Origin of the sequence: Frankia sp. ACN1ag (assembly GCF_001414035.1) — a bacterium.
Classification (GTDB): Bacteria; Actinomycetota; Actinomycetes; order Frankiales; family Frankiaceae; genus Frankia; species Frankia torreyi.
On sequence record NZ_LJPA01000014.1, the window covers coordinates 115343 to 173013 of the forward strand.

Consider the following 57671-nt stretch of genomic DNA (forward strand, 5'->3'; position numbering starts at 1 on the left):
CGGATGAGTGCCACGATCGGGCGGTACAGACGCAGGGGAAGACGGTCGGGGGCGGAACGGTCTCCGGCTCGGACCCCGGGTCAGGGGAGTCCGAGGGTACCGGGAGACGGGGCGCGGTGGCCCCGGTGGCCGCTACAGCGGGATGTTGCCGTGGACGTTCTTGTCGGCGCGGGCGTCGGCGAGCGCGCTGGCCAGCGCGGAGGCGACAGCGCCTCGGGTCGCGGCCGGGGTGACGACGGCGTCGATCACACCCAGCTCGACGGCCCGGTCGATGCCGCCGACGGTGCGGATGTGCTCCTCGGTGAGCTCCGCGAGCACGTCCGGTCGGCGCTGGGCCGGCACCTCGGCCAGCTTGCGCCGGTGCAGGATGCCGACGGCGGCCTCCGCGCCCATGACGGCGACCTGCGCCGTCGGCCACGCGAACACGGCCGTCGCCCCGAGCGAGCTGGCGTTCATCGCGATGTACGCGCCGCCGTAGGCCTTGCGCGTCACGACGGTGACCCGGGGCACGGTGCACTCGGCGAAGGCGTAGAGCAGCTTCGCCCCGCGGCGGACGACGCCCTCCCATTCCTGCCCGACGCCCGGCAGGTAGCCGGGCACGTCGACCAGGACGATCAGCGGCACGCCGAACGAGTCGCACATGCGCACGAAGCGCGCCGCCTTCTCGGCGGAGGTGGCGTCGAGGCAGCCGCCGCGGCGCAGCGGGTTGTTCGCGACCACCCCGACGGTGCGGCCACCGAGCCGGCCGAGCGAGGTCACGATGTTCGGGGCCCACTTCGGGTGCAGCTCGATGCCCTCGCCGTCCAGCACGGCGTTCACCAGCGGCCGCACGTCGTAGGCCCGCCGCGGGTTCTCGGGCAGCAGCTCGGCGAGCTCGCGCCCGGCGACCTGGCCGATGTCACGCTGGTCGGCGAGCAGCACCGCGAGCGCGCGGGTCCGCTCGATCGCCTCGTCCTCGGAGTCGCAGGTCACGTGCACGACTCCGCTGCGCTTGGAGTGCACCTCGGGGCCGCCGAGGCTGGTGGCGGTGCACTCCTCGCCTGTCACCGATCGCACCACGTCCGGGCCGGTGACGAAGACCTTCGCCTCGGGCCCCATGATGACGATGTCGGTCAGCGCAGGGCCGTAGGCAGCGCCGCCCGCCGCCGCGCCGAGCACCAGCGAGAGCTGGGGGACACGGCCGGAGGCCCGGACGGTCGCGGCGAAGATCCGTCCGACACCGTCGAGCGAGGCGACGCCTTCCTGCAGTCGGGCGCCGCCGGAGTGCCAGATGCCGACGACCGGGCAGCCGAGCCGGACGGCGGACTCGATGGCGTGGACGATGCGGGCGCAGCCGTCGCGCCCCATCGCCCCACCCTGTACGGTCGGGTCGGTGGCGAATGCGACGACTTCGTTCCCGTCGACGAGGCCCTGGCCGGCGACGACCCCAGAGGTGTCGCCGGCTGCGAACAGGGACACCGTGTCGGCGTCGAAGAACCGGCCAAGCCGGGCCTCGGGTGTGCGGGGGTCAACTCGGTCGATCGTGGACAGACTCACCGTGCGTCTCCTTGCCTGAACGGCGTCGGACCGGTTCATCGGCCGACGCGCGACCACCTGGGGTACGCGCCGGCACCCGCGAGACACTCGGTCCGGCGACCATGGGCGCCCGCCGCACCGGCGGGCGGTGCCGTGGCGGCGGTGGGGCGGCCGGCGTCACGGCGACATCTAGGTGACTGCGATGGGCGGATCTGGTGCAGCGCTCAGCGGCGGAGCAGGGGTGGTGCTGAGCCAGGCGGGCACCCGTTCGGTGCCTCACCGCCGTCGCTGTGGCCGGCGGATCCGGATCCGCGCCTGGCTGGGCGCGGCATGCGGCTCCGCCGGCGTCCCGACGGTGACGGCCGGGTGCCCGGCCGGTACGGGGCGGCGTGGGCCGTCCCCGCGGCGGGGTCGTCAGACCGTGAAGGCCAGACAGACGTCGTGGCCGCCGAAGCCGAACGAGTTCGACAGGGCCGCGCCCGTGCCGATCTTGCGGTTGTCGATGCTCACGACATCGAGCGCGATCTCGTCGTCGAGGGCGTCGAGGTTGCGGGTCGCCGGGACGATCCGCTCGCGCAGGGCCAGGATGCTGACCACCGCCTCCACCGCGCCGGCCGCCCCGAGCAGGTGACCGGTCATCGACTTGGTCGACGTCACCGCGACCTCGTCGATGTGGTTGCCCAGCGCGGAGCGCAGGGCCACCGCCTCAGCCACATCACCCGACGGGGTCGACGTGGCGTGTGCGTTGATGTGGATGATGTCGGTGGGCTCCAGCGACGCCGAGCGCAACGCGGCACGAACGGCCCGCGCGGCGCCGGCACCGGTGGGATCCGGCGCGGCGATGTGGTAGGCGTCCGAGCTGATCCCGGCGCCCGCCAGCGTGCCGTGGACCCGCGCGCCGCGGGCGGCGGCGTGCTCGGCGGCCTCCAGGACCAGGATCGCCGCGCCCTCGCCGAGCACGAAGCCGTCCCGCGCCTTGTCGAACGGGCGGGACGCCGTCTCCGGCGTGTCGTTGCGGCGGGACAGGGCCTGCATCTGGGCGAAGCCGGCTATCGGCAGGGCCGCGATCGCGGCCTCGGTCCCGCCGGCGATGACGACGTCCGCCCGACCGGCCCGGATGATGTCCAGCCCGAGGGCGATGGCCTCCGAGCCGGACGCGCAGGCGCTGACCGGGGCGTGCACGCCCGCCTTGGCCTTGAACTCCAGGCCGACCGTGCTCGCCGGTCCGTTGGGCATGAGCATGGGCACCACGTGCGGCGAGACCCGCCGGGCACCCTTCTCCCGCAGCACGTCGTGCTGGGTGAGAAGGGTGATCACGCCGCCGATGCCGGAGGCTACGCAGGCCGCGAGGCGCTCCTGGTCGACGTCGGGCGAGCCCGCGTCGGCCCACGCCTCGCGGGCGGCGACCAGCGCCATCTGCTGGCTGCGGTCGAGGGTGCGTGCCTCGACCCGGCCCAGCGGGAGTTCTGCCGCGAGCGGCGCGCCGATCTGGACCGGAAGTTGCTCGATCCATTCCTCGGTGAGCCGCCTGGCGCCGGAGCGGCCCGCGAGCAGACCCGCCCACGTCGAGGCGACATCGCCACCGAGGGGAGTGGTTGCCCCGAGGCCGGTGACGACGACCTGCCTTGGGGTTGTGGTCACGCCGCCACACCAGCCCGCTGGATGTACGAGACCGCGTCGCCGACGGTCTTGAGGGACTTCACGTCGTCGTCCGGGATCTTCACGGAGAACTTCTCCTCCGCGGCGACGACCACCTCGACCATGGACAGCGAGTCCACGTCCAGGTCGTCGATGAAGGTCTTCTCGGGGGTGACGTCGGCGGGGTCGACACCGGCGACCTCTTCGAGGATGACGGCGAGACCGGCGAGAATGTCCTGGGACACGGTGGTTCCTCCTGTGGGATCTGGGCTCTGGTGGCGGCGGTGGCTGCGCGCGATCAGGCGATCGTCGCGGGCGTGCGCCGGGGTGCTGGTACCTGGGACAGGGGTGTGGCGGGCCCGGTCATCGGACCGCCGGGGGCGCGGCGCGCGGACATCCGCGCCGCGAGGTCAAGCAAGGTCACGGGCATCGCACGACCTGCCCGCAGTAGGTCAGGCCGGCGCCGAAACCGAACAGCAGCACCGGGTCGCCCCGGCGGATCTCGCCGGTGTCGAGCAGGCGGGCGAGCCCCAGCGGAATGCTCGCGGCGGAGGTGTTGCCCGAGTCGACGACGTCGCGGGCGACGGCGGCGTTCGTGGCGCCGATGCCCGTCGCGAGTGCCTCGACGATCCGCAGGTTGGCCTGATGCGGAACGATACCCGCGAGCTCGTCGGGCGCCACGCCGGCCCGTTCGCAGATCTGCCGCACGGTCGGCACCAGGGAGATCGCCCAGCGGAAGACCGCCTGGCCTTCCATGCGGAACATGTTGTCCCCGTAGCCGGGGACGCGAATCACCTCCGGCCGGGAGCCGTCGTGGCCCCAGACCGCCGGGCCGATCTCGTCGGTCTCGGCCGCGCCGATCACGGTCGCCCCGGCGCCGTCGGCGAGCAGGATGCAGGTGCTGCGGTCATCCCAGTCGGTGTAGTCCGACAGCCGCTCGGTGGCGACGACGAGGACGTGGCGCACGCTGCCGGCGCGAACCATGTCGGCGGCCGTCGACACCGCGTAGCTGAACCCGGCGCAGGCGCCGTTGATGTCGAACGCGCCGGCCTGGCCGGCCCCGATGCGGTGGGCGATCTGCGGCCCGGCGCCGGGGATCTGCGAGGGCGAGGTACAGGTCGCGCCGATGACGAGGTCGATGGTGTCCGCCGTCAGGCCGGCGGCCGCGAGCGCCTTCTCCGCGGCGGCCGCGCCCATGGCGACGGTCGTCTCCTCCTCGTCGGCGATCCGCCGGGTGGCGATGCCGGTGCGGCTCTGGATCCACGCGTCCGAGGTGTCGACCCGCTGGGCGATCTCGTCGTTGGTGACGACCCGCGCCGGGCGGTAGACGCCGAGCCCGAGCATCCGGGCTCCGCCCGTGGCGCTCACGCCCGCACCCCGACGAGGGCCGCGTCGCCTGCCGGCAGCGCGTCCGGCGGCGTCCGCGGCGCTGGGCTCGCCGGCGCCTGGCTGAGGTGGTCGGTGCCGACGTGTTCGGCGATCAGGTCGCGCGCGGCGGGCAGGTCGTCCGGGCTCTTCACGGCGAGGATCTTCACGCCGGGCAGTTCGCGGCGGGCGATTCCGGCCAGGGTGCCGGCCGGTGGCAGCTCGATGACCGCGGTGACACCGAGCTCCCGCAGTGTCGCCAGGCACAGGTCCCACCGCACCGGCGCGGCGACCTGGGCGACGAGTCGGGAGACGAGATCGGCCGGGTCCGTGACGATCGCGCCGTCGGCGTTGGACAGGGTCGCCACCCGGGCCACGGCCGGCCGGATGCCGCCGGCGACGGCGTCGAGCGCGTCGCGCGCCGAGGACATGTGGTGGGTGTGGAAGGCACCGGCGACGGACAGCGGGCGCAGCCGGACGCCCGCGGGCGGCTGCGCCGCGAGCCGGGCGAGGTCCTCCGTCGTGCCGGCGGCGACGATCTGGCCGGCGCCGTTGCGGTTCGCCGCAGTCAGACCGAGCTCGTCCAGCCGGGCGGTCACCGCCTCCGGCTCCCCACCGAGCAGCGCCGTCATTCCGGTCTCGGTCCGCGCGGAGGCCTCGGCCATCGCGCGGCCGCGCAGGGCCACGAGGACCAGGGCCTCCTCCGCCGAGAGGATGCCGGTGAGGGCCGCGGCGGTGATCTCACCGACGCTGTGGCCCGCCAGGACGAGCGAGGTGGTACCGACCGGGGCGGCGACCGGCAGGCCGAGCTGTTCGGCGGCGATGAGACCGCTGGCGACGATGAGCGGCTGAGCGATCGCCGTGTCCCGGATCGTCTCGGCGGGCGCCTCGCACCCGACCTCCAGCAGATCGATGCCGGCCGCGGCCGACCACCAGCGCAGCCTTTCCTCCGCCCCGGGGAGGCCACGCCAGGCGCGGAGCTGTCCGGGGGTCTGTGCACCCTGGCCGGGTGCGAGGATCGCGAGCACGTGACTACCTAACCCTTCGCGAGGACTACTTGTCGCTGGCGGCCACTCACCGATGTCCCGACCGGGCGTTGTAGATGGCCTACAAACCGATCTGCCGTCACCGTGAATTCGTTCGTGCTGCGGGCATCGGGCCGGATTCGCGTGACAGGCCAGCAGAGTGGCCTGATGTGACCGTTCTCGCACTGGGGTGCGACGACTCCGGAGCGATGCACCCGATCATGTTTTCCCTGTAGATAACGCACCGTCGAGGCGTCCCAGGACGAGCGCAACATGCAGGATGAAACGCTCCCGGTGATCCGCCGGGTCGAGACCGCAGACCTCCGCGGCCTTCCGTAGCCGGTAACGGACAGTGTTGGTATGGAGATAGAGGGCTCGGGCCGTGGCCTCCAGGGACGAACCGAAGTCGAGGTATGCCCCGGCGGTCTCCAACAACGGCGTGCCCGCGTCGCGCAGCGGCAGATAGACCTCCTCGACAAGCGCCCGCCGGGCGTCGGCATCCCCGGCCAGCGCCAGTTCCGGCAGCAACGCCCGGGCCTGAACCGGCCGGGGCGCGGCCGGCCAGGCGGCGACGACGTCGGTCGCGGCGAGCGCCACCCGAGCCGCGCGCGGCGCGCCGGTCAGGTCGGCGACGACCGGGCCGACGACGACCGGCCCCGGACCGCAGGCGGGCAGCAGCGCCCGGGCCGCGTCGAGCGCGGTGTGCACCGCAGTGCCGGGCTGCCGGCCCGGCGCCGGGCCGCTCGGCGTGCCTGCGCCGGTGGGGCCGCCAGCGGTCGCGTTGTCGCCGGCCGCGGTGGCGGTCGCCATCCCGTCGGGTCGGCCGGTGCTGTCGGAAGTGGCGAACCGGCCGCCGACCACCATCACCAGCCGGTTGTGATGGACCCCGGCGAGCACCTCCAGCTGGGCCGCCCGGGCCAGCCGGTGCACCTCGTCGACCACCGCCTCCGGCGCGTTGCCCTCGGCCCCGCCGACGATGACGGTCACGGCCGGCGGGTTGCGCCAGCCCACCGCCGCCGCCCGTGACGGCAGCGCCCGGTCCACCTCGCCGCGCACCACGTGATCGACGACCAGCGCCTCCAGCCGGGCGTCCCAGGCGCCGCGCTCCTCGGCGGCGCGGGCGTAGACGACCGCCCCGGCGAAGGCGATGTCGCGGGAGTAGCGCAGGACGTCGGCGAGCAGCCGCAGCTCGTCCTCCGGGCCGGCCATGTTCGGCACCTCGGCCTCGATCGCCTCCACCGCGACCCGGACCAGATCGACCAGGCGGCGGAAGGTCACCGCCCGCACGAGCTCGCGTGGGGCGACCCGGAAGACGTCCTCCGACAGTTGCCGGGCATGCTCGGGCCGCCGGCACCACTCGACGAACGAGGAGATACCGGCCTGCACCACGAGTTGGATTCCGGCCCGATGGCTCGCCGACATGGCCGGAAACCAGGGCAGGACCTCGCTCATCCGCGCCGCGGCCCGGGAGGCGAGCATCCCGCTGGAGCGTTCGACCCGTCGGACCACGTCCTCGCCCGTGCGGCCGACAGTCGCCGATCCCGACCCATCGCCGGTCTGGACACCCGTGCGCAGGCTGTCCAGCGGGGGGATGCGCTGGTCCGGGTAGTCGTCGAGGGCGGGTAGCTCGCCCGGGGCCGCGGTGCCGAGGGCGGGGGTGCGCACGCCGCGCCTCGCCCGCCCGCGCGCGGCGATGCGGCGTCGCGCGGCCGCCCGATCGGCCTCGGCCGGCGTGGGGTCGCCGTCCCCGTCGCCCGCCGAGGCAAAGGGACCGTCCGCCGGGGCGCGTGGTTCGCCTGATGGGGCGCGTGAATCGTCCGAGTCGAGCAGGCTGTCCGGCGAGTCACCTGGGCCGTCCGGTGGACGGAGTGGGTCGGCCGGCGCGGCGGGTGAGCCGTGGAGTGGGGCTTCTCGACCGTCCGGCGCGGCAGGCGGGGGCGCGGCGCGCGGTGCCGGCGGGCCGCTGCCGGGCGTTTTCGCTGGTCGCGGGGATCCGCTGCCGCGCCTGCCCGTCCCGTCCGACGGGTCCGAGGGGATACCTGCCACGTCCGCCAGCATGCCTCAGCCCTCCGCCCGGGATGTGGATTGTCGTTCCCGAACGGTGGTCCGGACGGGCCGGTGACGCGGGTGAGCGGGTGTGTTCACGGTCGCGCCGGCCACGCCCGATGGTGCCTGTGCGGGGCGTCGGCCGCGAGCAGCCCGCTGTGCGGCGTGTCCGGCCCAAGGCCGGCGGACCGGGCGGGCTCGACGGGGTGGGTGCACCGGGGGATGCCCCGCGCGCCCGGCCACGGGTACCGGCGATGCTTGAGGGCATGCGTGAGGTGAGCATCCAGGGTGACGCGATCCGGCTGGGCCAGTTCCTCAAGCTCGCCGACGTCGTCGGCGTCGGGTCGGAGGTGAAGGGGCTGCTGGCGGGCGGCCTGGTGCGGGTCAACGGAGAGGTGGAGAGTCGCCGCGGGCGTCAGCTCGTCCCCGGCGACGAGGTCGTGGTGCCGGGGGAGCGGCTGCGGGTGGGCTGAGGAGACCGACGGCGCGGGCGGTCTGGTCAGAGCTGGTCGGAGTAGGTGTCCGCCCAGTCCCGGACCTTCGTCACGTACGCCTGGGTCTCGCCGATGTCGGGGATGCCGCCCGCGAGACGCACGGCGTCCGGCCCGGCGTTGTAGGCGGCGAGGATCAGCGAGACGCGGTCCCCCGGCAGGTGAGCGACCTGTTCGGCGAGCCGCGATTCGTAGTACGCGGCGGACAGGATGGCGTCGCGGGGGTCCAGCGGATCCGCCACACCGTCCTCGTTGCCGTCGAGCCCGAAGGCCGCCCAGGTGGTGGGCAGGAACTGCATGATGCCGCGGGCACCGGCATGCGACACCGCCCGCGCGTCGAACTTGCTTTCGACGCGTGCCTGCGCGGCGAGCTGGGCGGGGGTCAGGATGCCGTACGCGGTGGCGGCCGAGCGGAACACCGGGATCAGGTCGTCCGGCACGCGGTGGGTCCGCCGCAGGATGCCGCAGCTCGCCACCAGCGTGACCGCGAGCAGAACGGCCAGGACCGCTCGCAGGGACACCCGGTGGTACATGTGCGCATCTTCCCCCGGCGGCGGTGGGGTCGGTGGGGTCCGGTCAGTCATGGCAGTCCGGACGGTCCGCTGCCGGCGTGGACTAGGCGACCAGGCTCTGACGCAGCGCGGTCAGGTCCGACTCGGCGAGACCCGCCTTCAGGGCCCAGGCGGCCGGGCCGCCCCAGCCGGCGTCGACGCCGGCGAGGAAGCCCCGCATGACCTCCGGGCGGCAGGAGAGCTGGTCGGGCGTGAGCGGGGCGGTCGGCCGGTTGTAGGAGGGACGCTTCGCCAGGCGCGCGTTGACCAGGTGGATCCGCTCGTTGGTCTGCGCGTAGTCGGCGACGATCGCGTCCCGGTCGACCCCGGCGATGCTCAGCAGCAGGGCCGCGAGGACGCCGGTGCGGTCCTTGCCGGCCGCGCAGTGGAACAACGCGGGGCCCGTGGTGGGCTGGGCCAGCACCCGCAGCGCCTGTGCCACGGCGGGGCCGGCCAGCCGCAGGTAGTCCAGGTAGTGCTCGATGCGGTCGACCGAGTCGAGGTCCCGGACGATCGCGGGGTACCGCGGATCGTCCGGCATCACCCACTCGCCGGGCAGGAACGACAGGTTGTGATAGTCGATGGGATGTGCGGCGAGGGGCCCCCGGCCCTCCCGCGCCGCCTCTTCCCTGGCCCGTAGATCGATGATCGTCCGCAGGCCGAAGGTCTCCCGCAGCAGCAGGACATCGGCCTCGGTCAGCGTCTGCACCGAATCGGAGCGCAGGAACACGCCGTGCCGGGTGGCCGCTCCGTCGACGGTGGGCAGCCCACCGAGATCGCGTACGTTGTCGCAGCCCGCGAGGTTGAACCAACGCTCCACAAGGCGATCCTAGGGCCATGGGTGGCACCCGCCGGGCCGAAACAGGCGAATCGGTGCCCTCAGCCCGATGTCGGGGCGTCGCGTTGGCCGGGCGGGCGGCCGGTGCGGTCGCCGGGCGGCCGCGGTCGGTCGGGGGCGGCGTCGATCGGCCGGGCGGGCACGCCCGCGACGACCTGGGCGGCGCGGATGTCGTCGGTGACGACGGAACCGGCGCCGACGACGGCGCGGTCGCCGACGTTGCGGCGGGCGACGATGTTGGCCTGGGCGCCGATCCACGCCTGGGCGCCGACGGCCACCCCGCCGGAGATCCGCGCTCCTGGCGCGACCGTCACGTAGTCGCCGAGGCGGCAGTCGTGGGCCACGCTGGCGCCGACGTTGACCACCACGTGCCGACCGGTGCGGACGTTCGTGGTGATGCTGGCCAGCGCGCAGACCACGGTGCCGGGCCCGAGGCGGACGTCGCCGCCGAGGCTGGCGCGGGGGTGGACGAGAGTCGCGGGGCGCCGGCCGTGGACGCTGGCGTACCGGTCGACGCGGAGGCGGGCGGCGGCGTCACCGAAGCCGATCAGGTAGTCGGCGTCGAGGCGGCCGAGCAGGTCCAGCCCGCCGAGCAGGGGCGCGCCGCGGCGGGCGACGGGGTCGGGGTCCGCCGACCCGTCGTCGAGGAAGCCGAGGAAGGTGTAGCGGGTCCGGCCGTCGGCCATGTTGACCGCCTCGACCACGTCGAGCAACTCCCGGCCGTGGCCGCCGGCGCCCACGATGACCAGCGAGCGCGGGTGGTCGGGCACGCGGTGACCCTAGACCGGCGTCACTATGAGTTCAACGTGACACTCAAGGTAGCCGTGTGGGCGGTGTTCTCGGCCGCCTCCGCGCGGGGTGGTCGGCGGATCGGGTCGACTCAACTACTATCAGCATCCTTCTGAATTCGAAGGGTGATGAATCGGTGAAGGTAGTCGTGACGGGCGGTGCCGGTTTCATCGGTGCCCACCTGACCAGAGCGCTGCTCGCCACCGGGGCCGAGGTGGTGGTGATCGACGATCTCAGTACCGGGGCGGTGTCGAACCTCGCGGGCCTGCCCGTGAAGCTGGTGATCGGCAGCGTCACCGACCGTTCCCTGGTCGAGGAGGCGTGCACGGGAGCGGGGAGCATCGTGCACCTGGCCGCGCGGCCGTCGGTGGAACGTTCACTGCTGGACCCCATGGCCACCCACACGGTCAACGCGACGGGCACCCTGACGGTGCTCGGCGTCGCCCAGCGCGCCGAAACCCACGTCGTCCTCACGTCGTCGTCGTCCGTCTACGGCGGGGCGGGGCCGCTGCCCCGCGCGGAGGACGCCCCCACCCTGCCGCGTAGCCCCTACGCGGCCTCGAAGCTCGCCGCGGAGGGGTACGCGCTGGCCTATCAGGCCGGGTTCGGCCTGCCCGTGCTGGCCGTCCGGCTGTTCAACGTGTTCGGCCCGTACCAGTCGGTGGGGCACGCCTACGCCGCCGTCGTCCCTTCCTTCATCGACGCCGCGCTCGCGGGACGGTCGCTGACGGTCCACGGCGACGGCCGCCAGACCCGGGACTTCACCTACGTGGCGGGCATCGCCGACATGCTGTGCGACGCGGCGGTGCGCCGGGTGAGCCACCCGCGGCCGGTCAACATCGCCTTCGGCACCCGCACGGATCTGCTCACCGTCATCAGCGAGCTGGAGCGCATCGTCGGGCGCCGGCTGAGCGTGCACCACGACGCCCCTCGCACCGGCGACATCCGCGACTCCCAGGCGGACGCGGCGACGATGCGGACGCTGTTCCCCGATGCGACCGGACTGGACCTCGCCGCCGCGCTGGAGGCGACGGTCGCCTGGTACGCCGACCGGACCGGCACCACACCGGGCGCCGGTCCCGGCGCGGTGCCCGGTGCACCGGCATCCGAGCGATTCTGACCCATCGCCGCCCGCCGGGTCACGGCGTGACGGGCCGGGTGGCGTCGGAGCGGTCCGCGGTCGGCTGGCGGGGAATCAGGCCGGCCGCCGGGGCGGGCGGGGCGGCCGGGGTCTCGACAGCCGCGGTGGCGGGGACGAGGACCTCCTCGCGGGCCAGGGCGGCGAGCTCGGCCAGCACCTGCGCCGGCGGGGCCCAGGGGTCGAGGGCGAGCGCCCGGGTCGGGTCCAGCGCGGGCACATCGACATGCGAGATCAGGGGATGGTGCGGGCGCTGGTCGGTCTCGCCGTCGCCGAACAGCTCCTCGTGCAGCTTCTCCCCGCGGCCCAGGCCGGTGTAGACGATCTCGATCGGCTGCCTCTCGCGAGCCGCGAGCCGCGCGGCGACGTCCGCGATCCGCACCGGGTCGCCCATGTCGAGGACGAGGGCCTCACCGGGGGCGCCGAGCGCGCCGGCCTGCAGCACGAGCTGAACGGCCTCGGGGATGGTCATGAAGTACCGGGTGACGTCGGGATGGGTGACCGTGATCGGGCCACCGGCGGCGAGCTGGCCGGCGAAGACGGTGAGCACGGAGCCGTTGCTGCCCAGCACGTTGCCGAACCGCACGCTGACCAGCGTTCCGTCGGCCTCCCGGGCCAGGTGGGCGGTGAGCCGTTCGGTGATCCGCTTCGAGTAGCCCAGCGCGCTGACCGGGTTGGCGGCCTTGTCCGTCGAGATGTTCACCAACCGCTCGACGCCGCAGGCCACGGCCGTCCGCAGGATCGCCAGCGTGCCCCAGACGTTGGTCTTCACCGACTCCCCGGGGAAGCGTTCGAGCAGGGGGAGGTGTTTGAGGGCGGCGGCGTGGAAGACGACCTGCGGTCGGCGCTCCATGAACAGCGTGGTGACGAGGTCGAGGTCGCGGATGTCGCCGAGCACGATCGCGTCGTCGTCGAGCATCGCGCGGCCGGTGATCGACAGTTGCACCGCCCGCAGCGCGGACTCGTCCCGGTCCAGCATGATCAGTTCGGCCGGACCATACCCGGCGATCTGTCGGCACAGCTCCGAGCCGATCGACCCGCCCGCGCCGGTCACCAGCACCCGGCGCCCCACCAGGTAGCTCCCGGCGGCGGCCATGTCGGTGCGGACCTGGCGGCGGCCGAGCAGGTCGGCGAGGTCCAGGTCGCGGATGTCGCCGACGCCGACCCGTCCGTCGATCAGATCGGCGACCTTGGGCAGGACCTTCACGATGAGACCGACGCTCTCGGCGATTCTGCTGATGTCCCGGAGCAGTCCGGCGTCCGCGCTCGGGATGGCCACCAGCAGGGTCCTCGCTCCGGTGGCTGCCGCAACCGGGCCGATCGACTCCCGTCCGCCGAGCACCCGGACCCCGAACAGGCGCAGGTTGTGCAGGTTCGGGTCGTCGTCCAGCAGGGCGACGGGGTAGTAGGGGCTGTCCTGGGTGCGCAGCATCGCCGCGAGGACCCCTTCGGCTCCGTCGCCGGCGCCGAAGATCAGCACCGGCTCGGCGCTGTCCCGGTTCGGCCGGCGTAGCTGCTCCTCCACCAGCCGCCACAGGTAGCGCACGCCGAACATCACGACCAGGGTCACCGCACCGCCCAGCAGCGGCACGCTCAGCGGCATCGGGCGCGGCGAGCTGAACACGGCGATGACGACGAGCACGCCGACGTTCGTCAGCAGCACCGCCACGAGCAGCCCGAGGACCTCCTCGAAGCCGCCGAAGCGGTAACGCCCCAGATAGAGGTGCAGCGCCGTGCCCAGGAAATGGAGCAGGCAGACCGCCAGGGCGCAGATCACCCAGAAGTCGAGGTCGGCCAGGGCGTCGTGGGCGAAGTCGAACCTTCCGAGCTGGGCCGACGTGAGGCCGAGGACCATCGCCGCGCTGTCCAGGGCGATCTGCAGTCCGACCCGTTGGCGGAGGTTGAGCCTCAGGACGCGCCGCGCGAGGTGCGCTGTCCGCCGCCGGTCGACCGTGCCGTCTACTCTACGTCTCCACATGAGGTCATAGGGTAAGCGTGACTGAGAGTAAAATAATCGCTACTCATCGAGTATGTTGAGGCGATCCTCGATGACGTGAGTGGTCGGTACATACATCCCGGAGGGTGGTCGACGAGTGGAACTGCGCGACTATGTCCGCGTCCTTCGCCGCAGCTGGATGCTCATGGTGGCCTGCGTGGTGCTCGGCGGCCTGCTTGCCGCCGCCTCGACCTGGCGGGCGACGAAGGAGTACGCCGCGTCCGTGACCATGGTCGTCTCCTCGCCCGACAATGCCGAGGGCGCCGCCTCGGCCTACCAGGGCGGGCTGCTCTCCCAGCAGCGGGTGAAGTCCTACGCGAACCTCGTGGCCAGCGAGCGGGTGGCGGCCTCGGTCATCGACCGGCTCCACCTGAAGTCGACCCCGGAGGCACTGCGGGGGCAGATCTCCGCGCAGGCGGTCCCGGACACCGTGCTGCTGCGCGCCACCGTTCGCGACCGGGTGCCGAGAAGGGCCCAGTCGATCGCCGACGCGGTCGGCGAGTCGTTCTCCGTCGCCGTCGCCCAGATCGAGGCTCCNGCGGGCAACGAATCGCCGTCGGTTCGGGTGAGCGTCTGGGAACGCGCCAAGCTGCCGGTCTCCCCGGTCTCCCCGCAACCGACCCGCAACATGGCTCTCGGTCTGCTGCTCGGGCTGATTGCCGGCGTGGCGGTGGCGCTCGTCCGCTTCCGCCTGGACACCAGCATTTCCGGGGTGGAGGACGCGCGGGAGTCGACGGACCTGCCCAACCTGGCCGTGATCGCCTTCGACACCGACGCGGTCCGCCGGCCGCTCATCACCAACGCCCGGCTGCACTCCGCCCGCGCGGAGGCATTCCGTCAGCTTCGCACCAACCTTCAGTTCGTCGACGTGGATGCCGGCCCCCGGTCGATCCTCGTCAGCAGCTCCGTGGCGGGAGAGGGCAAGACCATCACGATCTGCAACCTGGCCATCAGCCTGGCCCAGGGCGGTGCCCGGGTCTGCCTGATCGAGGGCGACCTGCGCCGCCCGTCGTTCGGGGACTATCTCGGCGTCGAGTCCGCGGCGGGCCTGACCTCCGTCCTTATTGGCGCCGCCGACCTCGACGACGTGCTGCAGCCGTGGGGCGAGGGCCGCGTGGGGGAGGGTCGGGTCGAGGTGCTCGCCTCCGGACCGGTTCCCCCGAACCCCAGCGAGCTGCTGGGCTCCAAGGGCATGGCCGATCTCGTCGCGCTCCTGCAGGCCCGGTTCGACATCGTACTGATCGACGCCCCGCCTCTGCTCCCCGTGACCGACGCGGCGGTGCTCGCGACCCGGGCCGAGGGGGTACTGCTGGTGGTGCGGGTCGGCCGGACCCGTCGCGAGCAGCTTCGCCGCGCCGCCGAGGCGCTGCGCGCGGTGGACGCCCGGATGGTCGGCACGGTACTGAACATGGTCCCGACGAAGGGGCGGGACGCCGCCTACTACTACGGCCAGTACGGCAACTACGCGCCGCGAGGCCGGCACGCCCGCTCGTCGACGCTACGGGCGGCCAGCATCCCCGCGCCGGACGCTGGCGTCGGGCCCGCCCGACCGCTCGGCGCGCCCGCGTCGACCGGCGCGTCGTCGTCGGGATCGTTCCCGTCAGGAATGTCGTCGTCGGGCTCGTCGTCGTCGGCCGCCGCGGCCGGCCGTTCCGGTGGCACCCGAGCCGCGGCCGGGGACAGCGGGCGTGGGGCCATCTCCGTACCGGCCGCGCGGGAACCGATCGATGCGGATCCGGCCGCCTCGGCGGAATCCGGCGAGCCGGGAGACCTGGCCGGCGCCGGGCTGCGCAGCGGCTCCGCTGTTCCGGGGCACGCCCGTACCCGCCGGGGTGAGACTCGGCCGGGCGACGCCGGCAGGTCGGCGACGAAGCCGCCCGCGGATCGCCACACGCCCGGAGGCCGGCCCGACGGCTCGGCCGGGACCGACAGCTCACCCGGAACCGGCAGCTCGCGGAGTGCCGGCAGCTCGCGGAGTGCTGGCAGCTCGCATGGTCTCGGCGGCCCGGGTGGTACCGGCTCCGCCGCGGCGACGGGCGGACGCGACTCCACCCGACCGCCGTCCAACCGGTGACGGCTGGGAATTCGGGGGCTGAGGGATCCGGGAACAGCGGTGCAGGCGGCCGCCCGGACGCAGGACAGGCCATTCCGCGCCAGCTCGGCGTGGAGTCCGCCCCGGACGGCGTGCCGAGCCGGGCCGGGGCGCGTTCGGCGTCCTCGGCCGGCAGGCCGGCCGACCGGGGTGCGGTGGCTCCTGCGCCCGGGACTGTCACCGCTGCCCCCGGTGAGATCGGTGCCGCCGGTCAGCCAGGTGGGTCTGAGGCGATCGTTGCGTCCGAGTCGATCGGCGCGGCGGATGCGAGTGGTGTGGCAGATCCGGCCGGGGAACAGACCGTGGCCGGGGAACAGACCGTGGCCGGCGCGAGCGGCGGGCAGCCCGCGGGCGGAACAGCGTCGTCCCGCCGACGCGGCGGACGGGCCCGCTGGCTGATCGGGGGCCTCGCTGTCGCGTTTGCCCTGATCGCGGGCCTCTCCGGCTGGGTGGCCGTCCGCGGTCTGATGGCGCACTCGCAGCTCGACGAGGCCCGTACGCGCATCGCGACGTTGCAGCGGCAGGTGCTGGCCGGGGACATCCCGGCCGACGATGAGCTCCGGGCACAGGTGGCGGGGATCGCCGAGCGGGCCCGGGCTGCCCGGTCACTCACCGGCGACCCGGTGTGGTCGGCCTTCGGACGGCTGCCGTGGGCAGGCTGCCCGCTGCGCTCGGCGGCGGCGCTCGTGCGGGCCGTCGACACGATGGCCGGCGCCGGGCTGCCGTCCGTCGCGGACCTCGGCGGTGACCTCAATCCGGACCGGCTGCGCCACCAGATGACGATCAACGTTTCCGCGTTGGCGGCGGCCCGCGTCCCGGCCGAGCGGGCCGCGGCGGCGCTGTCGGCGCTGTCGGCGGCCGCCGAGAGAACCGAGACCTGCGGCTGGCCGGGTCGGGTCAGCGGCGTCGAGGACGCCCGCGCCGAGGTGATCGACCGCGGGCGAACCCTGTCCGGGGCGTTGGACAGCGTGGCGCTGGCAGCCCGCATCGGGCCGGACATGCTCGGAGCCTCCGAGCGGAGGCGCTACCTGCTGATCGTCCAGAACCCCGCCGAGTCCCGGGCGACCGGCGGGATCATCGGCGGCTTCGGCCTGCTGACCGCGGATCGGGGGCGCCTGTCCCTCGACGGCATCTCCGGCAACGGCTCGCTGCCTGGCGGTCCCACCCAGCAGACCCCGGCCACCGTGCTACCGGGCCCGTTCGCGGCGCGCTACGCGTCGTTCTGGCCGGACCGGGTGTGGGCCAACGCCAACCTGACGCCCGACTACCCCACGGTCGGCAAGCTCTACTCCCATCTCTACCGGACCGGGACTGGCATCGACGTGGACGGCACCATCAGCGTCGACCCGACCACGCTGTCCTATCTGCTGGCGGCCAGCCGGCCTGCGGTGCTGCCCGACGGCCAGGTCGTCACCTCGGCAAACCTGGTCGACCTCGTCGAGTCCAAGGTGTACGCCCGCATCCCGACGGTGCCTGCCCGAGACCGTTTCTTCGCTCAGGTGGGTCAGGCCGTCTATGCGGCGGTGGAATCGGGCAGCGGGGACACGACGAAGCTGCTCACCGCCATGTCCAAGGCGGCCAAGGAGGGGCGACTCAATCTGTCAAGCAACCACTCCGATGAGCAGGACGTTCTTTCGACGACCGCGCTGGGTGGCGCGCTGCCGACGGGATCCGGCCCCTATCTCGCCGTCGTTACGCAGAACGCCACGGCAAGCAAGCTCGACTACTGGCTTCGCCGCCGGACCAGCTATCGGGTGCAGCGGCTGCCGAACGGAGCCGGCGCGGTGACGATCGCCGTCCAACTGACCAACATGGCCCCCGACGGCCTGCCGGAGTACGTCCGCAAGCGCGAGGATGTCCGGAACTTCGGCGGCAACCCGCAGGCCCAGAACAACCTCTGGCTGTCGGTGTACACGGGTCGGGGCAGCCTGTTCGCCGGTGCTCATCTCGACGGCCAGCCGCTCGGGCTGACCAGCGGTTCCGAGGACGGTCTGCCCATCGTCTCCACCTACCTGACCGTCGATCGTGGCCAGACCAGGACCCTGGAACTCAAGGTGCTCGAGCCGCAGGCGGGCCCCGCGCTCGCGGTCCGTCCCCAGCCGCTGCCGGTTCCCGAGCGCCTCGACGTCGAGGGGGTGCCGGTCACCTCCCCTTGGTCACGCAGAGTCAAGAACTGACTATGGAGAGTTGTAGACACGGAGAGTAATCATCGCTACTCTCTGTGTATTCAATCATCCAACTGCTTGACCTGATGATCCGCAGGGAGAGTGCCTGTATGAAGTTCCGATCCCTCGGAGTTGCGCTGGTGGCAGGCGGCGGCATGGCGCTCGCCGCCCTGCCGGTTTCTCCAGCTGCGGCGCTCGACACGCCCATCTTCGGCCCCGACGGCCCGGGCGACCCGGGCGGCCCCGACGGTCCGGGCGGCCCTGACACCGGCTATTCGCCGGTGGGCGACGCGGGCACCGTGTGTGCCGGTCCGACCGGGGCGGGCACCCTCGACGATTCCGTTGTCACTGTCGGTGAGACCGTGACATTCAGTGGTTGCGGATTCCTCCCGGGCACCGAGGTCGAGATCGCGCTCGACGGGGAGTACCTGTACCACGCCCAGGTAACGGGCGGCACGGGTGAGTTCAGCGCGCCGGTCAACCTCCCCAGAACCGGCCAGCACACCATCACCGCGGTCGGCGAGGGCATCATCGCTTCACCGCCGGACTCGGTTACGGACTCGCCCTCGGTCGCGGACTCGCCCTCGGTCGCGGACTCGCCGGCCGTGCCCGGCGGCCCGGAGTCGCTCGACGATCAGAGCATCCCGGCTGACCCGGGTCTGGTTGCCGGGCCGGGCGGCCCCGAGCAGCCGGGCCTGCCCGGCGGTCCGGGGGGACCAGGTGGCCCCCCCGGCTACGAGCCGGGCAAGGACAGGTCGATCCTGCCCCCGATCAACACCGGGCTGGCGGTTCCGCTCACGCCCGCGAAGCAGGCGTTGCAGACCCGCGTCGTCAGCGCCTCCGTGCTGGTGATCGGGTTCGGCGAAGACGGCATCGAGGGCCTGCCGTTCAACCCGGGCTGGATCGGCAACTGGATCAACGACTTCGTGTTCGACCACAACGGCAGGCATCGGAACGACCGCGACGACTGCTTCGGCGACAAGGACGGCCGGGACAACAAGGACGGCTTCGGCAAGGACGGCCGCGACGGTAAGGACGGGTTCGGCAACAACGGGTTTGGTAAGGACGGGTTCGGCAACAAGGACATCCGCAACGACAAGGAGCTGCGGGCCGACGAGCTGGGCGGCTCGGACTTCCGTGACGGCAAGGACGACTGGTTCGGGGACAAGGACGACAAGGACCGCGACAAGCGTGACGGCGGCCCGTGCTTCGTCGGCGTCGGCGTCGGCGCCGGGGTCGGCGTGGTCGGCGCGGGCGCGGGTCTCGGCGCGGGCGCGGGTGTCGGCGCCGGTGCCGCGGCGCCCGCCGGCGGTGCGCTGCCCTTCACCGGAGTCGAGACCGGGGCAATGGCCTCGATCGCGGTGGCCCTGCTCGGCGGCGGTGCGCTGCTGCGGGTCGCCGCTCGGCGTCGCCGGGGTGCCGGCGCCACCACGCGTACCGAGGCCTGATCGAGCCCGGTAACGCGAGTCGGGTGCGGCCGGGACGGGTGTGTCAACCCATCCCGGCCGCACTCACGCGTGCGGTGGGGTTCCGGCTCAGCGCAGCGGGTCGAAGGGGGCCAGGTCGGCCGCGGGCGTGCCGACGACGATGGCGTCGGCGAGCAGCCGGCCGGTGACCGGGCCCAGGGTGATGCCCCACATGCCGTGGCCCCCGGCGACGAACACCCGTGGCGACGCGGTCGGGCCGATCAGCGGCAGGCCGTCCGGCGTGCAGGGACGCGGCCCGACCCATTCGTGGGTGCGGGTGTCGAGGTCGACCCCGCGCAGCAGGCCACGGGTGGCCTCGACCACCGCGCGGGTGCGGCGCGGATCCGGCGGTGCGTCCGGACGGCGAAACTCCATCATCCCGGCGACCCGCAGGCCGTCGCCGATGGGCGTGCAGGCCACCCGGGAGGCCGGGAAGTAGATCGGCCCGCTGGGCGGCCGCTCGGTCGTGACGTGGAAGCTGTAGCCGCGGCCGGCCTGCACGGGCAGGCGGACCCCGAAGGGTCGGGCCAGCCGGGGCAGCCAGGCGCCGGTGGCGAGGACGGCGGCGTCGAACAGGCCCGCCGCGGGGAGCGGGCCGAGCACCTCGACCCGGTCGCCGACCTCACGCACGCCCGCGACGGCCGTCGTCTCGTGAACCGCACCGCCCCGGGCCCGCACGCTTTCGGTGAGGGCCGCGACGAACCGTCCCGGGTCGCAGAACCGCTGCCCGTGCACGGAGGCGACGTAACGGACCTGCTCGGACAGCAGCGGCTCGAGGTCGCGGGCGGCGAGGGGATCGAGCACCTCGGCGTCGACCGGCTGGCCGGCGGCGCGCACCTCGGCGAGCTCGACGAGCAGCGCGTCGAGGTCGGCGCGGTCCTGGTAACCGGCGAGGAAGGGCGCGGCGGCCCGGGTCGGCGCGGTCACGCCGCCCGCCGCGAGCTCGTCGAACGCGCCGAGGGCCGCCCGGGTCAGCGGCGCGAGTGCCCGCATGGCGCGCCGCCAGCGACCGGTCGTGCTGTGCCGGACGAATCCGGCAACGAAGCGGGCGAGCCCGGCGTCGGCGACCGGCGGCACGTACACCGGCGAATCCGGCCGCAGCAGCACCCGTAGCCCGTAGCGCAGCACCGCCGGCTCCGGCAGCGGGGTGGCGAGGCCGGGGGTGAGCCAGCCCGCGTTGCCCCACGACGAGCCGGCGCCGGCCCAGGTCGGCCCGGTGGTGAGCCGATCCCGGTCGAAGACCGTCACCCGCACCCCGCGCTCCTGCAGGAACCAGGCCACGCACAGCCCGACCATCCCGCCGCCGACCACCGCCACTTGATCGGGAACGTCCCGCGCCCGCCTGTCCACCGTCACGATTGTCCGCCGGCGGCCGCGGGAGCGCCGCGGTTCCGCCCCGTCCGCGAGCTTTGCCACGATTGCCATGATTCTCGGGCGCCGCCACGTGGCGGCGCCCCGCCGACGGGAGTGCTGTCGACGGGGCGCGGGCCGGCCTTCTCTGTGCCCTCCGGTTCCTTGCCCTTCCAGCGGGTTCTGTGTCTGTTTCGTCCCTGTGGAAAGGCAAGGAAGTCGGGCGGGGCGGGCTACTTGCGGCCGAGGGAGGCGCGCAGGTACTCGCGGTTGAGGGTCGCGATGCTGTCCAGCGGGATGCCCTTCGGGCAGGCGTTGGTGCACTCGCCGGTGTTCGTGCAGCCGCCGAAGCCCTCGGCGTCCATCGCCTCGACCAGGTTGAGCACGCGGCTCGCCCGCTCCGGTGCCCCCTGCGGCAGGCTGTTGAGGTGCGTCACCTTCGCCGAGGTGAACAGCATCGCCGAGCCGTTCGGGCAGGCCGCGACGCAGGCCCCGCAGCCGATGCAGGTGGCGTTGTCGAACGCCGTGTCCGCGATCGGCTTCGGCACCGGTGTGGAGTGCGCCTCCGGGGCGCTGCCCGTCGGCGCGCTGATGTACCCGCCGGCCTGGATGATCCGGTCGAGGCCCGACCGATCCACCATCAGGTCCTTGAGCACGCCGAACGCGACCGAGCGCCAGGGCTCGATGTCGATCACGTCGCCATCGGAGAACGAGCGCACATGGAGCTGGCAGGTGGTGGTCAGGGCGCGCGGCCCGTGCGCCTGGCCGTTGATGACCACGCCGCAGGAGCCGCAGATGCCCTCGCGACAGTCGTGGTCGAAGGTGACCGGGTCCTCGCCCTCCAGGGTGAGCCGCTCGTTGAGCACGTCGAGCAGCTCGAGGAAGGACATGTCCGGGTTCGCGTCGGGCACCTCGTAGGCCACCATGCGGCCGGGTTCGGCCGGGCCGGCCTGGCGCCAGATCCGCAGGGTGAGCTTCACGGTCGGCTCCTTGCGCTGTCTGCGCTGTCGTGGTTTTCCGGGAGCGCGCGGGTCATGGGTTGCGCGTCGATCACTGGTGTCTCGTGGTTCATGGCTTGGTTCACGGCTACCCGACCCCGTCTCACGCGTAGTTGCGCTGGGCGAGGTGGACGTAGTCGAACTCGAGCGGCTCCCGGTGCAGGATCGGGGTGCCGCCGGTGCCGCCGAACTCCCAGGCGGCGGCGTAGGCGAACCGGTCGTCGTCGCGGCGGGCCTCCCCGTCCGGGGTCTGGCTCTCGACCCGGAAGTGACCGCCGCAGGACTCCTCGCGGTGCAGCGCGTCGACGCACAGCAGCTCGCCGAGCTCGAGGAAGTCCGACACCCGGTTGGCCCGCTCCAGGCTCTGGTTCAGGCTGGCGCCGCTGCCGGGCACCTTCACCGAACGCCAGAACTCCTCACGCAGCTCGGGCAGGCGGCCCAGCGCCTTGCGCAGGCCGTCCTCGCTGCGCGCCATCCCGCACTCGTCCCAGAGGATCTCGCCGAGCTCGCGGTGGAACGAGTCGACGGTGCGCTCGCCGTCGATCGACAGCAGCCGGTCCAGCCGGCCCGTCGCCTCGGCTACCGTCGCGGCCACCTCCGGGTGGCTGGCGTCGACCTTGTCGAACTTGTTCGACGCGATGTAGTTGCCGAGCATCGGCGGCAGCACGAAGTAGCCGTCGGCCAGGCCCTGCATCAGCGCGCTCGCGCCGAGCCGGTTGGCGCCGTGGTCGGAGAAGTTCGCCTCACCGATGACGAAGCAGCCCGGGATGGTGCTCTGCAGGTCGTAGTCCACCCACAGGCCACCCATCGTGTAGTGGATGGCGGGGTAGATCCGCATCGGGACCTTGTACGGGTCCTCGCCGGTGATCCGGTCGTACATCTCGAACAGGTTGCCGTACTTCTCGCGGACGGCGGCCTCGCCCATCCGCTTGATCGCGTCGGCGAAGTCGAGGTAGACGCCCAGGCCGCCGGGGCCGACCCCGCGGCCCAGGTCGCACTGGTTCTTCGCCGCGCGTGAGGCGATGTCGCGGGGGACCAGGTTGCCGAAGCCGGGGTAGATGCGCTCGAGGTAGTAGTCGCGATCGGCCTCGGGGATCTGGTCCGGCGAACGGGTGTCGCCCGGGTTCTTCGGCACCCAGATCCGGCCGTCGTTGCGCAGCGACTCGCTCATCAGGGTGAGCTTGGACTGGTGGTCGCCCGAACGCGGGATGCAGGTCGGGTGGATCTGCGTGTAGCACGGGTTGGCGAAGTACGCCCCGCGCCGGTGCGCCCGCCAGATCGCGCTCGCGTTGGAGTTCTTCGCGTTCGTCGACAGGTAGAACACGTTGCCGTACCCGCCGGTGGCGAGCACGACCGCGTCGGCGATGTAGGTCGAGATCTGGCCGGTGATCAGGTCACGGGCGACGATGCCGCGGGCGCGGCCGTCGATGACGATCAGGTCGAGCATCTCGGTGCGCGCGTGCATCTCCACGTTGCCGGCGTCGATCTGCCGCGACAGCGCCTGGTAGGCGCCGATCAGGAGCTGCTGGCCCGTCTGGCCNCGGGCGTAGAAGGTGCGCGCGACCTGCACGCCGCCGAACGACCGGGTGTCGAGCAGGCCGCCGTACTCGCGGGCGAACGGCACGCCCTGCGCCACGCACTGGTCGATGATCTGGGTCGACGTCTGCGCGAGCCGGTAGACGTTGGACTCCCGGGAGCGGAAGTCACCGCCCTTGACCGTGTCGTAGAACAGCCGGTAGACCGAGTCGCCGTCGTTGCGGTAGTTCTTCGCGGCGTTGATGCCGCCCTGCGCGGCGATGGAGTGCGCCCGGCGCGGCGAGTCCTGGTAGCAGAACTGGATGACGTGGTAGCCCTGCTCGGCGAGGGTCGCCCCGGCGGCCCCGCCGGCCAGCCCCGTCCCGACGACGATCACGCTGTGTCGCCGCCGGTTCGCCGGGTTGACGAGCTTGGCGTCGAAGCGGCGCTTGTCCCAGCGCTGCTCGATCGGCACGTCCGGCGCGGTGGTGTCGGCGATGTCATCGCCGAGCTTGTAGAAGGACATGTCAGCCTCTTTCGTGCTCAGTCGACGAGGCCGGCGAGGACCGACACCGGAACGATCAGGAATCCCACCGTGAGAAGCACGGCGAGACCCGTCGCCACACCCTTGAAGGCGCGGTCGCGGCTCGGCCGGTTGTACCCGAGGGTCTGGGCGGCGCTCCAGAAACCGTGCTGGATGTGGAGGCCCAGGCAGATCATGGCGGCGATGTAGATGACCGTGACCCACCACACGCTGAAGCTCGACACGACGTTGTCGTAGGCGGCGCCGTCGACTCCGTGGCGGTTCAGCGTGAGCGTGGTGAAGTCGAGGATGTGGTAAACGATGAACAGCGCCAGGGTGATGCCGCCGTAGCGCATGATGTGCGTGGCGTAGCCGGCCTTGGCCCGTTGGTGGTGGGAGTATTTCGTCGGTCGGGCCTTCAGGTCACGTCGGCTGAGCTGGTAGGCCGAGACGGCGTGTAGCACCACGGCTACTACCAGGACGAACCGCTGAATCCATAGATACCAGCTTTCGTGCAGGACCGGATTCCCGATCGTGCGCAGCCAGTGGGCGTAGTGGTCGAAGTCGGTTCGGCCGAAGAAGATCTTCAGGTTCCCGAGCATATGGACGATCAGGAACAGCAACATCAGCAGACCGGTGACCGCCATCACGGTCTTCTTGCCGATCGTCGAACGCCAGAAGTTCAACGGGGCGAAGGAGGACCGCGCGGGGCGCGGGGGGCGTCCAGCGGGCGCCGGTCGCGTCGGGGTTGTTACAGCCACGCCCGCACCCTAGGGCCGGGGCCTCCAGTGGTCCAAGACATGATAAACCTGGACTCCATAGCCGGCTTCTATCGAGGTCTACGCTGGCCGGTGTGCAGTTCCACCAGCTCGCCTATTTCGTCGCCGTCGCGGAGACCCGCCATTTCACCCGGGCCGCGCAGCGGATGCATGTGGCGCAACCCTCGCTGTCCCAACAGGTTCGCGCGCTCGAACAGGAGTTGGGCACACCACTGTTCAACCGCGCCCGGGGCAACATCAGCCTGACCGCGGCCGGGGAGACGCTGCTGCCGCTGGCGCGACGGATCCTCGCGGACACGGAGACGGCTCGCCAGCGCGTCAACGAGCTGCTGGACCTGCGCCACGGCACGGTCCGCCTCGGCGCGACGCCGAGCCTGTGCACCGGTTTCCTGCCCGACGTGCTGCGCCTGTTCCACGAGCGCTACCCGGGCATCCGCCTGCTGGTCGAGGAGGGCGGCTCCCGTGACCTGGTCCGCGACCTCGCGGGCGGCGACCTCGACCTTGCCCTGATCATCCTGCCGCTGCAGAGCTCCGACCCGGCACTGGTCACCTCCCCGCTCATCCGGGAGAGCCTGGTCCTGGTCTCCTCCCTCGACGAGCCGCCCGTTGTCACCGGTCGCTCGCTGACCGTCGCAGACCTGCGCAACCAGCCGCTGGTCATGTTCCGGCGCGGCTACGACCTGCGCGAGGCCACCGTGACGGCCTGCCGGGAGGTCGGCTTCGAGCCCACCTTCGCGATCGAGGGCGGGGAGATGGACGCGGTGCTCGGCTTCGTCGCGGCGGGACTCGGCAGTGCCGTGATCCCGAGCATGGTCGCCCGTCGCCTCGGCATGCGGGTGACCCCCTTCGTGGCACCCGGGCTGCAACGCACGATCGGGCTCGCGCGGCGCCGCGATGTCGAGCCGACCCGCGCCGCCGTCGAGCTCCAGCGCGCCCTGTGGGAGTACCTGCGCCACGCCGCCGCCACCGGCAACCTCCCCGACGGCACCCGGCTGCTCGGCGACCGCGCTGGTCCCGCCCCCGCCCCCGCTGTCCCCACCATCGCGGCCGCCCCCACCGTCGCGGCCGCCGCCGGGGTCGAGGTCGGGATTGAGTCCGTTCGGCGGGAGTCCTCGGCCACGGACCTCCCGGTGCCTGGCCGGGACTGACGAAGCGAGTTGGTGGCAGGATTGTCGACGAGGCCGGAAAACTGTCGGTCGGACATCGACGCCGGCCGGCTTTTCGTAGTTCGCCGGAACCCGTGACGACAGCGTGCCGAAATTCGGCACACCGGGATTCTCGGGGAAGTCTGTCTACGGATAATCCTGTCCGGGAATGTTGGTCGCCGCGTGTTGTCCCGCTGGTGCCGGCGGCGGGGTTGGTCGCGCGTGACCGGCGAGCGCGTCGTCACGTTCGGCGACCGAAGGGGTGGCTGATCGCGCTCGGGCGCGGCGGGCGGGGCGCGGACCGTCGCACGTTCCGTGGTGCGCGGCGGGCGCGTGGTGAGTCCCCGTTGCGACCAGCCCGAAAGGCTCAGGGGAGATCACCCTATTCCCTCACCTGCTGTCACATCTCCCACATCCGGAGAGAGCACTCCGGTAGCTGAAATATTGCTAACTTATAAATAGCCGCACATCGGGTTCCGATCGTGCGAATCGCCGCCGGGGCTGTCGGCCTCGCCGCGTCCATCGCCCGCACGGGCGCGGTCTGGATGACCGATGCCGTTCGCCGGGCACTGCCGCGTCATGCACGAGGGCGGGCCCCCGTCGCCCTCGGCCAGTCGATCCGATCCTCGACCAGGGCGGATCGCGACCCCCGTTGGAGGGATGTATTGAGCATCGGTGAGGCCCGGCTCGACGTCGCCACCGCCAGCCCGCCGGCCCGGCCGGCCGAGCAGCTTCGCACCCGCTGGGTTGACCGCTTCCTTGGATCGGACCCCGGCCTGAACCGGTTCCGGATGGCGCTGCACTGCGTCGTCACGATCGGCGCGATCCTGCTGGCCGAATGGCTGTTCGTTCGGGCCACCCACGCGCTGCAGATCGACACCCACGGCGCCCACCTGCCCGCGGCGAAGGCGGCCGCGGTGGCGGCGGCCAACCACCAGTACCAGGTCATCGCCATGATGCTGGGCGCGCTGATCGGGCTGATCTCGGTCTTCGGGGTGATGGACGCGACCGCGCGGGGCCAGCTCGTGACGATGCTCCTGCTGCCGGTCCCCATGGTCCCGATGCTCGTGCTCGGCATCAGCCTCGCCGATCACCGGACGATCTCGCTGATCGTCCTCGCCGCCAGCCTGGCGGTCGGCACCTACTGCCGACGGTTCGGCATGCGTGGCTTCATCGGCGGCATGGTGCTGTTCATGGGCGTCTTCCTGGGGTTCTTCCTGGGAGCGGGCGTGTCGTTGGGTGACCTCGGCTGGTTGTGTGCCGAGCTCGGGGTGGGGCTGGCGGTGGCGATCGTCGTCCGCTTCGTGCTGTTCTATCCGCATCCCGCGAAGGCCCTGCAGCGGACCCAGCGCTCCTATGCCGCCCGCGCCCGCAAGGTGGCGAAGCTGGCGCTGGAGCTGTTCGAGGACCCGGAACACGGCGCGCGCCAGGAGCAGCGCCTGCAGCGACAGCTGGTCCGGCTCAACGAGGCCGCCCTGATGATCGACGCCCAGCTCGGCGATCCGGCCGCGGTGGCGGACGGCTCGTCGGGCCAGCTCCTGCACCAGCGCCTGTTCGACGTCGAGCTGGCCCTGACCAACGTCGCCCGGTTCGCCCAGGCCATGGCCCGCCTCGACCTGCCCGCCGACCAGCTCGCCGAGGTCCGCGGGGCCCTGCACGGGATCCTCGACCGCGACGCCGAGGCGGCCGACGCCCACGCCCGTGCGCTGATCGAGCTGCTGCGGGCGGTGGACCACGACCCCGATCCCCTGGCTGGCAACCGGGACCGTACCGCGGTCGTCGTCGTGCACCGGTTCGCCGGGTCGGTGCTCGCGCTGACCGAGGCGATGGTCCAGTGGCTCGCCCTGGGCTCGGCGCAGGCCGAGGACGGCGCGGCCGCGTTCCAACCGTCGGTGATGTTGTTCGGTGGCTGGCTGCCGGGGTCCGCGGTGCCGAGCGCCATGGCCTCGTTGGAACGGGGCGTCCACTCCGGTGGCAGCGTCCGGCTCGCCCCCCACGTGCGAGCGGCCATCCAGATGGGCGTCGCGGTCGCGGGGGCGATCGCGCTCGGCGACCTGCTGTCGGGCCGGCGGTTCTACTGGGCGGTGATCGCCGCGTTCATCACCTTCATGGGGGCGAACAACTCCGGCGAGCAGGTGCGCAAGGCGCTGTCCCGGGTGATCGGCACGCTGGTCGGCATCCTGATCGGCTCGGTGCTCGCGCATGCGGTCGGCCACGACACCGCGCTCTCGCTCACGGTCATCTTCGTCTCGCTGTTCCTCGGCTTCTACCTGATGCGGATCAACTACGCCTTCATGGTCGTCGGGATCACCGTGATGGTCTCCCAGCTCTACGTCCAGCTCGACGAGTTCTCCAACTCGCTGCTGCGCCTGCGGCTGGAGGAGACCGCCCTCGGCGCCGGGGTCGCCATCGTGGTCGTGATGGTGGTGTTCCCGCTGCGTACGCGCCGGGTGCTGCGGATCGCCCTGCGGGCGTACGTGCAGGCGGTGGCGAACCTCGTCGAACATGCCAGCTCCCGCCTGCTCGGCGACCCGGTCGGCGTTGACTCCGCTCTGAGGGCCGACGCCCGCGCCGTCGACGCCGCCTACCAGGGCCTGGTCGCCACCGCCCAGCCCCTGCGCCGCACCGTGGTCGGCGGCATCGACGAGACCCTCGGGGAGGTCATGCGCCTGGCCACCGCGTCGCGCAGCTACAGCCGCAACCTCGTGCACGACGTCGAGAAGGCCGGTCTGCTCGACCTCGGCAGCCGACGGGAGATCAAGGGGGCGACCGCGACCCTGCACGAGTCGCTGGATGTCATCGCCGCCGCGCTGAACGGCCCGCGCGACGTGACCTACACCCGATCGTCGGCGCTGCTCGACCGGGCCGAACGCCGCAGTGAGGAGCTGGCCGGCACCGTCCACGACGGCCAGCTCGCCATCCGCGACCTCAAGCTCATCGACGGCGCCATGGCCCGCCTCGCCGAGACGATGTCCCTGCGGATCGCCGACTACGACACCGTCGCCGTCGGCTGACCCTCGTCCCCGTCCCCGTCCCATGATCCCGCTCCCTGGCCCGGCGGCATCGACCGCCGGGCCGGCAACTGGCGCGAAGGGGACCGCGGCTCGTGCGTAGGCGGTGGATGCGTGGGAGAGAGCCGCCATGGTTCTTCCACCGGGGTCGGCGTCCAGTTTGTCCCTGTGGAAGAGACAGGTGGCGCCGCTCCCATGCACACCGGCCTCCTTGCGGGGGCGGGGCCGCTGCGGCGGGGGATCGGCGTTGGTGCTGGTCGTCGGGGTTGGGGAGGGTCGGCTCGGTGACGGTGGGCGAGCGTACCGGTCGGTTGTACGTGCACTGATGTTTCCATCCGTGTCGATCTCCGGCCATGTGCGGCTGACAGCGTTCCCTGCGGCGTCGATGGGACCGGCGCCGGAGGAGGACACACATGGTTGTGAACCGTCGACAGTTGATGGCCGGCGCGGGGACCGCCGGCCTCGGCTTCGCCCTGGCCGGGGCGGTGGACGCCGTCTTCGCGGGGACCGCGAACGCCGCGACGCCGAAGGCCTTCCGCGGGTACGGGGAGCTCGTCGCGGATCCGAAGAAGGTCATCGACCTGCCGGCCGGCTTCCGTTACACGGTGTTCTCGCGCGCCGGCAAGGACACGCTGGACGGCGGCGGCGCGGTGCCGGGGTCGCACGACGGCATGTACGCCTTCCCCGGCGGGTTCGGGCGCAGCGTGCTGGTGCGCAACCACGAGCTGTCGCCGGGAACCGACATCCCGGCGGTGCCGCACCGCGACGGCCTCGTCTACGACCCGGCCTGCGCCGGCGGGACGACGACCCTCACGGTCGCGGGTGACCGGCTGCTCGGCCACGTGCCGAGCCTCGCCGGCACCTACCGCAACTGCGCCGGCGGCGGCACGCCGTGGCGGACCTGGCTGTCCTGCGAGGAGACCGAGGCCACCCCGGCCACCGATGCGGTGCTGACCAAGAAGCACGGATACGTGTTCGAGGTCGACCCCTTCGGCCGGCTGCGCGACGCCGCCCCGGTGCCGCTGACGGCGCTGGGCCGCTTCCCGCACGAGGCAGTCGCGATCGACCCGCACTCCGGCATCGTCTACCTCACCGAGGACGCCGCCAAGCCGTACGGCCTGCTCTACCGGTTCCTGCCGCGTCGCCCGCTCGGCGGCCCCGGCAGCCTGCGGGCCGGCGGAAAGCTGCAGGCGCTGTCGGTGCCCGACGTGCGTGACCTGTCCGCGGTGCGGGAGCTGCACACCAAGCTGGCCGTCACCTGGGTGGACGTGCCCGATCCGGACGCGACCACGGTGTCGGTCCGTTCGCAGTTCGACGCCGCGAAGATCACCCGGGTGCCGAAGGCCGAGGGCATCTTCTGGTCCGAGGGCACCGCGTACATCGTCTCCAGCTACGCGAAGAAGTCCGACGGCGCCGCCACCGACCACTCCGGGCAGGTCTGGCGGTTCGACCCGAAGCGCTCCACCCTGGAACTCGTCCTGCGCCTGGAGCCGGGCGGCCGGTTCGACGGGCCTGACAACATCACCGTCTCGCCGCTCGGCGGGATCGTCCTCTGCGAGGACGGCGACGGCGAGAACTACCTCGTCGCCCCCTCGGCGGACGGCACCCCCTATCCGCTCGCCCGCAACGCCGGCAGCGACAGCGAGTGGGCCGGCGCCACCTTCTCCCAGGACGGCCGCTGGCTGTACGCCAACGTCCAGGGCGACGGTCTTACGGTGGCCATCACCGGGCCGTGGTGGCGAGGCTGAGCGCTGCTCACTGGTAGGTGATGAGGTCCGGCGGGGGCGTGAGGGTGAGCGTCTCCGCCGGACTGAACATGTTCGTGTCCTCGTCGAGGAAGAGCTTGAATCCGGTGAAGAACGGCGCCTTGGCCGCCAGCAGCGCGTACTTGTCGAGCTTGTCCTGACGGACGCCGAACCCGTCGATATGGAAGACGGTGGCGAGTTCGGGGCGGGCCGCGATGGCCGCCCGGTCGGGCAGCATCGATTCGGTGAACTGATGTATCACGAACAGTTTCTGCGGCAGATTGTGCGCGCGGGCGACGCCGGCGAGCCAGGCGGAGACCTCGTTCAGCCCGGCCGCGTCGCTGCTACCGATCTGGCGGCCGGGGACCTGGCCCGGTCCCATCTTCCATTCCGGGTCGAGGGCGAGCCCGACGTCCGGTTCCTGCAGGAAACGCTCGTACCGGCGCGCCTGGTCCAGAAAACGCCCGCGTCCGGGCTGCAGATCGAGGATGAGCAGCATCCGGTGCGCCCGGGCGGCGGCGAGGTAGGGCTCGACTGCGGCCGGGGGCAGCGCGGAGCTGTACAGCCCGTCCGCGCCGGGTGAGGCCGACGCGACGGTCGTGATGAGCTCCATCGCCGGCTGCACCGGCCGGCCGCCCGCCGCGAAGGGTGCCGCGGCCGCGAGCACGCGCTGCGCCGCCTGCTCCGGCGTCCCCTCGCCGAGCACGCCGAGTGCGCCCCCGCCCACCGAACCGTAGTGCGCCACGATCCGAAAGCGCGGCAGCAGCGTGCGACCGCCCATCGGGAGCTGCGGCGCGTCGGTGCCCCTGGCCGCGGGCCGCCCCGGCTCGTCCCCATGCCCGGCCGCACCGGGCTCGGGTGTAGATCCCGGCCTCCCGCCGGGGCCGCTCTGCACAGTGGGGCCGGTCGGGCCGATCAAGCCGGTCCGGTTGGTCGGACCCGGGCTGGTCGGACCCGGGCTGGTCGGACTGGTGTCGCCGGCGGGTGCGCGCTGCGCCGCCGCGGTCTGCTGCGCCCCCCTGGGCTGCGAGCCGCATCCCGCCGCGAGAACCGAGATGAGGACCAGAAGGCCCAGCACCGCGACCGGCAGTGCACCTCGCCGCCCGGGCTGCCCGCCGCCCCGCCGCGTGTCGTTCTGCCGAAGGCTGCCCCGGTGCCATGTCGCTCGGTGATCGGCCATGCCGCCGCTCCTACCCCGCGCAACACCGGATCATGGCGCCCGCGCCGGGGGATGTGCGCTGCCGCCCAGGCGGATTCGGCGGCGACGACGGGGCCGTCGACGGCTCCCGCGCGGCCTGCGCGGCCTGCGACCGATATCTCCATCGTCGAAGACCTATCTTCATAATCATTTTTGCATGTTAATGCAATGCCTGGTGGTTCGGTGGGGAGGCTTTTCGCGGGTCGGCGTCGNCCGGCCAATGTGGTCTCGCTGTCCGCGGACGTAACTTTTTGGTTCAGCCTCGTGCGTTCCGGTCGCGGCCGATTAAAGTTGGATGAGCAGTCGTAGATCGGGCAGTTTGAAGTCTGCGAGGGACTGTGATGCGGGGACGATTGTCGACGCGCGGTTCGCGTGAGCCCACGTCGGTGCACACGGGCGGCGGCGTCGGTGCCGCCGTCCACCTCGACAACGCGGGAGGCGATATGAACAGTGTCGATATAGCGCTGAAGGAGTCGTTGGAGATCGGGGGCGCGCTCGGGGCGGCCCTCGTCGATTTCACCAGCGGCATGACCCTCGGCACGGCCGGAAACGCGCACACTCTCGACCTGGAGGTGGCTGCTGCCGGCAACACCGAGGTCATCCGGGCGAAGCTGCGGACCATGGAGAGTCTCGGTCTGCAGGACACCATCGAGGACATCCTCATCACGCTCGGCCGCCAATACCACCTGATCCGCCTGTTGCAGAGCCATTCCGGCCGCGGCCTGTTCCTCTACCTGGTGCTGGACAAGGGGCGGGCGAACCTCGCGCTGGCCCGCCACCGCCTGCGCGCCATCGAGACCCAGCTCGACGTCTGACGCCGCCACCGTCGCCCCGGCTTCGGCGCATCCCCGCGTCCCGGCCTCAGCGCGGGCCGGGGCGCGCTGCTCCGTCGGGAAAAGGGCAGACTGGGCCCGACGGAGCAGCGGAGGCGAACGTGACGACATGGGTCGGAACCAGGCTGGCCGTTCCCGAGACGGAAGCTCGCGGAACGGGGTCGGCTCGGTCGGAGGCAGGGTGGTCGGGGGCAGGCCGGTCGGAGGCAGGCCGGTGGTGACGGGTCAGCCGGCCCTGCGGATCCGGGGCGCGATGCTGGTCGGGCCGGAGGAGGTCCGCGACGAGCTTTGGGTCGTCGACGGTCGAATCAGCTTCACCGCGCCCGTCGGCACCGCCGCCCGGGACGTGCGAACGGTGTCCGGTTGGGCGCTGCCCGGCCTGGTCGACGCGCACTGCCACGTCGGCCTCGATGCCGGCGGCGCCGTGGACCGGCCGACCGCGGAGGAACAGATCACCACCGACCGTGCGGCCGGCGCGCTGCTGCTGCGCGACGCCGGCTCCCCGGCGGACACCCGCTGGGTCGACGACCGCGACGACCTGCCCCGCCTGGTGCGCGCCGGCCGGCACATCGCCCGTCCCCGCCGCTACATCCGCAACTATGCCGCCGAGGTCGAGCCGGACGACCTGGTGGCCGAGGTCGTCGCCCAGGCCGGCCGCGGCGACGGCTGGGTCAAGCTCGTCGGGGACTGGATCGACCGCGGCGTCGGGGACCTCGCGCCCTGCTGGCCCGCGGACGCCGCGAAGGCGGCGATCGACGCGGCCCACGCGGCCGGCGCCCGGGTGACCGCCCACTGCTTCGCCGAGGACTCGCTCGCCGACCTCGTCGAGGCGGGCATCGACTGCATCGAGCACGCCACCGGGCTCACCGAGGACACGATCCCGCTGTTCGCCGAGCGAGGGGTCGCGATCGTCCCGACCCTGGTGAACATCGCCACTTTCGAGGGCATCGCCCGCGGCGCCGAGGAGAAGTTCCCCGCCTACGCCCGGCACATGCGGGCCCTGCACGCCCGCCGCTATGACACGGTGCGGGCCGCGTACGACGCCGGGATCCCCATCTACGTCGGCACCGACGCCGGGGGCAGCCTGCCGCACGGCCGGGTCGCCGCCGAGGTCGCCGAGCTGCGCCGCGCCGGCCTGCCGGCGCAGGCCGCGCTGTCCGCGGCCACCTGGTCGGCACGGGCCTGGCTGGGCCATCCGGCGCTCACCGAGGGCGCCCCCGCCGACCTGGTCGTCTACCCCGCCGACCCGCGCGCCGACGTCGGGGTCCTCGCCGCCCCCGACCTCATCGNCCTACGCGGCCTCCCCATCGTCCCCTGATTCAGATAGACGCAACTCGTCGAGCGCGGTCGGTAGAGATCGGAGCCGACGTTGTTGGGGTCACAGTTGTTGAAGTAATACTCGTACATCAGCCCCTTGCCGGCGTGGGCCGTGAACCAGTCGTACATCCACTGGATGTAGTTCGCGCGGTCGCCGCCGCCGTTCGTGCCGTCGCCGGCGGCCACTCCCCATTCACCGACCCCCATCGCCTTGTTGCGTGTCTGGNCGAAGTTCCACCAGTGGTTCAGACCGCCTTGTGCATTGGTCTGAGCATCGAACTGGGTTTTCGTCGGTGACGGCGGATAGCCATCGCAGGCGTCGATACCGATGCTGTCCACCCAGGCGTCGTCCGGGTAGAGCTCGAGCGCGTTGTGGCTGGGCGGATTCTGTGAGTAGTGGGCGTTGAGGCACCAGCACAGGGTGGGATCAGGTTCCGCGGTCGAGTTGATCGCGTCCGCGATGTGGCGCCAGCAATTCACCTAAACGGTGGGATTGGTTCCGGACCATGGGTACCAGTCCCCGTTGGGCTTTCAGGCGAGGCGGATGAAGGAGTTCTGCCGGCCATAGGTGTTCAGCTCGCGGGGGCGCCCCCCGCGATCGGTCGGCGGCTCAGAGCAGGACGCCGAAGACCTGCGTCCAGTAGGTGCCGTACTCCCCGCCGGTGGCATGCCCGACGCCGATCTGGCGCAGCTGGGGGATGAGGATGTTCGCCCGGTGGCCGGGGCTCTGCATCCAGCCGGCGACGACCTCCTCGGCGGTGGTCTGGCCGGCGGCGATGTTCTCGGCGACCCGGGCGTAGCGGTAGCCCAGGTCCGTGACCCGATCGGACACGGTCCGGCCGTCCGGGCTGGTGTGGGCGAAGAAGCCACGCGCCACCATGTCCCGGCTGTGCTCGGCGGCGGCGGCGGTCAGCATGGGGTCGACGGCGAGCGGGGCGAGACCCTCCCGCTCGCGTTCGATGTTCGTCAGCGTGACGACCTGGGCCAACATCGCCGGGACGCCGCCCTCCCCGGCCCACCCGGCCCCGTCCGGCGCCGGCCGATCGTCGGGCACCTGCCCGTGGCCGGACGCGGAACGGTCGCCCCACCGTGCCGGCGGGCCGCCGACGGGGACGGGAGCGGCGCTGGCGGGGGCGGCGCTGGCGGGGGCGTCCTGGCGGGGGACGGCCGGGGTGAGATCGGGCGGGGGCGCCGCGGACTCCGGCGTGGCCGGGCTGTCGTCGTCGACGTCCACGCCGAAGTCGCGGGCGAGGCCGGCGAGGCCGTCGGCGTAACCCTGCCCGACGGCGCGGACCTTCCACTCCGCTCCCCGGCGGTAGATCTCGATGAGGGTGACCACGGTCTCGCTGGACAGCGGCGGCGGGGTGAAGTGGGCGCTGAGGTTGCCGCGCCGGTCGTGCAGCGTGACGACGGGCCCGGGCAGCTGCCCGAAGGGCGTCGTGCCGTCCTCGGAGCTGGCGACGATCACGACGCGTTCGGCGCCGGGCCGCAGTCGCTCCGGGTCGACCATGACCTCGTCGCCGCTGAGGATGACGCCGGCCGTCGCCGGCTGGTTGTAGAACACGAAGTCGTCATCCCCGTCGACCTTGCCGTGCGCCGCGGTCACCAACGCGCACAGGTCGAACGGCCCGATCAGGCGAACCGAGACGGGGCCGCGGGGCAGCGGCGCGTTCGCACCGGGCACGAGCTCTGTCATCCGTCCCACTCCCGTGGCTGTTCTGGTCGGTGCGAATGCGCTGCCGCCGGCCGATCGCCGGGTGCGGGCGGGCGCCGGGCGACAGCGACGTGTCCGCCTGTTCTAGATGTACCGGGTGATGGGCGCGGCCACCATGCCTGACGCCGCGCGGCATCAGGTCCGTGCCACGTCCGGGCGGGATTGTGGCTCGTCCGAGTGACCTCCGTGAGTGTCCGGTGTCTGCCCGTAAGACCACGATCACCCGACTTGGTTCGCCGCCGGGAGTCCCGTGGGTCGCGGTGGCCGCCTCCGCCAACCAATGATCACGGCGTGGGTTGCCGTGGCTGTTGTGGATGGTTTGCTTGTCACGCCGGTCGCGCCCGCCGTACCGTCTGCGTCGGTCGCCGTGATCAGCGGTTCCGGCGCGAGGTCCGTGGCGCGATGGGCGGGAGTCGCTCGTCGCGACCGGGGCGGGCCGGTGGCCGCCGTGGGGGACCGCTGGGGGATGAAGCAGGGCGCGCCGGTGTGTGGCGCCCGGAGCAGGGTGGACCGTGAACGACGTCATGGGCTTCGCGCTGCTCAGCCTCGGGACGGGCGCGCTGTACGCGCTGGTCGCCGCGGGCGTGGTGGTGATCGCCCGCGGGGCCGGGGTGCTTAACATGGCCCAGGGCGCGCTGGTGGCGTGGGCCGCCTACGCCTTCCACGGCCTGCGCGACCCGTGGGGGCTCCCNCTGGTCCTGGCCGCGGTGCTCGCCGTCGCGTCGACGGTCGGCATCGGCGTCGGGTTCCAGGTGCTGGTCATGCGCCCGCTGCGGGAGGCGACGGCGCTGCTGCGGCTGATGGCGACCCTCGGCCTGCTGATCATTCTCCAGTCGTCGCTGACGCTGATGTTCGCCGGTGCGGTGCGCACCTCCCCGACGGTGCTGCCCACCGGCACGGTCGAGCTGTTCGGCGAGTCCGTCGGCGTGGACGTGTTCGTCCGGCTCGCCGCGGTCGTCGTGCTCATCGCGGCGGCGTGGGCGGTCTTCCGGTTCACGACGGTGGGGCTCGCCGCGACGGCGGCCACCGAGAACCCGCGGGCCGCCGCCACCTTCGGCTGGTCCGTCGACGCGATCGCCGCCGGCGCGTGGGGTGCCGGCGGCGCGCTCGCCGGGCTCGGTGGCGTCCTGCTCGCCCCGTTGCAGAACCCGCTGTCCGCGACGAACCTGCTGCTGCTCATCGTGCCGGCGCTGGCGGTGGCGCTGGTGGCGCGGTTCCAGTCCTTCCCCGGGGTGCTGCTCGGCGGCCTCGTGCTCGGCGTCATCGAGGTGGAGGCGCAGTACGAGCTCGTCGCGCACCATCCCTGGTGGCGCGGGGTCGACCGGGCGGTGCCGCTGGCCGTCATCGTCTTCTACCTGGCCGTGCGCGGCCGGGGCCTGCCCGAGCGGGGTCACCTCGCCGAACGCCATCCGGTGCTCGGCAGCGGCCGGGTCCATCCGCGTGCCCTCGCCGTCGCCGTCGCGGCGATGCTGGCGGCGGTCTGGCTGTTGCCCCGCGACTGGGTCGACGCCCTCGACGCCAACGCGCTGTGGGCGTTGATCATCCTGTCCGTCGTGGTGCTCGTCGGGTTCACCGGGCAGCTCTCCCTGGCCCAGCTCGCCTTCTCCGGGATCGCGGCGCTGATCGCCGGGCGGCTCGTCGCGGCCCGCGGCTGGCCGTTGGAGGCGGCGATGGCCGTCGGCGTGGCCGGCACCGCCGTCGTCGGGCTGCTGTTCGCGCTGCCCGCGCTGCGCACCCGGGGGTTGCAGCTCGCGGTGGTGACCCTCGGCCTCGGCGCGGCCGTCGACGCCCTGTTGTTCCAGCGGGGCTACCACTCCCCGCCACCCCCGGGGGCGGGGGCGCTGGGCTCACTGTTCGGTGACCTCGCCTCGCCCGAGGGGACGGTGGTGGGACGCCAGCGTTTCCTCGGCGTCCCGCTCGACAAGGTGACCGATCCGCGGGGCTTCGCGACCGTGTCCGTGCTCGCCTTCGTCCTGGTCGCGCTCGCGGTCGCGAACCTGCGCCGCGGCCGGGCCGGGCGACGGCTCATCGCGGTGCGGACCAACGAGCGGGCCGCCGCGGCGCTGGGCATCAGCGTCGTGGCCGCCAAGCTGTACGCGTTCGCGCTGTCCGCGGCCATCGCCGGGTTCGGCGGGGTGCTCTACGCCTTCTACGTCTACGGCGAGCGCGGCAACATCGACTACGGCGACGGGACGTTCGCGCCGTTCTCCTCGATCCTGCTCATCGCCTACGCCGTCGTCGGCGGGGTCGGCTGGGTGAGCGGCTCGTTCGCGGGCGCGACGATGGCCGCCGGCGCGCTGGCGACCCGCATCGGCGGCTCGGTCGGGGAGTGGCTCGGCCGTCTCGGCGCGGTGCTGCGGGTCGTCGTCGCGGCGATCGCCGGCCTGCTCGGCCTCGCTGCCGGCGCCGCGGTGGCCGGCGACCGGCGCACCGGCGGCCGGCTCGGCGCGGCGGCGCGGCGCCGGCTGCCCTGGCTCGTCGCGGCGGCCGCGGCCGTGCTCGCCGCCGCCTTCGGGGGCGTGGTACGCGACTGGCTGGCCGAGCTGGACCGGTACGTGCCGCTGATCGGCGGCATCGTCCTCGTCGTCGTGCTCTCCCGCTCCGGCGGCGGAATGGCGCCCGAGAACGCCCGCACCGCCCGCCTGCTCCGCGACCGCTACCTGCCCGGCGCGGCCGACCGCCGCCGCCGTGCCGATGCCGCCCGGCTGGACCAGGCGCTGCGCGCGGCTCCCGGCCAGGGCCCGCCGTCGGGCGCGGTCGAGCCGGCGGCGTTGTCGGTGTGGGGGCTGACGGTCAGCTTCGGCGCGGTGCGCGCGGTGCGCGCCGTCGACCTGCGGGTCGTTCCCGGTCAGGTGGTCGGGATGATCGGCCCGAACGGCGCGGGCAAGACGACGGTCATCGACGCGATCACCGGCTACACCCCGGCGTCGGTCACCTCGATGACGCTCGGCGAGGTCCGCCTCGACCGACTGCCCGCGCACCGGCGGGCCCGCGCGGGCATCAGCCGGTCGTTCCAGAACCTGGAGCTGTTCGACGACCTCACCGTGCTGGAGAACATCCAGGCGGCCAGCGACCGCCGCGACGCCCGCGCGTATCTCACCGATCTGGTGTTCCCGCGGTCGCGGCCGCTGCCCGCCGCGGCGATCGCCGCCGTCGACGCCTTCGGGCTGCGCGAGGATCTGCTGCGCACCGTCTCCGACCTGCCCTACGGCCGCCGCCGGCTGCTGGCCATCGCCCGCGCCGTCGCGGCCGGGCCGGCCGTGCTGCTGCTCGACGAGCCCTGTGCCGGCCTGGACGAGTCCGAGAGCACCGAGGTCGCGGCCCTACTGCGCCGCCTCGCCGACGAGTGGGGGCTCGGCATCCTGCTCAACGAGCACGACATGGACGTGATCATGGGAATCTGCGACCGGGTGGTCGTCCTCGATGCCGGCGCCCTCATCGCCGAGGGAACGCCGGCACAGGTCGCCGCCGACCCCCTCGTGCGGGCGGCCTACCTCGGCGACGCCGAGGAGCCGGCCCGCCAACCGGCCTACCTTCCGCTGCCCTGACGGCCCCGGTGCCGCGGACGGCGGGTCAGGAGGCGGCGCGGCGCAGGATGTCCAGGCCGTTGTAGGTCTCGGGGCCGAGGGGGACGAACGACTTCGAGGCGCTGTCCCAGCGGGCGCCCCGCAGCGTCGTGTTGAAGATCCGCTCCGCGCCGGGGATCGGGGTGGTCGCGGTGAGGTCCAGCGGCGGGACGATGCCGCCCAGGTCCAGCTTCCTGGTCCGGTTGAGCTGGGCGAGCAGGTTCTTCGACGTCAGCGGTCCGGACACCTGGTTGCCGACCTTCTCGGCGATCTGGACGGACAGCCACGCCCCGGTGGTGGTCGTCGTGGTGCGCAGGGCGGGGGCGGCGTCGGCGTCCCCGGCGGTCTGCTCCGCGTTCAGCTCGGCGACCATCCGCGCGACCTCGGGGAACTGGGCGGCCTGGCTGAGTTCCGGGAAGGCGGTGGCGACGACGAGCTTGTCCGCCGCCGGGCCGAGCGTGGCCAGGTACTTCGGCGACAGGGTGCCCGCCGCGTGGCAGGTGCGGATCTGCTGGCCCGCCTTGGCGATCACCGAGTAGGCGGCCTGGTCGAACACGACCAGCACGGCGCCGTCGGCGCCGGAGCGGGACAACTGGGAGATCGCCGGGGTGAAGTCGCTCGTCGTGATCGGGATGCGGATCTTCGGGTTGATCGGATGGTGGACCGCCTTCGCGCCGCCCTCGGCCATGACGATCAGCCGGTCGCTGGCGCTGAGGTCGTAGCCGACCAGGCCGAGGTGGCTCGCGCCCGCCTTTGCCAGCAGCGCCGGGCAGACCGCCNGGTAGAGCGTCAGCGGGCTGATGACATAGCTGGCGGGGGAGCTGAGCTCGGAGCCGTCGGCGGAGATGCCGGCCGACCCGATCGACGGGATGCCCGCGTTCTGCAGGATCGGCATGATCCCGCCGGTGCCGCTGACCTCGCTGACGACGGCGAGGACGCCGGAGTCGACGGCCTGCTGGGCGCACTTCTTCGCGCTGGCGGCGTCGTTGCGCTCGTTGCAGTGGACGAGCTCGACGGGGTGCCCGGCGATCCCGCCGCGGGCGTTGACCCCGCGGACGGCGGCGCGGGCGGCCGCCACCATCTCGGGGTAGTTCGTCCCGGCGGTACCCGTCGGCGCGATGATCATCAGCTTGACGGGTGATCCCTTCGCGGCGGGATCGGACGCTGCGGCGCTGCCCGACGCGGCGTCCGAACCACCGCCGCACCCGGCGAGCGTCGCCGCGAGTGCGGCGGCCAGACCCGCCCGGGCCAGACCTGTCCGGGCGAGTCCACGCAGCCCGTACCGTCGTCGCACGTCGTCTCCTCGTCGTCCGCCCACCCGGCCGGGCCGGGCACCCGCGCTCCGCCGCCGGGGCCAGCCACGGTAGACCCGTCCCGTCTGGGCGAATACGTCAGGGTGCGCCGTGGCGGGACCGCTGCGGTGCGGAGCAGTACCGGGACGGGGAGAGTGTCACCGGGAGGGTCTGTAGGCGGGGCGGCCGGTGGGCGGGGCGGTTCAGATCACCTGAGACCAGGCATAGGTGAATCCCATGATCTGATCGGCGAGCGTTTCGAGTCTCGCCGCAGCGGCCGCGTCGACGAGCCGGCCGTGGGCGTCGAAGAGGGGCTGCGCGGTGTTGAACGTCACGCCCAGCGGGGTCGGCCAGCCGCGCAGGGCGTGCACGGACGAGCGCAGCGCGTTCAGCGTCGTTCCGGCGGCCTGGTCGCCCTGGGCACAGACGATGAGACCGACCGCCCGCCCGTCGAGGTACGGTCGCGGCGCGCCGCGCAGGTCCTCCAGGTAGTCCAGCGCGTTCTTGACCAGGCCGGACATCCCGCCGTGGTAACCGGGGGTGGCGATCACGACGGCGTCGGACTGCTCCACGGCGGCGAGCAGGCGCAGGGCCGCGGTGGAGCGCTCGGGGCGTTCCGGTGCGTACATCGGCAGGTCCAGCTCGGCGGACCCGAACTGCACCGTCTCGGCGCCGGCCTGGGCCATCGTCGCGAGCACCGTCGTCAGGGCCCGGTGGGTGGTGGAGTCGGCCCTGGTGGTGCCGCCGAGTCCGACGATCATCGGCCGGCGGCGACGGACGCGGACCGGGCCGGGCCCGGTGGGCGGCGCCTCGACGGGTCGGTGGCCGACCCGGCTGGGCAGCGGGGACAGTGGTTCGCCGCCAGTCCATTGGCCGTGGCCGTCGACCTGCTCCGTGGAGCCGGCATTCGACCGGAACGCGCCGTATGTGTCCCCCACAACCCCTCCTCAGACCCTGCTTCGGCTCGCCTTGGCGCGGTCGCGGACCGCCGCGCCACCCGCCGTCACGTCTGTCTATCCGACCGACCCCGACTCGGTGGCGGCGGGTCCGCTCGGACACGGTCCGGCGCAGTCGGGGGCGGGTTGCGGGCGGTGGCCGCCGTGGTGCATCCGCCCGGCGCCGCGCAGCGATGCGGGCAGCGCCCGGGCCCCCGGGCCGAGGGCGCCGATCCGGTCGGCGGGGTTGGAGATCCGGCAGCGGCGCAGTGACAGGCAGCCGCAGCCGATGCACGAGTCGAGCCCGTCGCGCAGGGCCTCCAGGGCCGCGATCTCCTCGTCCAGCCGGGTGCGCCAGCGCCGCGAGATGGCCGACCAGTCCGCCTTCGTCGGGGTGCGGGCATCCGGCAGCGACGCCAGCGCCTGCGCCACCTCGTCGAGGCTGAGCCCCATCGCGGTGGCCGCGCGGATGAACGCCAGCCGGCGCAGCACGTGTCGTTCGTACCGGCGCTGGCCGCCGGCGGTGCGGGTGGCGGCGATCAGCCCCTGTCGCTCGTAGAAGCGCAGCGCCGAGGGCGCGAATCCGCTGCGCTGCGACAGCTCGCCTACGGTCAGCAGGTCGGTGGGGAGCATGCCCGCGATCCTACGGCCCTGGAGCTGAAGTCAGGTTCAGCTTTACCGTCGGGTTCGGCTTTACCGGCGGAAGGGGCCGGTCACCTCGAAGGTGATGCCGCCGCGGTTGCGCCCGGTCACCCCGCGCTGGGAGGAGAAGTACAGCCGGCTCCCGTCCGGGCTGAACGCCGGGCCGGTGATCTCGGACCTGTCGTGTTCCGGCAGCCGCAGGAAGGGCGCGACCACGCCGTCCGGGGTGATGAGCACCAGGGCGGGACGGGAGTGGTCCTCGGCGACGTACAGATCGCCCGAGCGCGCGCCGACGACGTTGTCCACTCCGGTGAGCGGCGGCGGGTCGGGCAGGCTTGCCCGGTCGTAGAGCAGGTCGATCCGCTCGGCGTCCGCCCGGTACGCCCACACCCGGTCGTCGCCCTTGGTGGTCAGGTAGCAGACGCCGTGGGCGTACCAGCAGCCCTCGCCGCCATGGAAACGTCGGGCCTCGCGGACCTGCCGGCGGGTCGCCCGGGGGAAGCCGTCCGGATCGCGTACCCGCTCCCAGCGCACCGGCCCGGATTCGGCGTGCGCATCGGCGACCAGCACCTCCAGCTGGCCGGCGGACAGGTCGCCCCAGCGGTCCGGGCGGAACCGGTAGAAGCAGCCGTCCCTGCGGTCCTCGGTCAGGTAGATCACCCGGTGGTCGGGGTCACAGGCCGCCGCCTCGTGGGTGAAACGGCCCAGCGCGGGACGCGCCACGGCCTTGCGCGACCCGTCCGGCCACGCCTCGTACACCCGGCCGGAGAAGAACTCCTCGCACGACAGCCACGTCCCCCACGGGGTGGCCCCGCCGGCGCAGTTGGCGGTGGTGCCGCTGAGGATGCGCCCCGACGAGGCGATCGAGCCGTCGGCCCGGAACCGCAGCGCCGAGGCGCCGCCGTGCAGCATCACCTCGGAGTTCGACACGTAGGTCCAGCCGTCGGCGGGCCCGGGGAAGCAGGCCCCCCCGTCCGGCGCGTCGTGCCACACGTACTCGGTCGCGCCGACGAGCAGGTGCGAGCGGGCGACGATCCGGCTGGTGAAACCGGCGGGAAGTGCCACCCCGGAGCGGTCCGGTGGGCGTAGCGGTCCGTAGGGCCCCACCCCGGGCCGGGCGGTGGCGGCCAGGGCCGCATGCCAGGTAGCTCCGGAGAACGCGGCGGTGCCCAGCGCCGCCACCGCCGAGCGCAGCAGCATCCGTCGATCCATGCCCTGCCCGTCCCTTCCGCGCCGGTCGGCCGTCGACCGTCCCCGCCTGTCTGATCCGCCGTGCGCTGCGCCTTCGCCGTGCTGCGTGTCCGCCGTGCTGCGCCTTCGCCGTGCTGCGCGTCCGCCGTCCGCCGTGTGATGCGCGTTGCATGCATCGGGCGGCCGTGGCGCGCCGACGGCCCCGACCGTCGCCCATCCGGATCACCGCACGTGCGGGTTGTCGCGGCCGCGCCGCGGCGGTGCCACCTCTCTCACCCTAGGGTCGTTGAGGCGTTGCGTCAGGTAACCGGGCGGTGGGGATCGCCTGCCGTCGCGACCGCCGGTGGATCTTCCGGGGTGGTCCGGACGGGGCTGGTCCGGCCGCAGCCGTGGCAGGCTGTCGAATCGATGGACGACACCACGCATCGGCGGTTCAATCCACTGACCGGCCGCTGGGTTCTGGTCTCGCCGGGGCGGGTTCGGCGCCCCTGGCACGGCGGTCGGGAGACGGCGGCGACGCCTCCCGCCGTCGCGTACGATCCCGCCTGCCATCTGTGCCCCGGCAACGAGCGCGCGGGCGGCGCTCGCAACCCCGACTACCGGGGCACGTACGTGTTCACCAACGACTTCCCGGCGCTGCGACCCGCCGGGAGCGATCCCGCGCCGCCCGGCGCCGACTCCGTCAACCCCGTCAACCCCGTCGACCCCGCCGGCCTGCTGCGCAGCGCCCCCGCGCACGGGACCTGCCGGGTCGTCTGCTTCGGCCCGGATCACGGCCGCGGGCTGGTCGACATGTCCTCCTTCGAGGTCCGCACGGTCGTCGACACGTGGGCGGCGCAGGAGGCCGAGCTGTCCGAGCGGTGGCGCTGGGTGCAGGTCTTCGAAAACCGCGGCACCGCGATGGGCGCCTCCAACCCGCATCCGCACGGGCAGATCTGGGCCTGCGACGCCCTGCCCGACGAGGCCGCCGCCGAGGACACCCACCAGCGGGAGCACTTCGCCCGGTCGGGCAGCTCCCTGCTGCTCGACTACCTCCGCATCGAGACGCGCGCCGCGGAGCGGATCGTCCTCGACGACTCCGACTGGCTCGTCGTGGTGCCGTTCTGGGCGGTGTGGCCCTTCGAGACGCTGCTGCTGCCCCGCCGACCCGTGCAGCGGCTCGCCGAGCTCGACCACGCCCAGCGGGACAGCCTGGCCGACGTGCTGGGCCGCCTGCTTGCCGGCTACGACGCGCTGTTCGACCACCCGTTCCCGTTCTCCATGGGCTGGCACGGCGCACCGGGTCCGCATCCGGCGGGGGCCGTGGGCCGGGCGACCGGTTCGCGGCGCCCCCCCGAGGGGGTCTGGCAGCTACACGCCCACTTCTATCCGCCGCTGCTGCGCTCGCCGACGATCCGCAAGCATCTCGTCGGCTACGAGATGCTCGCGGAGCCCGCGCGCGACCTCACCCCCGAGGACGCCGCGGGCCGGCTGCGCGCGGTCGTGGCGGATGCCTGGGACGGGGAGGCGACCCTGCCCGGCGGCCTCGAGGCGGTCCCGGCCGCGCCGCTGCGGATCCGGCCGTCGTGACGCCGCTCCCGGGCCGCCCCGGTTCGGCGGCCGGCCTGGGCGAACGGGCGGTGCCGGCCGCGGTACGGGCGGTGCGGGCGTTCGTGGCGGCCTACGGCCGCGAGCCGACCCTGCTGGTGCGCTCACCGGCCCGGGTCAACCTCATCGGCGAGCACACCGACTACAACGACGGACTGTGCCTGCCGGTGGCGATCGATCGCGAGCTCTGCATCGCCCTGCGCCGCACGGACGACGTTCCCACCGCAGGGGACGCCACCCTGCGGCTGGTGTCCGAACAGGATCCGGCGCCCGCCGTCGTCGGGCTGCCGCCGCCGGCCGCGGACACGCCGCCGCCGGCCCGTGCGACCGGCTGGGCCCGGTACGTGCAGGGCGTGGCGGTCCAGCTTGCCGCGACCGGCGAGCTTGCCGCGATCGGCGAGCTTGCCGGGGCCGGCCAGCTCGCCGGGGCCGGCCTCGTGCCGTGGCAGGGCGCGCTCGCCAGCGACATCCCGCTCGGCGCCGGCCTGTCCTCCTCGGCCGCCCTGGAACTCGCCGTCGCCGTGGCCTGCACCCACCTCGCCGGCTCCGTGCCGGCACCGACGGAGCTCGCCCGGCTGGCCCAGCGGGCGGAGAACACCTGGGTCGGCGCCGCCACCGGCCTGCTCGACCAGCTCGCCTGCGTCGGGGGGATCGCCGGGCACGCCCTGCGCATCGACTGCCGGACCCTGACCATCACACCCGTGCCGCTGCCGGCCGGGCTCGCCGTCGTCGTCATCGACACCGGCTCACGGCGGGAGCTCGTCACGAGCGCCTACGCCGACCGGCGCGCCGAATGTGAGCGCGCCGCGCGGGCGCTGGCGGTGCCGGCGCTGCGCGACCTCGAGGCCCTGCCGGCGGACGCCGCCAGCCGTCTCGACCCGGTGGCGCTGCGCCGTGCCCGCTTCGTCATCGCCGAGAACGCCCGGGTCGACGCGGTCGCCGAGGCGCTGGCCCGCGGGGACGCCGAGGCGGCCGGCCGGCTGCTGCTGGCCGGCCATCGGGGCATCCGGGACGACTTCGAGGTGTCGGGGCCGGAGCTTGACGCGGCCGTGGCCGCGGCGCAGGCCGCCCCGGGCTGCTTCGGTGCCCGGATGACCGGAGGCGGGTTCGCGGGCTGTGCGGTGGCCCTCGTGGACCGGACCCGGCTGGACGCGTTCACGGCGGCGTTCGAACCCGCCTATTCCGCCCGCACCGGCCGGGAAGCCGTGCTACATGTTTGTTCGGCCGTCGCCGGCACCTCGGTCACGGCGCTGCGCTAGCGCAACGCCTCGAGCAGTCCCCTTCCCGTTCGTGGCGGCTGGCGGTGTGACGGAGGCGGGTCGCGGAACGGGCGACGGCTCGTGCGTCGGCGGCGGATGCGGGGGAGAGCGCCCACCCGGGTCCTTCTGGAGGGTTCAACGTCCGATTCATCCCCCAGAAGAACACAGATGGCGCCGCTCCCAGGCACAGGTCCGGGGCGGGCGGGTGCCCGCGCCCGGGCGGTCGCGGCACGGTCGGGCGCACCCGGGCGGGTGCGCAAGCCGTCCGAGTTCGGCCGAATCGCCCGCGGCTGTGCTGTGCTAGCCCGGTATAGGAGTTCTTGACGGGAAGCGGGTTAGCATGACCGCTCTGACCGGGCGGAGACGAGGAGTTGAGAGGACGGTGTCCGTGCTGCGTTGGGCGCGGGTCGGGCTGTCCCGGCGGGGACGGCTGCGGCGCGGGGNCGGGATCGTCGGCGTTGTCGCCGTCGGCCTGGCCACCCTCATCCTTGCGACGCTGTCGCCGTCGTCATCCGCGTCGGCCACCGCCGCGTCGGTCACCTCGGCCCCGGCGGCCGCCGCAGGGTCCCCGGCCGGCGCTGCCCACCTCGCCGGCCCGTCCTCGATAGCCGCCGCGCCCGCCGCGTCCAACCCGGCGGCCGCGCCCCGGCTCCCGGACGCCGCCTCCGTCTCCGGTACCCAGCTGCCGGGCGTCCCCCCGCTCCCGGCGGCCAGCCCACCCCCCGCCGGCACTCCGACCGCCGTCTCGCCCTCCGGCGCCGTCTCGCCCTCCGGCGTCAGCTCACCTGCTGGCGCAGGCGCGCCCGGCGGCACCAGCGCGACCGCGGCCGCCGGGTCGCCCGCGGTCGCCGGCCTGGCCGCAGCCTCGGGCGCGGCGACCTCCGCCGGGCCTTCCGCGTCCGCCGGGCCCTCTCCGGCCGCGTCCGGCCCGGCGACACCGTCCGCGGACACGGTGCACCGCGTGGCCTCCGGGCGGACCTACGAACTGCACACCGACGTCCGGCTCTCGCCCACGTTCCGCGGCACGGCCCGCCCGCTGGTGATTCTCCTGCACGGCCTGCTCAACAGCCCCGAGAACGTGCGGGAGATGTCGGGGGCGGATCCGTTCGCCGACGCCCACGGCTTCGCCGTCGCCTACGGGGTCGGCGTCCACGAGGCCTGGAACGCCGGCGGCTGTTGCGGCCAGGCCACCACCGACGACATCGGCTACCTGCGCCAGGTCGTCGACGACGCCGCCCGCCACACCCCGGTGGACCGCAGCCGGGTGTACGTGTGGGGCTTCTCCAACGGCGCGATGCTCGCCGCCCGGGTCGCCTGCGAGGCCCCCGACCTCGTCGCCGCGGTCGGCATGGTCGGCGGGCAGGCGCTGGTGTCCTGCCCGACCGTCCCCGTCCGGATGCTGCACATCCACGGCACCGCGGACAGGACCGTGCCCTGGCGCGGCGGCTGGTCGGACTACCTGAAGATGAACCTCCCCGATGGCGAGGCGGAGGCCACCCGCTTCGCGCCCGGCTCCGAGCTGCAGCACATCCTGTGGGACGGCGGCCATGCCTGGCCGTGGTGGGCCGTCGGCGCCCTGTGGGACTTCTCCGCGCCTGCCTCCCTCGACGCCCCGGTCATCCCGGACGCCCCCGCCGCCCTGGGCGCCAGCATCGCCGCGGAGGCTCCTGCCGTTCCTGCCGTTCCTGCCGCCCAGGGGGACAGGCCGTAACCCGGTCGGCCCGGGCGCAGGCCGCTCCGGTCAGCCGAGGAGGGTGTCGATGGCGCGGTAGACGCGTTCCTCGGAGACAGGGTACGGGGTGCGCAGGTTCTGGGCGAACAGGCTCACCCGCAGCTCCTCGAGCATCCAGCGGATGCGGCGGATCTCCTCGCCCGGCTCCCGGCCGGCGGGCACCGTCGCGAGCAGCTCCCGGTAGGCCTCCCACGCCCGCCCCACGGTCGCGGTGTTGATCCGGTCCCGGCCGGGGTCGCGGGGCAGCCGTTCCAGCCGGCGCTCCAGGGCGGTGAGGTAGCGGGCGAGGTCGGCGAGCCGGTCCGCGCCGGTGTCGGTGACGAAACCGCGGTAGATCAACGCGTCGAGGTGCCCGCGGGCGTCGGCGACCGAGGCGGCCAGCACCGGCGCGCGCAGGTCCCGCAGCGCCAGGTCGACGGTGTGCGCGAGCGCGAGGACCTGCTGGACCTCGCGGACGACCGCGAACGACGCCTCGGGCAGGCCGGCGCGCACCGCGGCGAGCAGCGTGGTGAAACCCGCCTCGTCCCAGACCGGACCGCCGGCGGCGGTGATGAGGCGGTCGGCGGCGGCTCGGACACAGTCGTCGAGCAGGTCGGCGGCGTCCCGGTGCGGGTTGTGGCTCAGGGCGAGCTTCGCCGCGTTGGACAGCCGCCCGTTGAGGCCGCGGATCGGCGAGGCGACGCCGAGTAGCACGAGCCGGCGGGTGCCGGCCCACATCGTCTGGCGCTGCTCGGTCTCGGTGTCGGTGGCCCGGACCGCGACGGTGTTTCCCTCGTCGACCAGCGCCGGGAACGCCTTGACGACGTGGCCGCCGCGGCGCAGCTCCACGACCTTGGGCAGAGTGCCGACGCCGTCCCAGGACCGCAGCCCGGACCGTTCGACGCCGTCCGCCGCGGCGGCGACGGCCTCCCGGGTCCGTGGCCGTAGCCGCTGCTTGATCGCGTCGAGGTCCTTGCCCTCGGCGAGCACCGCCCCGTGGACGTCGGAGACCCGAAAGGTGATCCGCAGATGGTCCGGGACGGCAGCCAGCGACCAGGAGTCCCGCGGGATCTCCGGGCCGCCCATCCGGCGCAGCTCATGCTCGACCGCGACCAGCAGCGGGGCCTGACCCGGGGTGATGTGCGCGAGCACCGCGCGGGCGTAGTTCGGCGCCGGCACGAAGCTGCGCCGGACCACCTTCGGCAGTCCCCGGATCAGCGCGGTCACCAGCTCCTCGCGCAGCCCCGGGACCTGCCACTCGAAGCCCTCGGCGGCCACCTGGTTGAGCACGGGCAGCGGAATGTGCACGGTGACCCCGTCGGCCGCCGACCCAGGTTCGAACTGGTAGCTCAGCGGCAGGGCCAGTTCGCCGAGCCGCCAGACGTCGGGGTAGTCGTCCTCGCGCACGTCCGCCGCGCCCGCGGAGACGAGCAGTGAACGGGGAAAGTCGAGCAGGTCGGGGGTGGCGCGCCGGGCCTTGCGCCACCAGGCGTCGAAGTGCCGGACGGAGACGACGTCGGCCGGGATCCGTTCGGCGTAGAAGCCGAACAGCACCTCATCGTCGACGACGATGTCGCGCCGGCGCGCCCGGTGCTCCAGCTCCTCGGCGTCGGCGAGCAGTCGCTGGTTGCGCTGGAAGAACTCGTGCCGGGTCTGCCAGTCGCCCTCGACCAGGGCGTGGCGGATGAACAGCTCCCGGCACAGCGCCGGGTCGATCCGGCTGTACTGCACCGGGCGGCCGGCGACGATCGGCACCCCGTACAGCGTCACCCGCTCGTCGGCGAGCACCGCCCCCTGCCGGCGGGACCAGCGCGGCTCGCTGTAGCTGCGGTGCACGAGATGCCCGGCCAGCGGCTCGATCCAGTCCGGGTCGATCCGCGCCGCGGTGCGTCCCCACAGCCGCGACGTCTCGACGAGCTCGGCGGCCATCACCCAGGCCGGCGGCCCGGACGGACGCTGCCGCGGCGCGTCCGGGCCGGTCCCGTCGGCGGCGGTGTCCGCGGCGGCGGCGCGGTCGGCCCGGCCCCGGCCGCGGGCCATGGCCGAGCCCGGCCACAGCATGAACCGGCTGCCGCGGGCCCCAGCGTACTCGCGGCGCTCCGGGTCGTACCGGCCGATATGCGACAGCAGGCCGGTCAGCAGCGCCCGGTGCACCGCCCGCGGATCGGCCGTGCCACCTGCGCCGTTCCCGCCACCTGCGCCGTTCCCGCCACCTGCGCCGTTCCCGCCACCTGCGCCGTTCCCGCCACCTGCGCCGTTCCCGCCGCCCGTGCTGTTCCCGCCGCCCGTGCTGTTCCCGCCGCCACGGTCGTCGCGGGGGGCGCGGTCGCCGGCGCGGGCGTCGGCGTTCAGACCCAGGCCGCGGGCCACGGCGGCGAGCTGGCCATGGACGTCCTGCCACTCGCGGATGCGCAGGTAGTTGAGGAACTCGGTCCGGCACATCCGCCGAAACTGGTTGGCGGACAGCTCGCCGCGGGCGTCGCGCAGGTAGTTCCACAGGTTCAGGTAGGCGAGAAAGTCCGAGGTCGGGTCCGCGAACCGGGCGTGCCGCTCGTCGGCGGCCTGCTGGTGTTCGACCGGACGGTCCCGCGGATCCTGGATGGCCAGCGCCGCCGCGATGACCANCACCTCCCGCAGGCAGCCCTGCTCGTCGCCGGCGAGCACCATGCGGGCCAGCCGGGGATCCACGGGGATCTGCGCGAGGCGCCGACCGATCGGCGTGATCCGCCGGCCCGCGCCGGTACCGCCCGCGCCGGTACCGCCCGCGCCGGTACCGCCCGGGGTGGCTGCGCCTGGGGTGGTCGCGCCCGCGGCGGGCCCGCCTGCGCCAGTGCCGCCGGCGTCGAACGCCCCCAGCTCGGTGAGCAGCAGCTCCCCGTCGCTGATCTGGCGCGGGTCGGGCGGGTCGAGGAAGCCGAAGGTGGCCATGTCGCCCAGCCCGAGATCGGCCATCCGCAGGATCACCGAGGCCAGATTCGTCCGCAGGATCTCCGGGTCGGTGAACTCGGGCCGGCCGGCGAAGTCCTCCTCGCTGTAGAGCCGGATGCAGATGCCGTCCGCGGTCCGCCCGCACCGGCCCTTGCGCTGGTTCGCGGACGCCTGCGAGACCGGCTCGATCGGCAGGCGCTGCACCTTCGTCCGATGGCTGTAACGGGAGATGCGCGCGGTGCCGGGATCGATGACGTAACGGATGCCGGGCACCGTCAGCGAGGTCTCCGCGACGTTGGTCGCCAGCACCACCCGCCGTCCGGTGTGCGGCTGGAAGACCCGGTGCTGCTCGCCGGCGGACAGCCGGGCGTAGAGCGGCACGATCTCCGTGTTCGGCCGCTGCTCGCGCGCGAGCGCCTCGGCGGTGTCCCGGATCTCCCGTTCCCCGCTGAGGAACACCAGGATGTCGCCGGGGCCCTCGGCGCACAGCTCGTCGACGGCGTCGCTGATCGCCTGGGTCTGATCGCGTTCGGGCTCGACCGGCTGCCCGCGGCGCCCGCCCGGGCCGCTGCCGCCGCGGGCCCGGCCGGTCCCGCGGCCACCGGCAGACTCCTCGGCGGGCCGCGCATCCGGTTCGGCCGCGGTCGGGCCTGTCGGGCCTGTCGGGCCTGTCGGGTCGGCGTCGCGGGCGCCCGGCACCAGCGGGCGGTAGCGCACCTCGACCGGGTAGGTGCGCCCGGAGACCTCGATGACGGGCGCGTCGCCGAAGTGCGCGGAGAACCGGGCCGTCTCGATCGTCGCGGAGGTGATGACCACCTTGAGATCCGGCCGGCGGGGGAGCAGCGAGCGCAGGTAGCCGAGGATGAAGTCGATGTTGAGGCTGCGTTCGTGGGCCTCGTCGATGATCAGCGTGTCGTAGCGGCGCAGCGACCGGTCCGAGGAGATCTCGGCCAGCAGGATGCCGTCGGTCATGAGCTTGACGAGGGTGTCGTCGTGCACCTGGTCGGTGAACCGGGTCTGGTAGCCGACGACCCCGCCGGCCTGCGGCGAGGGGGTGCCCAGCTCCTCGGCGATGCGGTCCGCGACGGTGCGCGCGGCGATCCGTCGCGGCTGGGTGTGACCGATCATCCCGCGGACCCCGCGGCCGAGCTCCAGGCAGATCTTCGGTAGCTGGGTGGTCTTGCCGGAACCGGTCTCACCGGCGATGATCACAACCTGATCGTCGCGGATCGCGGCGAGGATCTCGTCCTTACGCTGAGTAACCGGGAGGATATCGGGGTAACTGAGCGCGGGCACGTTCGCCCGCCGCCGGGCGACCCGCGCGGCCGCCCGATCGGCGTCGGCGGCGATGGCCCGCAGGGCGCGCTGGCGGGCGGCGGGCTCGCGGGTGCGCCGGGTGTCGGCGAGACGCCGGCCGAGCCGGTGGGCGTCACGGGGTCCCAGCTCCGCCAGCCGGGCGGACAGCTCGCCGACCCGCAGCGTCCCCTCCCGGTCGGCCTGCTCCCGGTCGGCCTGCTCCCGGTCCACGCGGGTGGGGTCCGCGGACGGCGGAGGATTCACTGGCGGTCCTTCCACACGCGGTCAAGCCTAGGGCACTTCGGGCGCGGGGCCGCCGGCCTCCGGGCGACCGCCGGCGACCGACTCCTCGATCTCGCGCCGCCGACCTGCCCGGACGTCCAATTCCCGGTGCCGGCGGCGGGAGGCATCCTTTGCCGGCGGGAGGGGGCACCCGACCTGTAGCCTGCGACCAGCTCGCCCGGGCGGAACGGGCTTCGGGTCGGAAGTGATGCCAAACCATGACGGAACCGCCAAGCCATGACGGAGCCACCGTGGTGAGGCGCGGCATCGGTTCCACCGTGGGGACGGCGGAGGAACTCGAACCCGAGGGTACCGGCCGCCACGGCAGGCGGGCGGCGACGCCGGGCGGGCCGGCGGCCGGCGACGGGATCACCGACACCGCCTTCGGCGCCGCCGCGCTGGAGCTGGGCCGCGCGTCGGTCGAGGCGGGCCGTGCCTACCGGGCGCTGGAACAGGTCATGGCCGCGGTGCTCGTCGCGCTGCGCGCCGTCGCGGTCCTGCTGACCCTGGCCTACCTACTCGTCTGGCACTGGTACGCCGGCCACCCGGCGGCGCTGGCGGTCGTGCTGGTCAGCGTCGGCTGGGGCGTGTTCTTCTGCGTGGTGGGCCTGCGTCGCGGGGTGGGGCACCTGCTCGCCGCCGCGAGCGTCGCGGTCGCGCTGGCGCTGGCGCTGACGGCCGGGCGTTGGCTGCCGCCGCAGTCCGTGGGGGACAGCGGCAACTTCGTGTTCCTGACCGCGATCAACGCGGCGGTCGTCGCCGTCTGGGCCTTCCCGCCGGCGCTGGCCGCGCCGAGCATCCTGCTGCTCGGCGCGGGCACCCTGGTGGGGGGCTGGGGGCACAACCCGCAGGTCATCGTCGAGTCGACGATTCTGGTGCTGGTGCCGGGGCTGCTGGGTCTCGCGATCGGCCGGCTGCGCCAGATCGCCCGTACCGCCGACCGGCGCTGGGCGAACGTCGTGGCCCGCCACCGCGGCGAGGCCGTGGTCCACGCGGTCGCCCGGGACCGCCGGGAGCGCGAGCGGATCATCCATGACACGGTCCTCAACACGCTGACCGGGATCGCCTGGGGCGGGGGGCGGGACGTGGCGCTGGCCCGTAGGCGCTGCGGGCAGAGTCTCGCCGCCGTGCAGGGCCTGCTCGACCCGGACGAGGCGAACGAGCCGCCCATCGACGAGCGTCTGGCCGAGGTCGTCCGCAACGCCAACGGTCCGCGGCTGCGGGTCACCTTCGACAACCACCTGCGCGGCGCCGCCCGCGGGGCGGTGCGAACCGAACCGCCCGCCGTCGTCGGTGCCGCGTTCGCGGGCGCGGTCGGTGAGGCGTTGGCGAACGTGGAGCGCCACGCGGGCACCCGGCGGGCGCGGGTCCGCCTCGACGGGGGCGCGGGTGTCGTCACCGTGCAGGTGTCCGACGCCGGCCGCGGTTTCGACCCGGCCCGGGTCGACCCGGCCCGGCTCGGCCTGCGCCGCTCGATCGTCGGCCGGCTCGACGACGTGGCCGGGACGGTCGACATCGTCTCGGCGCCGGGTCGCGGCACGACCGTGCGGCTCCAGTGGCGCACGCCGATCCTCGCCGGTGCCGGTGCCGGTGCCGGTGCCGGTGCCGGTGCCGGTGCCGGTGGTGGTGGCGGTGGTGCCGCGGGTCCGGCGTCGGGTCGCGGTGGCGGGGTCGTCGCCGACCGGCGGGGGGTCACCGCGATCGCCGCCGACCTCGGTGACGCCTATGCCGCCGGGCAGCGGCGCGCCGTCGGCCAGATCGCCGGCCTCTGGTTGGTCGTCATGCTGGCGCCGCTGGTCGCGACGCTCGGTTGGGTGCGGGAGCGCCCGGTCGCGGCGCTGCTGTGGGCGGTCCTCGCGCTGGTGATCGCCGAGACCGCACGGCGGGTTCGGGACCGGCCGCTGGGGCGCGCAGAATCGCTGGCGCTGCTGGCGACGACCCTGGCCGTCACCGCCGCCGGGGCGGCGAACACCCGCGGGCCGGACATCGTGCGGATCGCCAACTGGCCGCTGTTCGTCCTGCCGCTGCTGCTCGCGTTCATCACCGCCTCCCGGCCTCGCCGGGAGTGGACCGCCGCCCTGGTGGTGACGATCCTGCTGCTGGTCGGCCTGGTTCTCGTGCGGGACCCGGACAATCCGTTGGTGCTCGCCCGGTTGAGCTCGAACATCTACGGGATGTGCGGCGTGCAGATCGTCGCCGCCATGCTCGGCCCGCTGCTGCGCGCCACCGCCGACACCACCGCGCGCACCCTGGCGGCCGAGGCCGAGGTCGCCGCGCGCATCGACGCATCGCTGATGATCCGCCGCGAGCGCGTCCAGTGGCTGGGTTCCGTCGAGGCGGACGCGTTGCCGCTGCTGGCGGGGATCGCCGACGGCCGGCTCGACCCGCGGGCGGCGGCCGTGCGCAGCCGCTGCGCGGTGCGGGCTGCGACGATCCGCCGGATGCTGACCGGCGGCGGGCCGTCGTCCGCGCTCGCGGATCTGGACCCGGTGCTCGCCGACGCCGAGAATGCGGGGATCAGCGTCGAGATCCAGCTCTCCGGCGATCTGCGCTCGGCGCCGGCGCCGGTGCGCGCGGCGCTGGCCGACCGGGTCGGTGCGCTGCTCGCCGCGGCCTCGGGCGGGCGGGCGATCGTCACGGTGCTGTGGGCGCCCGCCGGTGGCAGCGTCTTCGTCGCGCTGCCCTGGCCGGACCGGGTGCCACCGCCCTGGCCGAACGGTGCCGGTGCCGGTGCCGTCGGGCCGGAGGGGGACGCCCCGATGGTGGGGATCGGCGTCGACCTGGACGATCAGTGGCTGAGCCTGGAGCTCACCTGGCCGCCGTCCGCGTGCGCCGCCGTCAGCGCCGTCGGGTCCCAGGGCCGCTGAGCGGCCGCGCCGCCGGCCGGCACCGGGCAGGTGCGTGGCCGGCCGGCGCGGACTCAGTACTCGTTGACGATGCGCCGCAGGACGTCGGGGGTGGACGCCGGGGTCGTGCTGTCGACGCTGAGCCGGTTGTAGACCTCCATGTACCGGTCGACGTCCTCGCGCTTGTCCAGGTAGGTGGAGCCGGTGAGCTGCTCCAGGTAGACGACGTCGGGCAGGTCCATCTCCGGGAAGCGCAGGATGGTGAACGCGCCGCCCTCGGCCGCGTGGCCGCCGAAGGCGAAGGGCATCACCTGCAGGGTGAGGTTCTGCAACGGCGCGATGTTGATCAGATGCTCGATCTGCGCGCGCATCACCTTGGGGCCGCCGATCGGCCGGCGCAGCGCTGCCTCGTCAATGACCACCCACAGTCGCGGAGGGTTCTTGCGGTAAAGCAACTTCTGCCGGTTGATGCGGACGCTCACCCGCCGCTCGATGACCTCGACGGGAGCCCCGACACTACCTTGAGTGATGATGGCTCGCGCATAGTCTTCGGTCTGGAGCAGTCCCGGAATGAACTGCAGCTCGTAGGTGCGGATCAGTTGGGCGGACTCCTCAAGTCCCACGTACGGCTGGAACCAGGTGGGGAGAACGTCGTTGAAGTTCTGCCACCAGCCGGCGGTGTTCGCCTCGCGCACGAGCGCCAGCAAAGGAGCGCGCTCGGCTTCGTCCGTGACCTGATAGAAGGTCAGCAGGTCGGCGACATCTCGTTCTTTGAAGCTGACTCGGCCCAGCTCCATCCGGCTGATCTTCGACTCGGAGGCGCGGATGTGGTATCCAGCGGTCTCCCGACTGATGCCCTTCTCCTCGCGAAGTCGACGGAGCTGTGAGCCGAGCAGGATCCGACGCACGGTCGGCCCACTTCCCGGCTGAGCTGTCGTCACGGTCGGCCCCCTCGCCATCGGTCAACGCAAGAGTATGACATCTGATCTTCTGGATCCGGTTATGTGGCTGGTTCTCTTGTCTGGATGACAGCTGCTTGTTTAGCGCAGTGAGGGTTATTTGTATACACGCTCACAGAGAGTGCCGGTGGTGGGTGTCCGCTGGCCTGGCGGTACAGATGCCCCCGAAGGTGCGGCCAGGGATCGGTCGTAGCTCCCAGTGACGCGGGCCTTCCGATCTGCTCCGACGAGGCCGCCTGGGGCCGCCCCCACTCCCTCCCGCTCGCACGCGTTCGCTTCCACTCTCTCGTGCCCCCGCCCGCCCGTTTGTCCCATGGTCCCCGCGTTCGTCTGGTCCCCGCGTTCGTCCGGTGCGCCGGCTCAACCTCCGCCGGAAGCCCCGGACCGTCGGCTGCCGCCCCCGGCCGTGGAACGCGAGTGGCTGCGCGGTTGCTCGTCGTCTGATTCCACCTGACCGCGGGACCGGGCAGGGCGGCCGACTCCCCACTCGGGTGAATGCGGCCGGGTCGCCGGCCCGGTCGTGCTGCCCGCGCCGCCCACCGGTGGCGGTCGCTGCGCCGGGTGCCGCCGCGGCGGCCGGAGATGTTCCGGCGCCGGGACGGTGGATCCGGGATGTGGTCGGCGAGACGCTGCGTGGTGCGAGGGCCTCCCCGGTGGTCCGGCGATGGGTTCTCATTGCGTTGTCCCTCGCGAGTGCGAGTGGCCTCCGGATCCGGTCGTCGTCCGCTGCGTCCCGATGCCCGACGTGTCGGGGCTATGAACTTTTACACCAGCGGGCGCCCCCCCGATCGGCGTCCCTTGGTTCCGGAGTCCCAGGGCCCCGCCGCGCTCGCAGGCCATTCCCGCAAGTCACCGCCCCCTTCCTGCGGCCAGGTCCCTTGGTACGCCGTTACGGCGTCGCTGGTCGGCTGCGTGATTCGCCACTTTGCGGGTTTATTCGGACGATTCGCTACCTCCTTCGGGTCATCTCTGTGAACTCCCGACCAGGAGTGCTAGCGCCACCGGGGTACGCGGTCACCCGGGGAGCGCCCCGGCCGGCCGCTCCCCGGGTCCAGGGGCCGGGGGTCGCGACCGCGGCAACCGCATGGCCGGTCGCACGTGAGGCCGTGGCGCGCACATGCGACCCGCTTGATGCACGTGCACCTGACCGTGCTGTATCGTGAGCCGAAGTTCGTGCAGGCGCACACGCGGGCACATCGGCGGGGGNTTCGGGGGNAGTCCCGTCCGGGGTGGCCGGCGAGGAGTCCATCGCGGTGCGGCGGTGCGACAGGCGGGCTGCGTGGGTGAGGGCCGTCGTGGCACGGCTACTCGGGGCTTCGGGAGATCGCGTGACCAAGATCTACAGTGGCATGTCTGCGGCGGCGCTGGAGCGCGTGACCTGGCAGAAGAGCCGGCGGAGCAACTCGCAGGGCAACTGCGTCGAGATGGCGAAGCTGCCGGGCGACGAGGTGGCCGTCCGCAACTCCCGGCATCCGAACGGCCCTGCCCTCGTCTACACCCGAGCCGAGATAGAGGCCCTGATACTCGGCGCCAAGGACGGCGATTTCGACAACCTGCTGCAGTAGGCGTCCGCCATCATGGTCCTGCTGACTCCGGTCGTCCCTTCCCGGCAGGCGTGCGCCACGGCCGTGCGGGCTCCGCTCGCCCGCAGCCCGCAGCACGCGTGGCTGGCCCAGACGTCCCAACGCGACGTCGTCTCGGCCCCCAACCTGCTGGATCGGACGGACATGCGGTGCAACGAGGCCCGTTCTGTCCCTACCCGTACCGACCCGCCCCTGCGGCCGGCGATCGCCTTCGCGGCGCTTCCGGCCAACCGGACCGGAGACAGCATGCCCCCGCCCGCCACGGAACGGATCTTCAGCTCGGGAGATCTTCCCCTGCTCTCACTGCCGGGTGCCGATGGGCTCATCACCTGCCAGTGGACCCACGAAACC

The 57671-nt window shown here is 73.3% G+C and carries 41 protein-coding genes and 4 pseudogenes (2 of these 45 running past the window's edge); 20 read left to right on the forward strand and 25 right to left on the reverse strand.

Annotated elements, in window-relative coordinates:
* Positions 1–7, forward strand: partial view of a DUF222 domain-containing protein gene (locus UK82_RS14790; protein WP_052680957.1) — the 3' portion only. Its footprint begins 467 nt before the window's first position; the window shows 7 of its 474 coding nt (coding positions 468–474); its start codon lies off the left edge, out of view; the stop codon is at positions 5–7.
* Between the two features lie 125 nt (positions 8–132).
* Here UK82_RS14790 and UK82_RS14795 read toward each other — a convergent pair whose 3' ends face one another.
* The 6 genes from UK82_RS14795 to UK82_RS14820 all read right to left on the reverse strand — a co-directional run bounded on the left by UK82_RS14795 (position 133) and on the right by UK82_RS14820 (position 7208).
* Complete coding sequence (locus UK82_RS14795; protein WP_044883753.1) at positions 133–1536, reverse strand: acyl-CoA carboxylase subunit beta; 1404 nt, start codon at positions 1534–1536, stop codon at positions 133–135.
* Positions 1537–1929: 393 nt separating this feature from the next.
* Positions 1930–3156, reverse strand: coding sequence for a beta-ketoacyl-ACP synthase II (gene fabF / locus UK82_RS14800; RefSeq protein ID WP_044883752.1), 1227 nt, complete (start codon positions 3154–3156; stop codon positions 1930–1932).
* A complete protein-coding gene (locus UK82_RS14805) occupies positions 3153–3398 on the reverse strand; it encodes an acyl carrier protein (RefSeq protein ID WP_009742445.1) in 246 nt (81 codons plus the stop codon). The genes fabF and UK82_RS14805 overlap by 4 nt, the downstream gene beginning before the upstream one ends.
* A gap of 175 nt (positions 3399–3573) precedes the next feature.
* A complete protein-coding gene (locus UK82_RS14810) occupies positions 3574–4497 on the reverse strand; it encodes a beta-ketoacyl-ACP synthase III (protein WP_044883751.1) in 924 nt (307 codons plus the stop codon).
* Between the two features lie 20 nt (positions 4498–4517).
* A complete protein-coding gene (locus UK82_RS14815) occupies positions 4518–5546 on the reverse strand; it encodes an ACP S-malonyltransferase (protein ID WP_044883750.1) in 1029 nt (342 codons plus the stop codon).
* 216 nt (positions 5547–5762) lie between these two features.
* Positions 5763–7208 (reverse strand): PucR family transcriptional regulator, encoded by a 1446-nt coding sequence (locus tag UK82_RS14820; protein WP_370657115.1) that lies wholly within the window; start codon positions 7206–7208, stop codon positions 5763–5765.
* 647 nt (positions 7209–7855) lie between these two features.
* Between UK82_RS14820 and UK82_RS14825 the strand changes: the two genes are divergently transcribed.
* Positions 7856–8062: an RNA-binding S4 domain-containing protein gene (locus UK82_RS14825; RefSeq protein WP_173667291.1), complete on the forward strand. Its 207-nt coding sequence runs from the start codon at positions 7856–7858 to the stop codon at positions 8060–8062.
* Positions 8063–8088: 26 nt separating this feature from the next.
* Here UK82_RS14825 and UK82_RS14830 read toward each other — a convergent pair whose 3' ends face one another.
* From UK82_RS14830 to UK82_RS14840, 3 genes are all read right to left on the reverse strand, one after another.
* Positions 8089–8613: a lytic transglycosylase domain-containing protein gene (locus UK82_RS14830; RefSeq protein ID WP_044883749.1), complete on the reverse strand. Its 525-nt coding sequence runs from the start codon at positions 8611–8613 to the stop codon at positions 8089–8091.
* A gap of 82 nt (positions 8614–8695) precedes the next feature.
* Positions 8696–9451 (reverse strand): tyrosine-protein phosphatase, encoded by a 756-nt coding sequence (locus UK82_RS14835; protein ID WP_044883748.1) that lies wholly within the window; start codon positions 9449–9451, stop codon positions 8696–8698.
* 59 nt (positions 9452–9510) lie between these two features.
* Entirely contained in the window at positions 9511–10239 is a 729-nt protein-coding gene (locus tag UK82_RS14840; protein WP_044883747.1) for an acetyltransferase, read from the reverse strand.
* A gap of 155 nt (positions 10240–10394) precedes the next feature.
* Here UK82_RS14840 and UK82_RS14845 point away from each other — a divergent pair, with 155 nt between their 5' ends.
* Positions 10395–11378, forward strand: coding sequence for an NAD-dependent epimerase/dehydratase family protein (locus UK82_RS14845; protein WP_044883746.1), 984 nt, complete (start codon positions 10395–10397; stop codon positions 11376–11378).
* 19 nt (positions 11379–11397) lie between these two features.
* Here UK82_RS14845 and UK82_RS14850 read toward each other — a convergent pair whose 3' ends face one another.
* Positions 11398–13374, reverse strand: coding sequence for a nucleoside-diphosphate sugar epimerase/dehydratase (locus UK82_RS14850; RefSeq protein ID WP_044883745.1), 1977 nt, complete (start codon positions 13372–13374; stop codon positions 11398–11400).
* Between the two features lie 163 nt (positions 13375–13537).
* On the opposite strand from UK82_RS14850, the gene UK82_RS37875 reads away from it, so the two are divergent.
* From UK82_RS37875 to UK82_RS14865, 4 genes are all read left to right on the forward strand, one after another.
* A partial coding sequence (locus tag UK82_RS37875; RefSeq protein ID WP_396230561.1) for a YveK family protein occupies positions 13538–13929 on the forward strand: 392 nt, incomplete at its 3' end.
* Positions 13930–14020: 91 nt separating this feature from the next.
* Entirely contained in the window at positions 14021–15466 is a 1446-nt protein-coding gene (locus UK82_RS14855) for a CpsD/CapB family tyrosine-protein kinase (RefSeq protein ID WP_236705960.1), read from the forward strand.
* Between the two features lie 293 nt (positions 15467–15759).
* Complete coding sequence (locus UK82_RS14860) at positions 15760–17661, forward strand: DUF4012 domain-containing protein (RefSeq protein ID WP_236705943.1); 1902 nt, start codon at positions 15760–15762, stop codon at positions 17659–17661.
* Between the two features lie 98 nt (positions 17662–17759).
* On the forward strand, positions 17760–19097 hold the full coding sequence (locus tag UK82_RS14865; protein ID WP_152989901.1) for a hypothetical protein: 1338 nt from the start codon (positions 17760–17762) through the stop codon (positions 19095–19097).
* Between the two features lie 87 nt (positions 19098–19184).
* Here UK82_RS14865 and UK82_RS14870 read toward each other — a convergent pair whose 3' ends face one another.
* The 5 genes and pseudogenes from UK82_RS14870 to UK82_RS14885 form a co-directional block, all read right to left on the reverse strand.
* Positions 19185–20411 (reverse strand): FAD-dependent oxidoreductase, encoded by a 1227-nt coding sequence (locus tag UK82_RS14870; RefSeq protein WP_236705961.1) that lies wholly within the window; start codon positions 20409–20411, stop codon positions 19185–19187.
* A gap of 287 nt (positions 20412–20698) precedes the next feature.
* Positions 20699–21445, reverse strand: a complete 747-nt coding sequence (locus UK82_RS14875; protein WP_044883743.1) for a succinate dehydrogenase/fumarate reductase iron-sulfur subunit — start codon at positions 21443–21445, stop codon at positions 20699–20701.
* 121 nt (positions 21446–21566) lie between these two features.
* Positions 21567–23003 (reverse strand): succinate dehydrogenase (quinone) flavoprotein subunit (sdhA, locus tag UK82_RS14880; protein WP_236705944.1); only part of this gene is annotated, 1437 nt, incomplete at its 5' end.
* 1 nt (position 23004) lies between these two features.
* Positions 23005–23504: pseudogene (locus UK82_RS37880) on the reverse strand (FAD-binding protein); the annotation flags it as partial.
* 17 nt (positions 23505–23521) lie between these two features.
* The gene (locus UK82_RS14885; RefSeq protein ID WP_083507201.1) at positions 23522–24187 is read right to left on the reverse strand and encodes a succinate dehydrogenase cytochrome b subunit; all 666 of its coding nucleotides are present in this window, start codon (positions 24185–24187) and stop codon (positions 23522–23524) included.
* A 167-nt stretch (positions 24188–24354) separates the two neighbouring features.
* On the opposite strand from UK82_RS14885, the gene UK82_RS14890 reads away from it, so the two are divergent.
* The 3 genes from UK82_RS14890 to UK82_RS14900 all read left to right on the forward strand — a co-directional run bounded on the left by UK82_RS14890 (position 24355) and on the right by UK82_RS14900 (position 30184).
* The gene (locus UK82_RS14890; RefSeq protein ID WP_236705945.1) at positions 24355–25428 is read left to right on the forward strand and encodes a LysR family transcriptional regulator; all 1074 of its coding nucleotides are present in this window, start codon (positions 24355–24357) and stop codon (positions 25426–25428) included.
* 662 nt (positions 25429–26090) lie between these two features.
* Complete coding sequence (locus UK82_RS14895) at positions 26091–28439, forward strand: FUSC family protein (RefSeq protein ID WP_055407738.1); 2349 nt, start codon at positions 26091–26093, stop codon at positions 28437–28439.
* 410 nt (positions 28440–28849) lie between these two features.
* Positions 28850–30184, forward strand: coding sequence for an alkaline phosphatase PhoX (locus tag UK82_RS14900; protein ID WP_055407740.1), 1335 nt, complete (start codon positions 28850–28852; stop codon positions 30182–30184).
* Between the two features lie 7 nt (positions 30185–30191).
* Here the strand turns inward: UK82_RS14900 and UK82_RS14905 are convergent, their stop codons facing one another.
* The gene (locus UK82_RS14905) at positions 30192–30962 is read right to left on the reverse strand and encodes a hypothetical protein (protein ID WP_304438052.1); all 771 of its coding nucleotides are present in this window, start codon (positions 30960–30962) and stop codon (positions 30192–30194) included.
* An 860-nt stretch (positions 30963–31822) separates the two neighbouring features.
* Between UK82_RS14905 and UK82_RS14910 the strand changes: the two genes are divergently transcribed.
* The gene (locus UK82_RS14910) at positions 31823–32194 is read left to right on the forward strand and encodes a hypothetical protein (protein WP_055407787.1); all 372 of its coding nucleotides are present in this window, start codon (positions 31823–31825) and stop codon (positions 32192–32194) included.
* A 271-nt stretch (positions 32195–32465) separates the two neighbouring features.
* A partial coding sequence (locus UK82_RS14915) for an amidohydrolase family protein (RefSeq protein WP_236705962.1) occupies positions 32466–33501 on the forward strand: 1036 nt, incomplete at its 3' end.
* Positions 33502–34139: 638 nt separating this feature from the next.
* On the opposite strand, the gene UK82_RS14920 is transcribed toward UK82_RS14915, so the two are convergent.
* Positions 34140–35225 (reverse strand): CAP domain-containing protein, encoded by a 1086-nt coding sequence (locus UK82_RS14920; RefSeq protein WP_044883736.1) that lies wholly within the window; start codon positions 35223–35225, stop codon positions 34140–34142.
* Positions 35226–35755: 530 nt separating this feature from the next.
* Between UK82_RS14920 and UK82_RS37885 the strand changes: the two genes are divergently transcribed.
* A partial coding sequence (locus UK82_RS37885; RefSeq protein WP_236705963.1) for a hypothetical protein occupies positions 35756–35934 on the forward strand: 179 nt, incomplete at its 3' end.
* 1 nt (position 35935) lies between these two features.
* Positions 35936–38791: pseudogene (locus UK82_RS14925) on the forward strand (ATP-binding cassette domain-containing protein); the annotation flags it as partial.
* Between the two features lie 25 nt (positions 38792–38816).
* On the opposite strand, the gene UK82_RS37890 reads toward UK82_RS14925, so the two are convergent.
* The 5 genes and pseudogenes from UK82_RS37890 to UK82_RS14945 all read right to left on the reverse strand — a co-directional run.
* The coding region (locus tag UK82_RS37890) for an ABC transporter substrate-binding protein (RefSeq protein ID WP_236705946.1) at positions 38817–39588 on the reverse strand (772 nt) is incomplete at its 5' end.
* A 1-nt stretch (position 39589) separates the two neighbouring features.
* Positions 39590–40103, reverse strand: a pseudogene (locus UK82_RS37895) (ABC transporter substrate-binding protein); the annotation flags it as partial.
* A gap of 201 nt (positions 40104–40304) precedes the next feature.
* Positions 40305–41039 carry an NADPH-dependent FMN reductase gene (locus tag UK82_RS14935; protein ID WP_052680952.1) on the reverse strand — a complete coding sequence of 245 codons (735 nt, stop codon included), beginning with the start codon at positions 41037–41039 and terminating at the stop codon, positions 40305–40307.
* A gap of 75 nt (positions 41040–41114) precedes the next feature.
* A complete protein-coding gene (gene soxR / locus UK82_RS14940) occupies positions 41115–41669 on the reverse strand; it encodes a redox-sensitive transcriptional activator SoxR (protein WP_055407746.1) in 555 nt (184 codons plus the stop codon).
* Between the two features lie 60 nt (positions 41670–41729).
* Complete coding sequence (locus UK82_RS14945; protein WP_055407748.1) at positions 41730–42890, reverse strand: alkaline phosphatase PhoX; 1161 nt, start codon at positions 42888–42890, stop codon at positions 41730–41732.
* Positions 42891–43277: 387 nt separating this feature from the next.
* On the opposite strand from UK82_RS14945, the gene UK82_RS14950 reads away from it, so the two are divergent.
* The 3 genes from UK82_RS14950 to UK82_RS37900 all read left to right on the forward strand — a co-directional run bounded on the left by UK82_RS14950 (position 43278) and on the right by UK82_RS37900 (position 47426).
* Positions 43278–44438, forward strand: coding sequence for a UDP-glucose--hexose-1-phosphate uridylyltransferase (locus tag UK82_RS14950; RefSeq protein WP_055407791.1), 1161 nt, complete (start codon positions 43278–43280; stop codon positions 44436–44438).
* A complete protein-coding gene (galK, locus tag UK82_RS14955; RefSeq protein ID WP_055407750.1) occupies positions 44435–45715 on the forward strand; it encodes a galactokinase in 1281 nt (426 codons plus the stop codon). Before UK82_RS14950 ends, galK begins: the two co-directional genes overlap by 4 nt.
* 1039 nt (positions 45716–46754) lie before the next feature.
* Entirely contained in the window at positions 46755–47426 is a 672-nt protein-coding gene (locus UK82_RS37900; protein ID WP_236705964.1) for a PHB depolymerase family esterase, read from the forward strand.
* Between the two features lie 30 nt (positions 47427–47456).
* Here UK82_RS37900 and hrpA read toward each other — a convergent pair.
* On the reverse strand, positions 47457–50050 hold a 2594-nt coding region (gene hrpA, locus UK82_RS37905), incomplete at its 5' end, for an ATP-dependent RNA helicase HrpA (RefSeq protein ID WP_236705947.1).
* A 1-nt stretch (position 50051) separates the two neighbouring features.
* Positions 50052–51797 (reverse strand): annotated as a pseudogene (locus UK82_RS37910) (helicase-related protein); the annotation flags it as partial.
* 386 nt (positions 51798–52183) lie between these two features.
* Between UK82_RS37910 and UK82_RS33665 the strand changes: the two are divergent.
* Positions 52184–54799, forward strand: a complete 2616-nt coding sequence (locus tag UK82_RS33665; protein WP_236705948.1) for a sensor histidine kinase — start codon at positions 52184–52186, stop codon at positions 54797–54799.
* Between the two features lie 53 nt (positions 54800–54852).
* Here UK82_RS33665 and UK82_RS14975 read toward each other — a convergent pair whose 3' ends face one another.
* Complete coding sequence (locus UK82_RS14975) at positions 54853–55719, reverse strand: helix-turn-helix transcriptional regulator (protein ID WP_044883828.1); 867 nt, start codon at positions 55717–55719, stop codon at positions 54853–54855.
* Between the two features lie 1367 nt (positions 55720–57086).
* Between UK82_RS14975 and UK82_RS14980 the strand changes: the two genes are divergently transcribed.
* Positions 57087–57302: a DUF397 domain-containing protein gene (locus UK82_RS14980; protein ID WP_264762543.1), complete on the forward strand. Its 216-nt coding sequence runs from the start codon at positions 57087–57089 to the stop codon at positions 57300–57302.
* Between the two features lie 12 nt (positions 57303–57314).
* On the forward strand, positions 57315–57671 hold the 5' end (the start) of the coding sequence (locus UK82_RS14985; protein WP_236705949.1) for a hypothetical protein. The gene runs 615 nt beyond the window's last position; 357 of the gene's 972 nt are visible here — the first part of the coding sequence; it begins with the start codon at positions 57315–57317; its stop codon lies off the right edge, out of view.

Excerpts from the sequence above, each read along its gene's own strand:
- UK82_RS14810 (WP_044883751.1), bottom strand. The coding sequence starts at position 4,497 with ATGCTCGGGCTCGGCGTCTACCGCCCGGCGCGGGTCGTCACCAACGAC.
- UK82_RS14825 (WP_173667291.1), top strand. The coding sequence starts at position 7,856 with ATGCGTGAGGTGAGCATCCAGGGTGACGCGATCCGGCTGGGCCAGTTC.
- UK82_RS14830 (WP_044883749.1), bottom strand. The coding sequence starts at position 8,613 with ATGTACCACCGGGTGTCCCTGCGAGCGGTCCTGGCCGTTCTGCTCGCG.
- UK82_RS14850 (WP_044883745.1), bottom strand. The coding sequence starts at position 13,374 with ATGTGGAGACGTAGAGTAGACGGCACGGTCGACCGGCGGCGGACAGCG.
- UK82_RS14855 (WP_236705960.1), top strand. The coding sequence starts at position 14,021 with ATGGCTCTCGGTCTGCTGCTCGGGCTGATTGCCGGCGTGGCGGTGGCG.
- UK82_RS14865 (WP_152989901.1), top strand. The coding sequence starts at position 17,760 with ATGAAGTTCCGATCCCTCGGAGTTGCGCTGGTGGCAGGCGGCGGCATG.
- UK82_RS14870 (WP_236705961.1), bottom strand. The coding sequence starts at position 20,411 with ATGGTCGGGCTGTGCGTGGCCTGGTTCCTGCAGGAGCGCGGGGTGCGG.
- UK82_RS14900 (WP_055407740.1), top strand. The coding sequence starts at position 28,850 with ATGGTTGTGAACCGTCGACAGTTGATGGCCGGCGCGGGGACCGCCGGC.
- UK82_RS14905 (WP_304438052.1), bottom strand. The coding sequence starts at position 30,962 with ATGGGCGGTCGCACGCTGCTGCCGCGCTTTCGGATCGTGGCGCACTAC.
- UK82_RS14910 (WP_055407787.1), top strand. The coding sequence starts at position 31,823 with ATGAACAGTGTCGATATAGCGCTGAAGGAGTCGTTGGAGATCGGGGGC.
- UK82_RS14920 (WP_044883736.1), bottom strand. The coding sequence starts at position 35,225 with ATGACAGAGCTCGTGCCCGGTGCGAACGCGCCGCTGCCCCGCGGCCCC.
- soxR (WP_055407746.1), bottom strand. The coding sequence starts at position 41,669 with ATGCTCCCCACCGACCTGCTGACCGTAGGCGAGCTGTCGCAGCGCAGC.
- UK82_RS14945 (WP_055407748.1), bottom strand. The coding sequence starts at position 42,890 with ATGGATCGACGGATGCTGCTGCGCTCGGCGGTGGCGGCGCTGGGCACC.
- UK82_RS14950 (WP_055407791.1), top strand. The coding sequence starts at position 43,278 with ATGGACGACACCACGCATCGGCGGTTCAATCCACTGACCGGCCGCTGG.
- UK82_RS14980 (WP_264762543.1), top strand. The coding sequence starts at position 57,087 with ATGTCTGCGGCGGCGCTGGAGCGCGTGACCTGGCAGAAGAGCCGGCGG.